Raw genomic sequence first — 56224 nt, forward strand, 5'->3', positions numbered from 1 at the left:
AGCGATTCTGTAGCCAAGGGTATCGCGTCGGGTCTACCGAAGCGACGACCCGAGCGCGCCCAGTACCGCGAGACTCCAGCCGAGCAGTCCGAGTCCGTAGAACAGGAGCCTCTCGCGCACCGGCATGTCGGACGACCCCGGCGAAAGTTGCATGCCTTCGACCGTCCCGCCGATTTCCGCGGACTCGGCGTTACCGGTTCCCGCGGCGCTCACCGGACCCGTAGTCGCGGCGCCGAGGACGACGAGGAGGACGCCCGCCCCGGCGAGCAGAAGCATCACCAGTCCCGACCGGGTGGCGAAGTACGCGATGCCGACCGTGACGAGCGCCCACAGACCGGTGTAGACGGCCATCGGTCGCGCGAGCGGAGCGAGGTTCATGGTTTTGGACGACTCTCCGTCGGCGAGATAAGCTTTGTGTCCGCCGTGAGACGACCGACCCCGCTCAGCGGTGGTCGTAGACGCGTTTGACCTTCCCGACCTCGGTGCGTTCGAGTTCGCCCGGTTCGACCACCTCGACCTCGTCGGGTTTGACCTCCAGGACCTCCCGGAGCTTCCCCTCTATTTTCTCGCGGAGTTCCTCGGGCGACCCCTTCAGCCCCTCGTGGTGCTCGACGGTGATCTCCATCCGGTCCAAGTTGTCCTCGCGGTAGAGGTCGATGCGGTAGTGTGGCGCCACGTCGCCCAGCCCCAGCATGACCTCCTCTATCTGGCTCGGGTAGACGTTGACCCCGCGGACGATGAGCAGGTCGTCGGCCCGGCCCATCACGTTGTCCATCCGGACCGCGGTCCGGCCGCACTCGCACTCCTCGTAGTTCAGCGAGGTGATGTCGCCGGTCCGGTAGCGCAGGACGGGCAGAGCCTCCTTCGTGAGGGTCGTCAGGACGAGCTCACCCTCCTCGCCCTCCGGCAACGGTTCGCCGGTCTGGGGGTCGACGACCTCGGGGTAGAAGTGGTCCTCCCAGACGTGCAGGCCCTCCTGGGCGTCCTCGCACTCGATGGAGACGCCCGGGCCGATGATCTCGGAGAGACCGTAGACGTCCACCGCGGTCACGCCGAGCGCGCGCTCTATCTCCTCGCGCATCGGGTCGGTGAACGGTTCGGCGCCGATGACGACCCGCGACAGCGGGAGGTCCCGGACGTCTATCATCCTATCTTCGGCGGCCTCCGCGACGTAGAGGCAGTAGGAGGGCGTGCAGGCCAGCGCGTCGCTGTCCAGGTCCCGGAGCATGTCGAGTTGGCGGGCGGTGTTGCCCCCGCCGGTCGGGATGACGCAGGCGCCCAGTTCCTCGACGCCGTCGTGGAAGCCTAGGCCGCCTGTGAACAGCCCGTAGCCGTAGGCGTTCTGGACGGTGTCGTCCTCCCGGATGCCGGCGGCGTACAGCGACCGGGCCATGACCTCGTTCCAGACGTTGAGGTCGCCCTCGGTGTAGGCGACGATTTTGGGCTTGCCGGTGGTGCCCGAGGAGGCGTGGATTCGGCGCACGTCCTCGTGGTCCACGGCGAACAGGCCGTCGGGATACTCCTCGCGGAAGTCCTCCTTGCGGGTGAACGGGAGCTTCGAGACGTCGTCGACGCTCCGGATATCGTCGGGCGAGACGCCCGCCTCGTCGAGCGCCTCGCGGTAGAAGTCGACGTTCTCGTAGGCGTACCGCACCGTCTCGGCGAGTCGTTCGTCCTGGAGGTTTCGGAGTTCGTCGCGGGAGGCCGTCTCGATTTCGCTGTAGGCCATGCTATCCGTTGGTTTGTCAGAAGGTATCAAAACTGTTTGGCCGGGCGCGGGCGTCGGAGATTCCCTCCGACGTCGGGTCGAACGACGCCTGCGGAAACCGACGCCGCCGCCTTAGAAGCCGACCCGAGCGACGACCAGCGAAACCGCGCCGACCAGGAGGAGCGTCAGCGCGAGCAATGCGACCGGCCCCGTTCCGGCGTTCCGGAGGTCCTCGACCGCGATGGTCGTGCCGAGACCCGCGAACGCGACGAGAAAGAGCCAGTCGTACGCCGACTCGACGACGGCGACTTGCGACGGCGTGAAGGTTCCGGCGGCGGTCAGGACGACCATCGCGACGAACCCGAGGACGAACGTGGGGAACCCGTCCCAGACCCGCCGGAGCGTCGCCGTCGTTCGGACCGATTCGACCGACTCGCCCGCGTCGACCGACGCGGGCGAATCGGCGTACGCGAAGGAGTAGACGACCACGAGCGCGCCCAACAGCGCGTTTCTGGTCAGTTTCGTCACCGTGGCCCACTGTCCGGCGACCTCTGAGTAGGCGAACCCGGCGGCCGTGACCGGACCGGTGCTGAACATGCTGAGGCCGGCCCAGACGCCGAACGCGCGGTCCGAGAGCCCGAGGGCGTGACCGACCGCCGGAAAGGCGAAGAGCGTGAGCGCGTCGAATAGCAGAATCGCGCTGGTCGCGTAGACGACGTGGTCCTCGTCGGCCCGGACGCTCCCCGCGACGGCGACGACGGCCGAGACGCCGCAGACGCTCGCGCCGGCCGCGACCAGCGACCCGAGTCGGCGGTCCAGTCCGAGGAGGTAGCGCGAGCACGTCTCGGCGACGACGAGCGAGAGCGCGACGACGCCGACCACGGCGAGCGCGAGCGGGACGCCGGCGGCAAGCACCGAGTCGAGCGAGATTCGCACGCCCATTAGCACGATGCCGGCTTCGAGCAGGCGGTCGTACGTCCGGACGCCCGGTTCGAAGACGGACGGGACGCCGACGACGTTCGCGACGACCGCGCCGAGGACGACGGCGGCCAGGAGCGGGTGGAGGGGAGCGACGGCTCCGACAGCCCGGGCGAGTGCGCCGACGGCCACGAGGAAGACGAGTCCGGGAAGCAAGACGAAACCAGGGAGCGAGACGAAACCGGGCGGGACGCGGCGGTCCGTCATCGCGACGGGGTGCGCTTGGGAGTTGACCGGTATCGGCGCGGTCGGGCGGCGAACTCGGTCGGGGACGACGGACCTGCCATCTCGTTAGAAGCGTCGTCCGGGGCCGTGATGAGACTTTCCAAATTCGCGAGCGATTCGCCCCGCGACGGCACATATTTCCCGACCCGGGCGGAATGGTTTCGCATGCGCGACGCCTACCTCGTCGGCGCGGCCCAGACCGACTTCGGGTCGTTCCCCGACGAAAGCTACCGGTCGCTGTTCCGCACCGCCTTCGAGGGTGCAGTCGAGTCCGTCCCCGACGGACTCGACCCCGACGACGTCGAGGAGGCGTTCGTCGGCACGCTCGGCGTCGGCGGTCGTCAGTTAGGACTGTCGGGTCCCGCAGCCACCGAACACGTCGGCCTCCACGGCATCCCCACCACGCGCGTCGAGAACGCCTGCGCGGCCTCGGGGTACGCCGTCAGACAGGCCGTCCAAGCGGTCAAGAGCGGGATGGCCGACGTGGTGCTCGCGGGCGGCGTCGAGATAATGACCGACGCCTCCAGCGACGCCACCAAGTACTGGCTCGGCGTCTCGGGCGAAACCGAGTGGGAGCGGCTCTCGGGCACCACGTTCGCCGGCGTCTACGCCCAGATGGCCGACGCCCACATGGCCGAGTACGGGACCACGAGCGAGCAACTCTCGCACGTCGCGGTGAAGAACCACCGGAACGGCGCGAAGAACCCCCACGCCCAACTGGGCTTCGAGTGTTCGCTGGAGGACGCCGAGTCGGCCCAGACCGTCGCCGACCCGCTGACGCTGTATCACTGCTGTCCGACCACCGACGGCGCGGCCGCCGCGCTGGTCGTCAGCGAGGACGTGGTGGACGACTACACCGACGACCCCATCCGGGTCGCGGGCGTCGGCGCCGCGAGCGACGCCGTGGGCCTGTTCCAGCGCGACAGCTACACCGGCATCGAGGCCTCCCAGCGGGCGGCCGAAATCGCCTACGAGCGGGCCGGCGTCTCGCCCGAGGACGTCGACTTCGCGGAGGTCCACGACTGCTTCTCCATCGCCGAGATTCTGGCCTACGAGGACCTCGGCTTCTGCGAACCGGGCGAGGGCGGCCGACTGGCCGAGTCGGGCGCGACCGCGCTCGACGGTGACCTGCCGGTTAACACCTCCGGCGGCCTCAAGTCGAAGGGCCACCCCATCGGCGCGACCGGCGCGGGCCAGGTCGTCGAGGCGTTCAAACAGCTCTCGTGCGACGCGGGCGACCGGCAGGTCGAGGGTGCGACCCGCGGGCTGACCCACAACGTCGGCGGGAGCGGCGGGGCCGCGGTCGTCCACGTCTTCGAGCGCGAGGCGCGAAGCGCCTCGGACGGGTCGAGCGCACGCAGTGCGCGAGACGGCGAATCGGAGGTGGCGGAATGACGGAAGCGCCCAGAATCGAGGCCGTCGGCGCGTACGCCCCTCGATTCCGTATCTCCGCCGAGGCGTTCGAGGAGGCGTGGGGGCAGTTCCACGCCGCGGGCGTGAACTCGAAGGCGGTGCCGGACGCCGACGAGGACGCCGTGACCATGGCCTACGAGGCCGCGACCCGCGCGCTCGGCGCCGCCGAGCGCGCGGGCGAGGAGGTCGCGTTCCTCGCGTTCGCCTCGACCACGCCCCCGCTCGCGGAGGAGGACCTGACCGTCCGCCTCGGCGGGATGCTGGGCGTCCCCGCGGACGCGACCCGGCACGTCTTCACCGGAAGCACGCGGGCCGGGACGCGGGCGCTCGAAGCGGCGTTCTCGGCCGGGCCGTGGCGCGCGAGGGGTGACCAGAAAGAAGTGCGCGACGACCAGGCCGACGCCGTCGGCCTGGTCGTCGCGGCCGACTGTCCCCGGGGCGAACTCGACAGCGCGGAGGACCACGCCGCCGGCACGGGCGCGGCCGCGTTCGTCCTCTCGGAGTCGGGCGACGCGGAGGTCGTCTCGCGGGCGGAGTACGCCGCCGAGTACCCTGGCACACGCTTCCGGCGGGCGGGCGGCGACGCGGTCGAAGGACTCGGGGTCACCAGCTACGACCGGCAGGCGTTCACCGAGGCGCTCGCCGGCGCCGTCACCCAGTTCGAGGGCGTCGGCGCCGACCTTGACGCCGCGGCGGTCCAGGCCCCCGACGGGAAACTCCCCTACCGGGCGGCGGGCGCGCTCGGGGTCGAAACCGAGACCATCCAGCGGGCGGCGACCGTCCACGAACTCGGCGACACCGGCGCGGCGAGCGTCCCGCTCGGACTGGCGAAAGCGCTGGCGCAGGGCGACCGGCGCGTGCTGGCGGCGTCGTTCGGCAGCGGCGCGGGCGCCGACGCCCTGCTGGTCGAGGTCGCGGGAGACGGCGTAGCGAGCGAACTCGCGATCGACGGCGGCGACGCCGTGAGCTACGCCGAGTACCTCCGCAAGCGCGGCGAGGTCACCTCGGGGCCGCCGTCGGGCGGCGGCGCGTACGTCAGCGTCCCGTCGTGGCGGCGGAGCCTCGACCAGCGCCACCGCTTGGTGGCCGGGCGGTGTCCCGAGTGCGGCGCACTCAACTTCCCGCCGGAGGGCGCGTGCAACGCCTGCAAGACCCTCGTCGAGGAGTACGAGGACGTGCGGTTGACCGGCGAGGGCACCGTCGAGGCGGCGACGGTCATCTCGCAGGGCGGCGCGCCCCCGGAATTCGCCGAACAGCAGGCCCAGTCGGGCGACTTCGGCGTCGTGGTTGTCGCGCTGGAGGGTCCCGACGGTGATTCCGCGAGCGTTCCCGCCCAGGTCGTCGGGCCGGCATCGGAGTCGCTGGACATCGGCGACCGCGTCGAGACGACGATGCGACGCATCTACACCCAGGAGGGCGTGACGCGGTACGGATTCAAGGTCAGGCCGACGTGAGTCGGGGACACCTCAGTCGCGCTGGGTCGGCGGACGCGGTTCGAGTTCAGTCTCGGCCGTCACGACCACGATACCGTCGGGGTCAGTCTCCACGACCGGGACGGCGATGGCACTCGTGTCGGAGCCCTCCTTGCGGTACGCCGACAGCCTCGTTCCGGCGAGTGTAAGCGTCCCGAGCGGATTCTCCTTCGTCACCATCGAGCGGACCTCCGGTGCGATACCCGACGGCAGTCGCTCGTAGGCGACCCGATCAGCCGGCGCCGGCGACGCCGGTCGAACACGGACTTCCCGACCGGTGAAATCGTCCTCGTTCGAGTCGAGAAACCAGTCGAAGTCGACGTACACCTCCCCGGGGTTCGCGTCGTCACTGGTCGACGGGCTCTCGTTGGCCGGGTAAGCAAACACCGCGATCGACCCTTCGTGGCACTCGATCTCGACCGGCTCGCCGGGCGAGAGTCCGAGTCGGTTCATCACCTCGCGATGGAGGCGACAGCGACCGCGCGCCGAGTCGGAGACGTACTGCTCGGCGACCCGAAGAGTGGCAGCCTCTCCAGAATCCATATCGTTAGTATCGACGCGATATCGTAAAAATCGGTCCCTGAGCGGGTTCAGCGTCTCGACACGAGGTTTCGGAGCACACGGCGCAACCCGTCTCGCAACCGGACGACGCGTTCTCGGGACTGGCAGTTGGTCGCGGCCGACCCCGGTGAGCGGCGGGAAGTAAACGCTTAACCGCTCACCGGACGCCGTTTCACCCGATCATGAAAGTCGCCGTACTAGGCGCCGGCACCATGGGTCACGGCATCGCCCAGGTCTCGGCGATGGCGGGCCACGACGTGACGATTCGGGACATAGAGGCCGAGTTCGTCGAGGACGGCATCGACGCCATCGAGGAGAACCTCCGGGGCGGCGTCGAGCGCGAGAAGGTCACCGAGGACGAGATGGCCGACGCGCTCGAACGCATCTCCGGAACGACGGACCTCGCGGAGGCCGTCTCGGATGCCGACCTCGTGGTCGAGGCGGTGCCCGAGGATATGGACCTCAAGAAGGAGACGTTCGAGGAAGTCGAGGCCAACGCCCCCGGCGACGCGGTCATCGCCTCCAACACCTCCTCGATGTCCGTGACGGAGATCGTCTCGGCGCTCGACGACCCGAGTCGGGGAATCGGCCTGCACTTCTTCAACCCGGTCCACATCATGCAACTCGTCGAGGTGGTCGTGGGCGAGCAGACCGGCGAAGAGACCGTCGCGTTCGCGACCGACTTCGTCGACGATATCGGCAAGACCGCCGTCGAGGTGCAAGACGCGCCGGGGTTCGCCTCTTCGCGGCTGGGCGTCGCGCTCGGCGTCGAGGCCGTCCGAATGGTCCAGGAGGGCGTCGCCAGTCCGCGGGACATCGACGCCGCGATGGAACTGGGGTACAACCACCCGATGGGTCCCATCGAGTTGGGCGACGTGGTCGGCCTGGACGTGCGCCTCGACATCCTCGAACACCTCCGCGAGGAACTGGGCGAGCGGTTCCGGCCGCCCCAACTCCTCCGGAAGAAGGTCCGGGCCGGAAAGCTCGGCAAGAAGACCGGCGAGGGGTTCTACGTCTGGGAGGACGGCGAAATCGTGGGAACCTCCGGCGACTGGGGTGACGAAGAATGAGCGAGGACGGCGAACCGGCCGACGACCAAACCGACTCCGCGCCGGGGAGTCCCCAGGCGGTTGGCGCGGAGTGCGAAACCGTCGATGTCGCGGTCGGCGACCGGGTAGAGGGCGTCGCCACCGTCACCATCTCGCGACCCGACGCCCGGAACGCCCTGAACGCCCAGGTCCGCGCGGAACTCAAGGACGTGCTGGACGCCATCGAAGCGAGTGACGTACGCGTGGTCGTCCTCACCGGTTCGGAGGAGTCCGGCGCGTTCGTCGCGGGCGCCGACGTGAACGAACTCCGCGAGCGCGGCCCCTTCGAACAGCGCGAAGCGAGCAAGCGCCCGCGAGTCTACGAGTACGTCGACGACCTCCGACAGCCAGTCATCGGTGCCATCAACGGCCACGCGCTCGGCGGAGGTTGCGAACTCGCCCAGGCCTGCGACACCCGCATCGCCCGCGAGGACGCCAAACTCGGCCAGCCCGAGATCAACCTGGGAATCATGCCGGGCGGCGGCGGCACCCAGCGACTCCCCCGACTCGTCGGGGAGGGCCAGGCGATGCGGCTGATACTGTCGGGCGAGATCATCGACGCCGCGGAGGCTCACGACATCGGCCTCGTCGACGAGGTCCGCGAGGAGGACGACTTCGAAGACCGGGTCTACGAACTCGCGGGCCGGATGGCCGACAAGAGCCCGCTCGCGCTGGAGTTCGCCAAGAAGGCGGTGAAGGCGAGCAGCCGAACCGACCTCGAACGCGGCATCGAGTACGAGGCCGAACTGTTCGCCCAGTTGTTCGCCTCGGAGGATAAGAACGAGGGCATCGACGCCTTCTTCGAGGACCGCGACCCCGAGTGGCAAGGTAAGTAGCCCGAGCTCGAACGGGAAACGGGGAACGGGCGGGGCAAACTCCCGACGCGACCGCGGCGCCGCGGTCGCGTCGGGAGTCGGCTTACTCCAGTTCGATGCGCTCCGCTGTGGCGGCGTACCGCTCGTAGGTGTCCCGTCCCCATTCGAGCGCCGCCGGCGCGTCGTTGACGGCGACGCCCCGGAGTTCGCCCCCCTGGGTGTAGACGATGAGGCCGACGGCGTCGGCGGCGCCAACGCCGACGCCGTCGGCCTCGCCGTCCCGGTCGACCAGTATCAGTCCGAACGGTAGCGTCTCGTCGGTCCCGTAGACCGAGAGGCGGCCGGTCGCGGCCGCCTCGGAGAACTGGTCCGGAAAGTCGGTTTCCAGGTACTCGACCACCGGGCGTTCGAGGACGATTTCGGCGGTCATCCCCGAGAGAATCTCCTCGTAGAAGAGGTCGACGTACCGGGGGAGCGCGACGGGCGCGAGCGCCCACGCCCGGTCCACGCCCCTGACCAGTTCCTCGATGCGACTCACCGGGAGATTCGGTGCGTGCCGTTCCGTGAGCACGAGGTCGGCCCCCTGGAGGGCGTCGGTCGTCATGGGCGCGTTCGGCGGGAGCACCGACAGCAGAGGTTCGTACCGGCGCACGTCGTCGACCAGTTCGACGAACGACCGGTAGCGCTCGGTGAGCAGTCGTCCGACCAGCGTGAGACGCGGGCCGGCGTCAGTCTCCTCGACCAGCCCCGCCGATTCGAGTTCGCGGACCGCCTTGTACACCGTCGAGCGCGAAACCTCCAGGTCGTCGCGCAGGTCGCGCTTGCTGGTCGGGCCGGCCGCCAGTCGGTCGAGGAGCGTCCAGCGCTTTCCTATCGTCCGTATCGTCTCGCCGTCGTCGGAGTCGTTCTCGTCGCTCATTGGCCCCTCCCCGTTCTCGGAGCGTTTCTTCCAGTTGTTATATCGCTACGACCGTATGTGTTGTGCCTAGACGAGTTTCGCCGACGTGAACGCGTTTCGACCGTCGAAACGCGTCCGATTCCATCGCCGCTCGGTTCGCACCCGAAACGTGTTCGGGTAGTTACAGTCAAACGTACCCGTGACTACCACCCAGTGTAGCCACCGGGAGGAGGACCATGATCGGAAACAAAGACGGACGAACCGCACCGCGCTCGCCCGCACCGACGACCGAGGAGGCCACGGAAGACCTGCTGTCGACGCTCGCGCATCCGATTCGACGGTGCGCGTTGTCGGCGCTCGAATCCGAGACGGGACGGATCGCCGTCACGGACCTCGCTCGGCGAATCGACGACCGAACCCCCAGCGGCGCTTCTACGGGCGGAGACGAGAGCGAACGCCTGGCTCTCGCGCTCCACCACAATCACCTGCCCCGGCTCTCGGCCGTCGGACTGATAGAATACGACGCCGACCGAAACGTCGTCACCGGGACCGACGAGGCGCTCCTCGGCGCGTGCCTCGACGCGGTGGAGCGATTCGAACCGTAACGGCCCCTCGCGCGGCGGTTCGCCGTCGGACGAGAGCGGCGTGGCAGCGCGGGCGCTCGCGCTCGCGTGACCTTCGGGCTTATGTTCGGGGCGCGTCATTCGGGCAGTATGACCGAGCGCGACGGTTCTCGCCGCCCCGAATCCGAGTCCGGTTTCGCGGCGACCCCCGGCCGCAACCCCGATTCCGATGCCGCGGCGATATCCGGCCCCGAATCCCGGGCCGACGCCGAGTCGGCGTCGGACGAATCGCCCGGTATGGACGACCTGTTCGAGGAACTCGAGGCGCTGGCGGAGACGGTCGACACGCCCGCCGAGCGCCGGCAGGTCCGCGAGACGATGCGGGTCGCCCGCGAGGTCGAGCGACCGAGCGCGTTCGGCCGGGTCATCCGAGGGTTCGACCGTCACGACGCCGCCGAGGCGCTGGTCGGGAGCGTCCTCGTCGGCGTCCCCATGGCGACAGAGGGCGGCACCTACGAGATCGGGACGTTCCTCGCGTCCAACCCGCTCGCGCTCGGTGTCACGCTCGTCGCCACCGTCGCGGTGGTCGTGGGCGTGCTCTACGTCGCCGACATACAGCAGGTCGAGATACACCGCCCGTACTTCGGGGTCGTCCCCCGGCGACTGCTCGGCGTGACCGTCATCTCGTTTCTCACCGCGGTCGGGATGCTGACGGTCTGGGGCCGGGTCGACTGGGCCGACCCCTGGCTGGCGGTCTGCCACTCGTCGGTGGCGTTCGCGCCGATGGCCGTCGGGGCGGCGCTGGGCGACATCCTCCCTGGGTCGTGAACCGGAGAGTTCCGGGTTCTCGGGACGTATGGCCCGCAAAGGGGGCCATACGTCGGGGTCGCGGCCGAGGCGCGGGCGCGCCTCGGCCACGATTCTACGAAGGTGACGGCGGTCCGACGCGAACCGACACAAAGTATATCACGCGGGTTAGTCTATTGTTACCTGTTCGCATAGAACATTGGGTGAGACGTAATGCAGGAATGTCCACACTGTGGCTCGGAACTGAGTCGGCGGACCAACTCGCAGATGCGCCGGAACGGCGACCCGCTCGGCGGGAAAAGCACCGGCGCAGAACTCGTCTCCTGTCCGGACTGCGACGGCATAATCGACGGTTTCTCGGCGCACTGACCCGCCGACGACCGATTCTTTTTCGGCCGAGCGCGACGCTCAGCGCAGTTCCGAGAGCGTCTCGCGCGCGTTCTCGACCGCCTTCTCCTTCTTGGCGGGGTAGGCTTCGACCTTCGCGCGGAGCGTGATGCCCTCGCCGAGCGCGACCTGGCCCCGGTAGGCCGCCTGCTTGTCCAGGCGCAGGAACAGCGAGCAGTTGTCGTCGACGCGGTCGTCGAGTTCGTCGAGCACCGACTCGACGTCGGGGAGGTCGGCGAGTTTCGAGAGGACGTGGCGCATCTCGTCGGCGCGTTCGACCCGCGCGGAGAAGACGACGATGCGGTCGCCGTGGTGGCCCTCGCTCTCGGTGCGCTCGACTTCGAACTCCTCCGGAAGGAAGGTTCGAAGCGCCTGCTCAACGCGCTTGTCGTCCTCGGTGGCGTAGCAGAACGTCCGCAGGTCCACGTAGTGAAACGGAATCTCGGCCATTGGGCGAGCGTAGGACGGCCGCCCTGAAAAAGACGTTCCGTTGGGTCGGCCGCGGTCCCGCCGATTCCGACCGGCACTCGGTCGACCGCCGAGATTCGAACGAGGCGCTCGGTCGAGCGGTAGAAGCGAACTACTCCTCGTCTTCGGCGGCCTCGAGCGAATCCTCGGGGATGCCGGTTTCCTGACCGTCCTCGAAGCTGACGGAGTAGGTGGCGTCGCCGAACATGTTCTCCATGACCTGGGTAACCGTCCCCTCCTCGCCGTCGTACTCGCTGTGCTCGTCGTGCAGGATGACGCGGTCGTCTTCCTCGAAGCTCATGCGTCGAGATACCCCCGCGGGTCGTAAAAGCGACCCGATTCTCGGTCGCCCGTGGGCGTTCCGGTCACGACGTGGGTCGTCCAGTCGTGCTGTTCGTCCGGGTCACTGCCGGAGTCGTCCGGTCACCGCCGAGGGACAGGGTCGCCGCCGCGGGCGTGTCGACACGCCCGCGGCGGCGACTCTGCGACTCGATTTGCGTTCCATTCCACTCGACCGAAGGCTTATTCCAGCGGCCGTACAACCCCCGGAATATGACACTTCGGCACGTTCCGCGTCCCCCTCTCCGCTCGCCCCCGGTCGCTCGCACTCCGCCGACGGCGCGATGACGACGCTCGACGACCTCTGGTATCTCGCGACGCGGGCCGAACAGCAGGCCGAGCGGACCTACCACCGGTTGGCCGACGACCACGGCGACTTCCTCGACCGGACGCACGTCGACCGCGTCTCACGGCCCCGGTTCCGGACGCTCGCCGAGCGAGTGCGCGAAACCGGCGCGCCCTACGGCGCCCACTCCGTCGTCCACCGGCCGTCGGGCGAACTCCTGCTCGTCTGGCACGAGGGCGTCGAAATGTGGGTCGTCCCCGGCGGCGGCGTCCGACCCGAGGAGTCGCTGCGGGAGGCCGCCGAGCGGGAACTCCGGGAGGAGGCGGGCGTCGAGGCGACCTTCGACGGCCTGGCGATGGCGATTCGGGTCGTCGTCGAGTGCGCGGACTACTCGACGTGGGGCGTCCTCCCGCTGTTCGAGGCCCGGACCGAGGCGGCCGTCGCGCCGACCGTCGCCGACCCCGACGGCGAGATAACCGACGCCGGGTGGTTCGCGGAACTCCCGGAGAACACCCGGGACCGGGAGGACCTGTTGGCGTGGCGAGAGCACGTCGTGGGGTAATCCACGGAATTTATCTTCCCGGAAACTGTCGTAGCGACCAACGAACGCGGGTCACGCCGTCACCGACCGCATACTTCCGCCGGCGGACTCGTGGTGGTCGTTCGTCCGTAAGACAGAACACCCAGAGAAAAACGATGGACGAAAGTATTCATCTCTCGGCCGACATCGACGTCACGCACGACGAATCGAGCGGTGTCTACAGGGCGACGTACGCCCGAGATTGTGACGAGTCGTTGAGTACCGTCGTCGTGAGTATCGTCGCCGCTATCGCCGAAGTCGATCCGCTCGACCTCGAACCGCTGCGAAACCACCTCGACCCGGACGCGCTAGACGACCTGTTCACGCCCACCCACAGCGGGTGCGAGCGTCCGGCGGGCGAGGTTCGATTTCCGTTCGCGGGCCATCGCGTCTCTGTCTCCGCGAACGGGGACATCGAGATTCGACCGCAGGAGTGAACCGTCGTCCGACTCGGGCGACCGTCGCCAGTGATAGCCGGGTCGCCGGTCCGTCCGGACCGGCGACCCGGTAGCCGCAGGTAGGTCCGTTCGTCGGGCCGCTCTTCGGTTCTCTCAGTCCGGGCCGCCGTGCGAGACGCCCTCGCGCGCGTCGGCCCGCATCCGCCGGAGCGCGGCCCGGGCGTTGCTGGCGTCGTAGCCGAACAGCACGTTCTCGCCGTAGGCGTCGGCGACCTCGGCGGCGTGAATCAGGTCGTCGACGTCCACGTCGACCGCGTAGAGTTCGACGCTGAACGGCGCGTCCAGCGCGTCTTCGAATCCGCTGGCGATGACTTCGAGCCAGTAGGTCGTCGAGTACGCCATGTCGTACAGCGGGACGACGAACTCGTCGACGTACTCCGTCAGCGCGTCGAGGTCAAGTCCGGCGCGCTCGTGGAGGTGGCCCGGGTACGGGTCGGGGTAGAGCGTGAGGTAGGTCCGACCCGGAATCCGGTCGGCCGCCTCGGCGACGAACTCCGTGATGACGTCGGCGCGCCACTCGAAGCGGTCGTCGTACTCGCTCGCTTCGAACCGTTCCCGACACCGCTCGCAGTAACAGTACTCTTGGCGCGGGAATCCGACGTCGTCGAGACGCACGTCGGGGTTGACCGCGGCGCAGTCCTCGACGATTTCGAGGAGGCCCGCCCGGTAGTCGTCGTGGGTCGGACAGACGTACGCCCAGTCGAAGTAGGGTCGCTCACGGGTCGCGGGCGCGCCCACGTCGCTGACCGGCGCGAGCGACGGGTCGCGTTCGACCGCGGCGTTGTCACCGAAACACGAAACCATGTTGACCCCCGATTCGAGGGGTTCCGCGGCCCGGCCGGTGACGTCCTTGACCTCGTAGAACCCCAGGTCGAACTCCGACCACTCCGTCTCCTCCTCGTTTCGCGTCACGACGCCGTACATGCACGCTCGTTAGAAACGGGGCGGGGTAAGTCGTTCGCTCTCTGAACCGCGGGCGGCCGGCCGTCGCCCGACCGCCGGACCGCGGGCGCTATCCGCGGTTGCACCCCTGGGGCAGACTCACGTTCGCGGTGGTTCCCCCCGAGATGGAGCCGACCGACCACTTGCTCACGTGACCCTTGATGACCAGCGCCTCGCCGACCTGGCCTCCTTTCACCGTGATGTCGGGCTTGTCTCCGCTCGTGGTGGGGTCGAAGGCGGCGCTGTCGTTCGCCCGCGGCCCGATAGTCATGTTCCCGCACCGTATGGCGTCCTCGACGACCATGGTGTCGATGACGACGCCCGAGACGGTCTTGTTCTTCGTCCAGTGGCGGTCGATGGTCCGGTTCTGGACGTTCGGGTCGATGAACTGCCCGCCGGGCACGCTCAGCACCGACTTGTTGCGGACGACGAGCGTCCGGGCGGTGACGTTCTTGAGTCGGGCGCGTTCGAGTTCGAACTCCCCGATGGTCACGTTCCGGAGCGTGACGTTCCGCTGGACCCCGTTCGGCGTGGTGGCGTTCCGGACGACGACCTTCCGGACCGTGACGTTCAGGACCGTCGAGTTCCGGAGGAGCCACGTCTTGATGGTGACGTTGTCGAGCGACACTTTGTACTGCAACGGTCGTTGTACCGGCGAGTCGTCTACCGCTGTCGGGCGGTCGGCCTGGACCCGACCCGGACGCTCGTCCGAGAACGGACGCTCGAGGTCGGCGGCCGGCGCGCCGCCGACCGGGGCGACGCCGGCCAGCAGGACCAGCGCCGACAGGACGACTGCGGCGGTTGCTCGTGCGTGCATTTCCTCGCAAAGTACGGCGCGGCGAAGAATAAACGAACGCGACCGTTCCGACCGTTTTCGCGCGAAACCCCGCGTTTCGAGGCGGGTAGCCGATACTTATTCGGCCGCTCGGCGCGCGTTCGGCCGCTCGACGTGCATTCTCCCAGCCGACGCACGCTCCACCAATCGACGCACGTGCGGCCGCCGGGCGGCCGCACGCGCGTCGACCCGACCGACGCTACTCGACGCTGATGTGGGCCGCGAGGTCCTCGCGGACGATGGTTTCGCAGTACTCGCAGCGAACGCCGTCGTCGAGCACCTCGAACTTCGTCTCGACCGGTTCGTCGGCGTTCGTGATGCAGTTGCGGTTCGGACACGACAGCACGCCGACGACGCGGTCGGGGCGTTCGAGTTGCTGCTTCTCGACCACCTCGTACTCCCGGACGATGTTGATGGTCGCCTCGGGCGCGATGAGCGACAGCACGTCGACCTCGTTCTGGCTGAGTTCCTTGCCCTCGACCTTCACGATGTCCTTGCGGCGCATCCGGTCGCTTGGGACGTTCATCCCGACGCTGACCGCCTCGCCCTTCGACCCGTCGATGCCGAGGATGGCCAGGACGTTGAGCGCCTGGCCGGCGCGGACGTGGTCGATGACGGTGCCGTTTCGGATCTTGCTCACGCGGAGTTGGTGGTCGCTCATCGGTCTTCCTCCTGCTCCAGCATCAGGTCGAGCAGCGCCATCCGGACGGGGACGCCGTTGTGGGCCTGTTCGAAGTACTTCGCGTAGGCGGTGTCGTCCACCTCGGAGGCGATCTCGTCGACCCGCGGGAGCGGGTGCATCACGGTCAGGTCGTCCTTCGCGTCCTCCAGGGTTTCGAGGTCGATGCCGTACTCGCCCGCGATGGCGTGGTACTCGTTCTCGTCGGGGAAGCGCTCGCGCTGGATGCGCGTGACGTAGAGCACGTCGAGCGACGGGAGCACCTCGTCGAGGTCTGTGTGCTCGCGGACGTTCGCGCCGCGCTCGTGGAGGTCGTAGCGGACGCTCCGGGGGAGCTTCAGGCTCTCGGGGCTGACGAAGTGCTGCTGGGCGTCGAAGTTGGTCAGCGCGTGGGCGAGCGAGTGGACCGTCCGGCCGTACTTCAGGTCGCCCATGATGCCGATGTTCAGTCCGTCGAGACCCGACGACTCACGGATGGTGTAGAGGTCGAGCAGGGTCTGGGTCGGGTGGTGGCCCGCCCCATCGCCCGCGTTCAGGAGGGGCACGTCGACGAACTCGCTGACCATCTTGGCCGCGCCCTGACTGGGGTGGCGCAACACCAGAGCGTCGGCGTACCCCTCGATGACCCGGGCGGTGTCGGCGAGGCTCTCGCCCTTCTTCACCGACGAGGAGTCGACGGGACCCATGTCCACGGCGTCGCCGCCGAGGCGCTTGATGGCCGTCTCGAAGCTCATCTTCGTGCGCGTGCTCGGCTCGTAGAACATCAGTCCGAGCACCGTGTCCTCGCGACGGTCGGCGAACGCGCCGAGGTCGGCGTCGATCTCGGCCGCGCGGTCGAGGACCTCCTCGATGTCGGGTCGAGAGAGTTGTTTTGCGGTAATGAGGTGGTCGTGCCGCATCAGTAGAGTGTGGGTGGCCCGGCGTTATTGAATCTCCCGGACTACACCGAGAGCGAGTAACGTGTCGGGAGAGCGATATCGGCGTGAGATTCATCCGGATACAGCCCAACGTAGTGTCGATGAGTTCCTCACCGCCCGGCCCGAAGGGCGAGCCGTTGTTCGGTAGCAGTCGCCGGTACGCCCGCGACCCGTTTCGCTTCCTGTCTGCCTGCGAACAGGCGTACGGGGACGTCGTCCGATTCGACCTCGGGCCGCTCGACACCTACCTCCTGACCGACCCCGCCGACGTCGAGCGGGTGCTGGTTTCGGAGGCCGAGAAGTTCCGCAAGCCCGACTTCCAGGACGACGCGCTCGGCGACCTGCTCGGCAAGGGCCTCCTGCTCAGCGAGGGCCAGACCTGGCGCGACCAGCGCGAACTCGCCAATCCGGCGTTCCGGGCGAGTCGGCTGACGGGGTTCGCCGACGACATCGTCGCCCACAGCGACGACCTGCTGGCCGGCTGGTCGGACGGCGCGGAGGTCGACGTCGAACTGGACATGACCCAGGTGACGCTCGCGGTCATCGTCGACCTGATGCTGGGCACCGACCTCGACGACCGGCGGGTCCGGACCATCCGCGAGGCGCTGGAACCGCTGGGTGCCCGGTTCGAACCCGACCCCGTCCGGTTCGCCGCACCGCAGTGGCTCCCGATGCCCGGTGACGGCGAGTACGCCGACGCGGTCGAGACGATGGAGGGCGTCATCGACGACATCGTCGCCGAACGCCGGGGCACCCACGGCGACGCGACGACCGACGAGGGGCCGGACGACCTGCTGTCGATTCTGCTCCGGGCGCAGGACCGCGGCGAGCAGTCCGACCGCATGATCCGCGACGAGGTGATGACGATGCTGCTGGCGGGCCACGACACCACCGCGCTCACCCTGACCTACGCGTGGTATCTGCTCTCGCAGCACCCCGAGGTCGAACGACGGGTCCACGAGGAGGTCGACGCGGTGCTCGGCGACGACCCGCCGACGATGGCCGACGTCGGGAACCTCGACCTCGTCGGGCGGGTCGTCGACGAGTCGATGCGGCTCTACCCGCCGGTGTACACGATGTTCCGCGAGCCGAAGGGCCCTGTGGAACTAGGCGGATACCGGATTCCGGAGGACGCCGCGGTCATGCTCTCGCAGTGGGCGATCCACCGCTCGGAGCGGTACTGGGACGCCCCCGACGAGTTCGACCCCGACCGGTGGTCGCGCGAGGTCGACCGGCCGCGGTTCGCGTACTTCCCGTTCGGCGGGGGGCCGCGCCACTGCATCGGCAAACACCTCGCCACATTGGAGGCGAAACTCATCCTCGCCCGGACCGCCCAGCGGTACCGCCTCGAGTACGCCCGAGAGCGCGACCCGGAACTCAGGCCGACCCTGACGATGCACCCCAGGGACGGGATGCCGATGCGGGTCCACGAGCGGTGAGGGCCGAGCCGGCGAAATCGCGTCGAGCGACGCAGAGATTCCGGTCACAGTGTTCCGCGGTGCCACGGAGTATTTCTCTCAGGAAGACGGAGACGGAGGTGTGCCGACTGCCTACATCACCGCCCCGCCAGACGCCGCGGGGAACATCGCCGAGTTGCTGGTCGAGGAACGCCTCGCGGCCTGCGTCAACCGTTTCCCCTGCGTCTCGGTCTACCGGTGGGACGACGAGATTCAGCGCGACGACGAGGTGGTCCTGCTGGCGAAGACGACCGAGGAGGCGTACGACCGCCTCGCAGAACGAGTCGAGGAGGTCCACCCTTACGACGTACCGTGCATCGAGCGGTTCGAGGAGACGGACCTGCTGGCGTCGTTCGCCGAGTGGCGCGCGGAGGCGGTCGAGTGACCCGGAATCGAAATCGCCAGCGCGGCCCGTGGGCGCTAGTGGTCGGCGTCCTGCTGGTGGCGCTCGCCGCCATCGCCCGCGGCGCGCTCCGGCGACTCCGGCGGCGGAGTCGGTAGTTTAACTCCGCGCTCGGAGTTCGTCCAGCACCGCGAGCGTCCCGTCGGAGTACGACCGCTCCAGCACCACGTCGGCGGCGCGCTTGGCCTTCTCGTCGGCGTTCGCCACCGCGTAGGACTCCCCGGCGACGCCGAACGTCGAGACGTCGTTCTCCGAGTCGCCGACGGCGACGAACTCCGCGGGGTCCCGGTCGAGCAGTCGCGCGACCGACTTCAGCCCCTGGCCCTTGCCGATGCCGGCCGACTTGACGTGGTAGGCGTAGCCGGTGTCGACGACCTCCAGGCCGTGCTCGTCGGCCAGTTCTTCGAGCGGGGCGAGCGGTTGGTCGCGGGCGACCGCGATTTCGGTTTCGCGCCAGCGGTTGGTCAGGTCGCTCTTTCCCCAGCCGAGGTCGTAGCCCGCCGCGACGTACTCCTCGGCGACCCGGCGGGCCGCCTCGCCGTCGGCGTTCTTCGTCACCTCGTCGCGCGCCAAGACGATGCCGCCGTTCTCGGCGATGACGTTCTGCTCGACGTACATGAAGTGACAGAGCGCGACCGGGTAGGGGAACGCCTTGCCGGTCGCCACGACGACCGGCGCCTCCCACCGGGGGAGCACGTCGAAGAAGCGCGGGTCGATGGAGTCGTCGGGCCGGGTGAGCGTGCCGTCGATGTCGAGGACGAGCGGCGGAACCATGGCTCACCGTCGGGGAGTCGCGCACAAAAAGCGGTCGTTCCAGGTTGCGTTCGACGCCTCGCCGCCGCGAGGCGTCGAACGCGCGAACTATCGCGCCGCCGGTCGCTCAGAACGTCGGCACCCAGACGCTCTGGGGGAACACGCCGACCATCGCGAGCACCGCGATGAGGAACGTCCCGACCACGATGGCCGCCGCGGGCGGGTCGAAGTGGGTGTCGGCGTGGGCGTAGAACACTCGCTGGATGGCTTCGCCCGCGAGCGCGCAGATCACGCCGAAGACGCCGCCGACCACCAGCGCCGAGAGCAGCGGAATCGCGGCCGCCACCTCCGACGGCGGGGCCTGCGAGACGGCCATCCCGGCCGGCGCGAGCGCGAGCGCCGCCGTGCTCGCCGGAAGACTGATGTGGTGGGTGACCGGAATCTGTTCGACCCCGCAGTTCAGGAACACCAGGCTCGCGGCGCTGATGCCGAACGCGAGGAACGGACTGCCGGTCTTGTACGCGATGAACGCCGCGAGGATGCCGACCACGAAACCGATGGTCGCCACGTTCGCCCACCTGTACTGGTGGGGGAGCCACGGTTCGACCACGAACCGACCGTCGGCGGTCCCGCCGTCGGCGGTCGGTTCGCCGGGTTCGGCGCCGTCCTCCGTCGCGGCCTCGCCGATGATGCGGCGTTCGCCGTCCTCGAACGGCGACATGTCGAAGATGCCGCCGCTGGTGTCGCCGATGAGGTCGTAGCCGAAGACGAGGCGGTGGGCGACCGCCGAGAGCACGACGCCCATCGCGATGGGGTCGTAGGGCATCCCGAACGTCGACGAGAGGACCGTCAGCCAGTAGCCGAGGATACCGAACGCGCCGCCGACCGCGAGCACGTCGGGTTTCGTCCCCTGCGCGAACGCGATGTCCTTCGCGTTGTGGTAGTCGAAGCCCGACTCCATGTAGCCCTTCTTGGCGGCGTAGGCGGCCGCGGCGGCCCCGCCGGCGAAACTGATGGCCGGCGAGAACGGCGCGCCGAACGCGATGGAACCGGTGATGCCGACCGCCGCGAGTTCGCTCGCGGGACCGGAGGTCGCGCCGGCGACCGACTTGCCGATGATGTTCGCCGACTCGCCGGCGATGACCATGAAGCCGGTGAAGATGAACGCCGGGAGCGCGCCGAGCGCCGCGCCGAACGCCCCGCCCGCGAACGCGGCGATGAGCAGTTCGAGCGCCCAGAGGTCCGCGAGCGCCATCAGCTCTCACCCTCGTCGCGGGCCCAGTCGCGCGAGCGTTCGACCGCCTCGGCCCAGCGGTCGTACATCTCGTCGGCCTCCGCGGGGGCCATCTCGGGTTCGAACTCGCGGTCGACCCGCCAGTTGTTCCGGAGTTCCTCGGGGTCGTCCCAGTAGCCGACGGCGAGTCCGGCGGCGTAGGCCGACCCGAGCGCGGTCGTCTCGTCGACCTCCGGCCGGGCGATCTCGGTGCCGATGATGTCGGCCTGAAGCTGACAGAGGAAGTTGTTCTTGACCGCGCCGCCGTCGACTTTCAGGCTCTCTATCTCGATGTCGCTGTCGGCGACCATCGCCTCGGCCACGTCGCGGGTCTGGTAGGCGATGGATTCGAGGGTCGCGCGCACGACGTGTTCGCGCCGGGTGCCGCGGGTCATCCCGACGATGGTGCCGCGAGCGCGCTGGTCCCAGTGGGGCGCGCCGAGGCCGGTGAACGCCGGGACGACGTAGACGCCGTCGGTCGAGTCGACGCTCCGGGCCAGCCCCTCGGTTTCGCCGGCGTCGTCGATGAGCGTCATGTCCTCGAGCCACTCGATGGCCGCGCCCGTGACGAAGATTGCGCCTTCGAGGGCGTACTGGACGGGTTCGCCCGACCGCTGGAAACCGACGGTGGTGAGCAACCCGTGGTCGCTGTCGACGGCCTCGTTGCCCGTGTTCATCAGGAAGAACGACCCGGTGCCGTAGGTGTTCTTGGCGTCGCCGGCGTCGAAGCAGGTCTGGCCGAACAGCGCGGCCTGCTGGTCGCCGAGCGCGCCCGCGACCGGAATCTCGGCGCCGAGGAAGCCCTCGGAGTCGGTGGTGCCGTAGTAGTTTTCGTCGCTGGACGGTCGTACTTCGGGCAGGCACGCCTCGGGGACGCCGAACTCCGCGAGCAGTTCGTCGTCCCAGTCCATCTCGTGGATGTTGAACAGCATCGTCCGCGAGGCGTTGGTCACGTCGGTGACGTGCTCGCCCGTGAGGTTGTAGATGACCCACGAGTCGATGGTGCCGAACAGGATGTCGCCGTCGGCCGCCCGCTCTTCGAGGTCGGCGGGGCGGGCGCGCTGGGTCTTGATGGGGTCCGCGTTCTCCAGCAACCACTCGGCCTTGGTCGCCGAGAAGTAGGCGTCGGCCTCCAGCCCCGTCTTCTCGCGGATCTCTTCGACCTTGCCGGACTCCTCGAGTTGTTCGACGCGGTCGGTCGTCCGGCGGTCCTGCCAGACGATGGCGTTGTGGACCGGCTTGCCGGTGTCGGCGTCCCAGAACATCGTCGTCTCGCGCTGGTTGGTGACGCCGAGAGCCGCGAGTTGGTCGGCCGAGATGTCGGCCTTCGCGAGCGCCGACTGGACGACGGTTTCGGTGTTGTCCCAGATCTCCAGCGGGTCGTGTTCGACCCAGCCGGGTTCGGGGTAGATCTGTTCGTGCTTCTCGTAGGCGTTGGCGACGACGGTACCGTCGTGGTCGAAGACCATGAACCGGGTGCCCGTCGTCCCCTGGTCGATAGCGCCGACGTATGTTTCGTTCGTCATGGATGCATCACCGTGGGGTAATCTTCCTGCCAGCCTGACGACACTGCACGCTGTTTACGCACGGTGCCGTTCTACCAGTAAACAATATTGACTTTCGTTATAAAACTTTCGCAGAACTGGTTTTTGGCGTGGAATATGGCCGGTGACACGTCCGAAAAGGACCGGCTCGACGACGTTTACTGAACAGTCGTGAATGGCGGTAAAGTAAAGTGGTCGCGCTCCGATTTCTGAGAAAACGGATGACAGAAACGACGGACGTCCTGATTATCGGCGGGGGGTCGACCGGAGTCGGCATCGCCAGGGACCTGGCGATGCGGGGGGTCGACGTCACCCTCGTCGAGAAAGGGAATCTGACCCACGGGACGACCGGTCGGATGCACGGCCTGCTCCACAGCGGCGGGCGCTACGCCGTCTCGGACCAGGCGAGCGCCCGCGAGTGCATGGAGGAGAACCGCGTCCTCCGGGACATCGCCGCCCACTGCGTCGAGGAAACCGGCGGCCAGTTCGTCCAGTTGGCCGGCGACCCCGACGAGTACTTCGAGGAGAAACTCGAAGGCTGTCGGGACTGCGACATCCCCGCCGAGGTCCTGAGCGCCGAGGAGGCCCGCGAGGAAGAGCCCTACCTCACGAAGGACGTCGAGCGCGCGATTCGGGTGCCCGACGGGGCGGTCGACCCGTTCCGCCTCTGCGTCGCGAACGCCGCGAGCGCCGTCGAACACGGCGCTCGCGTCGAAACTCACGCCGAGGTGGTCGACGTGCTCCGCGACGGCGACCGGGTCCGCGGCGTCGCGGTGCGCCACGACTCCGGGCCGGGCAAGCGCGAACACCGGAAGGCCGGCGAGCGCGAGGAGATAACCGCCCGCCACGTCGTCAACGCGACCGGCGCGTGGGCCGGTCGCGTGGGCGAACTCGCCGGCGTCGACGTGGAGGTCAGGCCCTCGAAGGGCGCGATGGTCGTGATGAACTGCCGGCAGGTCGACACCGTGGTCAACCGGTGTCGGCCCAAGGGCGACGCCGACATCGTCGTGCCCCACGAAACCACCGCCATCCTGGGCACGACCGACGTGGAAGTCGACGACCCCGAGGACTACCCCGAGGAACAGTGGGAGGTCGACCTGATGATAGACGAACTCTCGGAGTTGGTCCCCATCCTCCGGGAGGCCCGGACGGTCCGGTCGTTCTGGGGCGTCCGGCCGCTGTACGAACCGCCGGGCACCGGCACCCAGGACCCGACCGACATCACGCGGGACTTCTTCCTGCTCGACCACGCCGAGCGCGACGGCGTCGCCGACTTCACCAGCATCGTCGGCGGGAAGTTCACCACCTACCGGCTGATGGCCGAGAAGATATCGGACCACGTCTGCGAGAAACTGGGCGTCTCTGCTGACTGCCGCACGGCCGACGAACCGCTCCCTGGAAGCGAGGACTTCTCGGTGCTCCGGGACTACATGGACGAGTTCGGCCTGCGGTCGCCGGTCGGCCGCCGGAGCGTCCAGCGGTTGGGCAGTCGGGCCGACGAGGTGCTGGGGACCGCGGAACCGAACCCGGTCGTCTGCGACTGCGAGGCCGTGACCCGGGCAGAGATTCGCGACGCGGTCAAGCAGTCGGGCACCGACCTCAACGCGGTCCGCATCCGGACCCGGGCGTCGATGGGCAACTGCCAGGGCGGCTTCTGCTGTCACCGGATGGCGGCCGAACTCCACCCCGACTACGACCAGACCCAGGCGTACGCCGCGCTCGACGAACTGTTCGCCGAGCGCTGGAAGGGCGAGCGCCACGCCCTCTGGGGCGAACAGCTCTCGCAGGCCGCGCTCAACTACGCGCTCCACGCGGCGACGATGAACCGGGACCGCGACCCCGCCGCGGTCTCGGACGCCGACGGCGACGAATCGTCGGACGTCGACTTCTCGGCGTTCGATTCGGGCGAGCGAGCGGTCCCGAACCCCGCGACCGACGGCGGTCGCCGGCACGACGGCGACGGAGGCACCCGTGGCGATTGAAGACGACGTGGTGGTGATCGGCGGGGGCATCGCCGGGATGACCGCCGCGCTGGCGGCCGCCCGCGAGGGTGCGGGCGTCCGCCTGCTCGCCCACAAGGAGTCGACGCTCCGGAGCGCGAGCGGACTGGTCGACGTGCTGGGCTACGACGCCGACGAGAACCTCCTGTCGGACCCCTTCGAGGCCGTCCCCGACCTGCCCGAGTCCCACCCCTACCGAACTGTCGGCGTCGAGGGAATCCGCGACGCGCTCGCGCTCTTCGACGACGCGGTCGGCGACCGCTACCGCGGGGGCCACACCGACCGGAACGCGCTCGTGCCGACCCACGGCGGGTCGGTCAAGCCGACCGCCCGCTACCCCGCGAGCGCGGCGGCCGGCCTGGCGAGCGACTCGCGGGACGCCCTGCTGGTCGGCTTCGAGACGGTCACGGACTTCGACGCGCCGCTGGCGGCCGCCCACCTCGAATCGGCGGGCGTCCCGTTTTCGGTTCGGGGGACCGTGATTTCGTTCCCCGGCGACTTCCGGGTCGACGCCAAGGTGACGCGGTACGCCGACGCGCTCGACGCTGACGAGCGCGTCGAGGTCCGCGGCGACGGCTACAGCACGAAACTCCCCGTCCGCGAGGCGCTCGCGGAGGCGGTCAAGCCCCACCTCCGGGGCGCCGAGCGCGTGGGCTTTCCCGCGCTGCTCGGCCAGCACCGCCCGGCCGAGGTGCGCGAGTCGCTCGAAGCCGAACTCGGCGCGGCCGTCTTCGAGGTGCCGATGGGGCCGCCAAGCCTGCCGGGGATGCGCCTCGAAGGCGCGCTCCTGTCGGCCAGCCGTGAGGCGGGCGTGCGGTTCACGACCGGCAATCCGGTGGTGGACTACGAGACGGCGGACGACAGGGAGGGGACCGACCCGGACGGCCGCGTCGCGGCCGTCCGGGTCGAGCGCAACGGCGCGGCCATCCCGTTCCACGCCGACCAGTTCGTGCTGGCGACCGGCGGCCTCGTCGGCAAGGGTATCGATTCGGACCGCGAGGGCGTCGCGGAACCGATATTCGACTGCCGCGTGGCCCACCCGAGCGACCGGTACGACTGGTTCGCCGACGACGCCTTCGGCGACCATCCGTTCGCCCGGTTCGGGGTGGACGTCGACGACGACCTCCGACCCCTCGATTCGGCCGGAGACGCGGAGTTTGCGAACCTGCGCGCCGCCGGGGCGGTCCTCGGCGGCTACGACCTCGCCGCGGAGAAGTCCGGGTCGGGCGTCTCGCTCGCCACCGGGCGGGCGGCCGGACTGGCCGCGGCGCGGGAGGTGACGAACTACTCATGAGTGACGCAGAACAGCCGATAGACCCGAACGACGCGAACGACGTGCGCGAAGAGGAGACGGTCGCGAACGACGAGTTCGAACCGGTGCAGGTGTTCCCCGAGAGCGAGGAGATGGACCTCCGGCCGGGGAGCGACGACTGCTACAAGTGTTCGACCTGCGACACCGAGTGTCCGGTCGCACAGGTCGACGACGACTTCCCCGGACCGAAGTTCCAGGGTCCCGAGCAGTGGCGGCTCAAGCGCAAGGAGGACCAGGACATCGACGATTCGGTGATGTCGTGTTCGAACTGCATGCGCTGTGACTCGGCGTGTCCCTCCGACGTGCCGCTGAGCCAGATGCACAACACCGCCCGCGGGGAGTACGTCGAAACCCAGATGGACAAACTCTCGCGGGAGTACGTCCGCAACCGCATCCTGGCGAACTACCGGACGATGGCCGAGTTGGGCAGTAAGGTGCCGCGGCTCACCAACTTCGTGATGGGCCTGGACGTGACGAAGTGGTTCAACGAGACGGTGCTGGGCATCACGTCCGAGCGGGAGTTCCCCGAGTTCGCCGAGGAGACGTTTCGAGAGTGGTGGCGCGACCGCGGAGGCCCCGGGGTCCGCTCGGAGGACAAGCGCGTCGCGTACTTCCACGGCTGTTACTCGAACTACAACACCCCCGAAGTCGGCAAGGCGATGGTCGAGGTCTTCGAGGCGTTCGGCTACGAGGTCGTCGTCCCGAAACAGCGCTGTTCGGGCACGCCGATGTTCGCCAACGGGATGCTGGAAGACGCCAAGCGCGCGGCGGGCATCAACGTCGAGAACTTCTCGGGGCTAATCGAGGAGGGCTACGACGTCATCGCCTCCTGCACGTCGTGTTCGATGTCGCTCCGCCAGGAGTACCCCGAACTGTTCAGCTACGACGGGACCGCGAGCGTCGCGGCCCACACCTACGAGGCCCTGGAGTACCTCCGCGTCCACGAGGACCTCGAAGGCGCGCTGGCTGAGAGCGAAGTCGACGCCGGGGAATTCGCCTATCACGCGCCCTGTCACGCCCGTAACCAGGGCCTCGACGGGCAGGCTGTCGAGTTGCTCGACCACCTCGACGGCGCGGACGCCGAGGACGTCGGGCCGTCGTGTTCGGGCATCTCGGGCACCTACGGCTGGAAGGACGAGAAGTACGAGACGTCGATGAAGATCGGGGCGGAGATGTTCGAACACATGGAGGCGGCCGACGCCGAGACGGGGATGACCGAGTGTCCGACCTGCGCGATGCAGATGGAACACGGTACCGGCTACGAGATCCGCCACCCGCTCGAAGTGCTGGCCGACGCGCTGGTCGACGAGAGGAGCGACTGAGGAGCCATGAACCTCGAAGAGCGAATCGCGCGACGACAGACCACGCGGGACGACGACCTGGTCGTCGACCGGAACGTGCTGAACCCCGCGGTCCACCTGCCGGACCCGGTCGGCCGCGGCCCCGTCCTCGAACGACTGCTGGACGCGCTCGACCCGGTGTTCGACCGGCGGGTCCCGCCGGACGTCGCGATATACGGTCCGAAGGGCGCGGGCAAGTCGGCGCTCGTGAGCGCGCTGTTCGCCGGCCTCGACGAGCAGGTAGGCCGACAGCGACAGGGCATCGGCACGACCACCCGCGCCGGAACCGCCACCGACACGGTGCAGTTCGTCCACGTCGACGCCTACGGACTCACCAGCGAGTTCCGGTTCTACCACGCGCTACTCGACGCGGTCGTCGCCGAGTCGGTCCCGCGCCGTGGCGTCGGGACTGAGACGCTCCGCGACCGCGTCGCCGAGGAGTTCGCCTCCCCGACACGGTCGGCCGTCGTCGCCGCCGACCACCTCGCGGAGGGGGATTCACCGTCGGCCGCCGACGTCCGCGGGTGGCTCGAACCGGTCGAGGACGCCGTCGCGTTCGTCGCGGTCGGTCGAACGGTGCCCGACGAGTGGACCGCCGAGACGGTCCACGTGCCCGCCTACCGCCAGCACGCGCTCGTCGACGTCCTGACCGAACGAGCCTCGCGGGGGCTGACCAGCGGCGCACTCCGCCACGGCCAGGCCCGGCGAATCGCCGAGTGGGCCAGCGGCGACGCCCACGACGCGCTCGCCGCGACGTTCGTCGCGGCCGACCGCGCCGCCGCCGACGGCGTCGACCGCATCCGGGCGCGCGACGTCGACGACGGCATCGACGACGTGCCGACCGACGGCGTCCACCTCGGGCGCGTCCTCACCCTGCCGGAGAACCGCAGGCGGGTTCTCGCGGAACTGCTGGCGCTCGACGCCGCGCCGTCCATCGACGAGGCGGCGACCGCCATCGCGGAGCGCTCGGACCTGTCCGCCGGCACCGTCAAGCGGTTCCTCTACGAACTCGCCGAAATCGGCGTCCTCGAACGGCTGCAGACCGACGGGAGCGACGGGAGCGGCCGCCGTCCCAGTCGCGTCGAACCCCGCTTCCCGACGCTCCCGTTCCGGCGGGTCGACGGGGAGCGTCGAGGAGAGTAGGCGGTCGAGCGACGGCCGGCGTCGAAGTCGAGACGTCGGGTTTCTGCCGACCGGCGAAGGCCGAGAAGGACCGACCGGTCGCGGTCGGCCTATAAGTTCCCGGAGGGCGAAGCCGCGCCCATGCGACGACTCCGGGTGACCTTCTACGCATCGGACGTTGAGGTCCACCCGCTCCACACCCTGCTCGCCGAGCGGGCGTACGTCGAGTCGGCCCAAATGGTCCACTGGAACGCGGCGGGCGAGACGCTCACCCACGTCTTCCGGGTCGAGGGCGACCGCGAGCGGTTCGCGGCGGAACTGGCCGAGATGCCCGAGGTGTGCTCGTTCGACCTGACGCCGGTCGAGGGCGAACGTTTCTACGCCTACGTGCGCGCCGAGACGACGCCGCTCCAGCGCGAGATGTTCCGGACCTACGAGGAGGGCGGCCTGGTCGTCACCTCGCCGCTCCAACACACCGACGGCGGCGGGGTCAGCTTCGACGTGGTCGGGACCCCCGCGGCGCTCCAGGCCGCGTTCGAGTCGGCGCCCGACGGCGTCCGGGTCGACGTCGAACGGGTCGGCGGGTCGGGTGCAGACGGGGCCGACGCCGCGCTCGGCGCGCTCTCGCCGCGACAGCGCGAGGCGGTCGCGGCCGCTCTCGAACTCGGCTACTACGACGTCCCCCGGACCGCGAGCAGCGAGGCGGTCGCCGAGCGACTGGACTGTGCGCCGAGCACCGCGGCCGAACACCTCCGGAAGGCCGAGTCGAACGTCCTCCGGGCGCTGTTCGAAGGAGAGTGAGCGTTCTCCGCGTCAGTCGTTCCGCGGCGCGGGCGCGGGGTCGGTCGGCGACTCGCCGCCGTACTCCAGGTCGTCGGTGTAGTGGTCCACCAGCAGGACCGCCGCCGCGCCGACGACGGCCGCGAGGACGACGGCGACGGCCCGACTCGCGGGCCACGCCCCCGGCGCGCCGAGGACCTTCGCGGCGGGGAACCGGAGCGCGCCGACCATCAGCGCCACGAGGAACGTCAGCGTCACCTCGTGGTGCTCTTCGAGCGCCCACTCGACGACCCGCGAGAACGTGAGGATGCCGACCGCGGCGCCCGCGACGAACGAGACGACGCTGACGAACGGGCCGACCGCGTCCGAGACGGGGCCGCCCCGTACGACCCCCACGGCGGCGTCGATGAAGCCGTGGAGCGTCTCGGACATGAACGTGTACTGGCCAAGCAGGATGAGCAGGAACGACCCCGAGACGCCGGGGAGTATCATCGCGCAGATAGCGAACGCCCCGGCGACGAACAGCACGACCGGCGAGTGGGGGACGCTCGCCGACGCCGAGATGCCTGCAACGAAGAACGCGAGGAGGAAGCCGACGACTGCGGCGGCCTGCTCGCCGCGCGTGTCGAGGCCGACCTCGCTCCAGAGGACGACCGCCGAGGCGGCGATGAGGCCGAAGAAGAAGGCGTACAGCATCGCCGGGTTGGAGTTCTTTATCGCGAGCACCGCGCCGGTCACCGCCACGACGGCGGTCATCACGCCCGCGCCGAGGACGACGAGGAACCCGACGTCCATCTCGCGGAGGAGGTCGACCACGCGGCCGCGGGCGTCGGGGTCGTAGGCGCGCGGCAGGTCGACGAGCACGTGGGGGTCGAACGCCGCGATAGCGCCCACCAGTCGCTCGTAGATGCCCGTGATGAGTGCGATGGTCCCGCCGGAGACGCCGGGGACGGCGTCGGCGGCGCCCATGAACAGACCCTTGAGGTAGATGGCGAGCCACTCTCGGAGGTGGCCCGGGGAGGAAGCGTCTGACATTCGAGTGGGGCTACACCGACGGAGCGGAAAACAGTTCGGCTTTGGGGTTCGGGTGGCGTCTCGTCTTGTTGGCACTGAAATCGGGTACCGTCGCTGTAGTTGTGAGCAACCGCGACCGCAACTGCGACCGCCACGGCATCTGCGACTGCGACTCACACGACTCAAATGAGGACCGCAACCGCCACCGCGACATGGTTACCGTAACTGCAACCGCCACGGCTACAGCGACCGCTACTCACACGACGCAACTGAGGACCGCAACCGCCACCGCACCGCCTCAGCCACACGCCTCCCCAGCCGATTCCCTCACTCGCGCCTGACGGCGCCCGTTCGGTCATCCACCGTCAGAGCTTCGCTCTGACGAGCCTTCGTTCACTGCGTTCACGAAGACCTCGCGCAGAGAAGGCGCGACCCCAAACCGCGGGGTCGCGCCAGCGCGCGCCGATTCGGTGGCGAAGATAGCGCACTCGAAGGTCACGAGGATGCGCGAGGTGCGGCTGCCAGGGTGTGAATCGCCTACGAAGAAAATTCGAAAAAGCCGCGTTCTCGGTCAGTCGCGAGACGCGACGACCGCCGCGGCGCCGAACGCGCCGACCAGACCGGCGCGGAGGGGCGTCGTCTCCTCGCGGTCGGGGAGCGCGTCGGCGGGCGTCGGCTTCGCCTTTGCCGACTCGGCGCTCGGCGCGCCGAGCGCCGACGAGTTGTTCGTGGCCGCCGAGCCGTTACCGGTCGGCGCGGTGCCGTTTCCGGCCGCGGTCGAGTTGTCCGCACTCGGCGCGGTCGAGTTGCCGGCACCAGGGGCCGACTCGTTCGCTGGCGGCGCCGAGGAGTTGTTCTGCGACTGGTTCTGGTTCGGCGGCGTGTAGGTCGTCGGGGTGAGCTTCACGTTCACCGGCTTCTGGCTCTCGCCGATGACCTGGGCTTCCGTCACCTGCGCCGTGGCGTTCTGGTAGTGGAGCGTCCCGTTCTGCCAGTTACCCTGGGTGGTGAACTGGTACGGGCCGACCGCCTGTACGCTGACGTTGGTGTAGCCCTGTTTCGGCCCCCAGTTGTCGTAGCCGGTGGTTGAGTACGGCAGCGTCATCGTGAACTTCCCGTCCGCACCGGTCTTGGCCTGCTGGCGGTAGGTGAACGTGCCGTTCTGGCCGACCGGCGACATCCGGACCTGCGCGGTGACCGTCGTGTTCTTCGGGCCGGTGCCCTGGACCGTCGCGCCGGGCACGCGCTCGAACGTCTTCACCCACGAGGGCGAGGTCATGAACATCTCGCGGGGGTTGATGCCCGCCTGCTGGAGCAGGCGCGCCTCGCCCTGGAGCGTCCGGAGGTAGCTCTGGGAGCTAGTGCCGGAGGCCTTGCTCTGCTTGACGATGCGGTAGTGGTTGAGCGCCGGAATCCGCTCGTTCGGGAACGGACCGATGCCCCCGATCTGGGCCGAGCCGTCCTGCTGGACGAACTGACGAGCCTGCTTCATCGTCGGGAACTTCCGGACGACCGTGCTGTTGGCGCCCTGGTCCTCCTGGACGAACTTCGAAGCGTTCGCGCCGGAGATGCGGTCGTAGTCGACCACGTACGGCCGCGGTTCGACCGCGCTCCCGTGGTAGAGGTAGAGCCGAACCATCTGGCTCTGGTAGTAGCTCTGGTCCTTCATCAGGAACGACACCCGGGGCTGGTTCTGCTGGAGGCCGCTGTAGACGTAGGTGTAGAAGTCCCAGTTCGAGACGTTCGGGTTGAACACCGTCGGCGCGGAGAACTTCGAGGTCGGCTCGATCATCTTCCAGTCGACCATCACGTAGCGGGTGTCCTCCTGGTTCTCGCCGAGTCGCTGGATGATGTTGTTGGCCCGCGTCTCGTTCTGGGCCAGCAGGTACTTCGCGGCGGTGTCTGCGCCCTCCTGGAACGGGTTGGCGTTCGGAATCCGCTCGCCTTCGACCGTAATCCAGTGGCCGTAGTCCCACCACGACATGACGCCGTAGGACCCCTTCGGGTAGGAGAAGTCGCCGTCCTGCTGGTGGTAGGTGCCGTAGTAGTCCATCTTCGCCTCGTTGTTGGCGTTGGCGTAGTCGCCCTCCGAAGGCGTGCTGTTCGCCAGCCAGTCGAGGCTGCCGTCCCACTTCGTTATCGCGCCGGGTTGGGTGTTCTGGCCGGTGGTGACGGCGGTCGTGGTCTTGTCGATGAACGGGTTACCGCTGTTGCCGATCTGGGCCGGGAACACCAGCACGGGCGTCATCAACAGCACCACGAGCAGCACCGTGACGACCTGCGTCCCGTTGATGTCGGACAGCGAGTCGCGACTCGGCAGGTTCGCCCACGAGAACACCTGCCCCACGAGGTAGGCGTTCAGCACCGCGACCGGCACCGCGAGGTAGTAGTTGAACCGGACCTGCGTGAACGCCGCGGCGATGAGGAACGCGAACCACACGAGCACCAGGAACTTCTCGGCGCTGTGGTCGTCGTCGCGGAACGCCCGCCAGACCATCCAGAGGCCGGCCGCGATGGCGGTGAACAGCATCAATCCGTACTCCTGGATGATGATGTCGTACCACGCGATGCCGTACTGGGGCTGGGCCCGCGAGAGGAACGGCTGGGCCTCGCCGATGGTCCGGGTCGCGGCGTTGGTTTCAAACCCGATGACGCGGATGACGTTGTTCCGAATCAGGCCGAAGAACTTCGGTGCCGCGAGCGCGACGACGCCGGCGATGGCGACGATGATACCGCCGATGGCCGCCGGGTAGAGCCGCGAGTCGAGGTCGCGGGCGTCCCACTCGCGGGCGAGCCACGCCATGAAGGCGCACCCGGCGGCGACGCCGAACGCGAGGACTGGCTGGAGCGGCGAAAACTTCGTCGGACTCGGATTCAGCGTGCCGAGCGGGACGAGCAACAGCAGGCCCGTCACGGTCATGCTCACCGCGCCGGTGATGGCGAGGTGGTCGGGGCTGACCCCGCGGAGGTAGTCGGCCGAGAGCTTCAGCATGAAGAAGACGCCGAAGATACCGATGAGGAGCACGCCCGGCGGCCACGTCCACAGGTACAGCGCCGTGGCGACGCCGGCGAGGACGGCGTAGCCGAGCGGCCGACGCAGTGACGCGAAGTCGCGGTCGGCGAGCAGTTCGTAGACCGGTCGCTCGCGCTCGGCGACGGTGAGCGCGACCATCATCGCCAGCACCGCGAACGTCATGAACAGCGGTTCGGCGATGTTGTGGTCGGCGAAGCCGACGAGGCCGCGCCGGAGGAAGGTGCCGGGCAGCAGCGCCAGCACGACGACGCCGAACAGTCCGCCGAGTCGTCCGGCGAGGCGCTTGCCGACGAAGTACGTCGGGACGGCGACCAGCGCGCCGAACACCGCGGGCGCCACCAGAAGGGTCTTGGCGATCAGCTGGTTCGACGGGTCGCCGAGGCCGACTATCAGCGCGGCGGTGGCGATCAGTTGGTCGTACAGCGTCCCGAACTGGCCGACGCTGGTGCCGAACGGGAAGTAGGTCCACGGGTCGTACGGCATCGTCTTCGGCCAGTTGTGGACCGTGTAGGTTACTTGCCGGAAGTGATACCACGCGTCGTTGCCGGAGAAGAATATCTCGCCGCCTTTGGTGAACTTCTCGAAGGCCTGGAGGCGCACCCACAGCATGAACACCATGGCGGCGCCCAACACGGGGACGTGATACCAGTCTTCGAACGCGTCGAGGACCGACCCGACCGTATCGGTGGAGTCCTCGACCTGCTCAGTCTGCTGGCTCATTGAATTGAGAAACTGCCAAAACGCGCATAAGCCTTATGAATTGAACACGTGGCCGGAAACGAACCTGTCCTTGGTCAGTTGGATTCCGCCGTGGAACTCTGCCGACGGGCGGTCCCGCCGACCATCGTCCGCGGTCAGATGCCGTAGCCGCGACGACAACGCCGCCTCAGGGGAGCATCTGGTTTCGTAAATCCCGGACGACGCCGCGGGCGTCGAGGCGGATACGCTCGCTCAACATCAGCAGGACGGCGAAGTACGTCGCACCGCCGACGGCGAGCACCGCCGCGAGGCGGAGCGCGCCGTGCGCGCCGCCGAGTTCGAGGGTGACGGCGTAGACGACGGCGGTCATCGCGAGCATGGCGACGACCTGTCGGCCCACGTCCGCGACCGCGGCGGGCGAAACCGGTTCGTCGAGGAGGTAGAACAGCGTGGCGACGCTCGCGCCGAACGAGAACACCGTGGCCCACGCGACGCCCCACGAGTCGTAGAGGTCCGTCAGCGGAATCGCCGTCAGGCCGTACACCGCGATGAGCAGGAACCCGCTCATCGCGTACACCCGCGGCCGGTCGGTGCCGAGGAAGAACTTCTCCAGGCCCTCGCGGTAGCCGTTCATCAGGTTCGCTATCGCCAGAACCGGAATCAGCGAGTTCGCGAGTCCGACCGCGCCGACCACCGGGAGGACGGTCGTTCCGGCGGCCGTCCCGTAGAGGGTCAACAGCAGGTCGTTGCCGATTATCGCGCCGCCGCCGACGACCGGGATGGCGAACAGGCCGGCGTAGGTGAGGATGGCCCCGAGGAGGTAGGTGGTCTCCTCGTCGTTGCCCTCGTCGGCGTGGACCGACACCTGCGGGAGCGCGACCTGCGCGAGCGCCGAGGAGAACAGCATCGACGCCTCGGTGAGGGTGAAGACGTTCTTGTAGACGCCGGTCACGCCGGTGCCGACGAACTGGCCCAGCAGGATGTAGTCCGCGTGTTTGAACAGTTGACTCGAGACGCTCTGGACGTAGGAGTACTTCGAGTAGTCGAGGAACTCCCGGAACATCGACCGCGAGGGGCGGGCCGGAATCACCCGCGCGAACCCGAAGAACGAGACGCAGAAGGTCAGGAACTGACCGACGATGAGCCCCCAGATGAGCCCGTAGACGCCGAATCCGGCGACCACGAGCGCCGCCTGAATCGGGACGATGAGCGCGTACCGCCCGTTCTCTATCGCGCCGACGAGCGCGACCCGCTGTTTCCCTTCGAGGAACGCCCCCGAGAGGCGGTAGAGCCCCCACGTGAGCACGCCGAGCGGGACGAGCATCGCCGCCTCGGTGTGGAGGATACCGTTGAGGTACCCCCGGAGGGGTGCGACGACGGCCGTCAGGATTCCGACGCCCCCGAGGAGTATCAGCGTCGCGCTCGCGAAGTGCCGCGCCTCGGCCCCGCCCTCGCTCACGTTCTTGACCAGCACCGGAAACAGCCCGAACGTCGCGAGGTTGGCCGCGATCATCTGCATCCCGAGGAAGATGGAGTAGACCCCGATGCCGTCGAAGCCGAGTTCGCGCGTGAAGAAGATGGTCCCGAGGAACCCCAGAAGCGTCCCCAGGACGTTCGTGACGAACCGCTTGGAGATTTCCGCGCCGACCTTCATACGAGCCTACTCCAGGTACCCCAGTTCGCGGAGTCGGTCCTTGACCTCGCCCTCCTTCTCGTCGTCCCCGACGACGCCGCCGGCGGTGACGGCGTCGGCGCCGACGAACTCGTAGGTTTCGGGTTCGCGTTCGGCGGGGTCGCTCCCCTCGGCGAACACGTCGAGGACCTCGCCCGTCATCGACTCGGGCAAGCGGTAGCCGAGCGCGTGGAGCACCGTGGGCGCCACGTCGGTGATGGTCGCGCCCTCGATTTCGCCGGTCCGGAACGAGGGGCCGCGCGCGAGGAAGATGCCCTCGCGAGCGTGGCCGCTGGTGTCGACCTCGAACAGCGGTTCGTCGACGTCGAACCGCGAGGAGGCGTGGACCTCCGGCGTCTCGATAATCATGGCGAGGTCGGGCGTGTGCGGCCCGCCGCGGTCGAGGCGCTCGAACCGGACGTCGAGGTCCGCGTCGGCGGCGGCCTCGCGGAGCGCCGACTCCGCGCGACCGCACACCCGGTCGACCTCGGCGGGGTCGTCGGCCAGCGCGTAGACGAGCGTCGTCTTCTGGCCGACGTCGGCGACGGCCTCGGTGCGGTTCCAGTCGATGCGGCCCTTGCTCAGGGCGTTGTCGAGTCCGAGGTGGTCGCCGGTCGGCACGCCGGTGAGCGCGCTCTCGGGGACGAGTTTCCGGGCCAGCGTCAGCAGTCCGACCCTGCCGAGAACGTCGCTCGCGACGTCGCGGGCGGTACCCATCGCTTCCTTCTTGGCGTCGCCGGACTCCGAGAGGGTGACCAGTCCCGCACGGCGAAGGACGAGGTTCGCCGCGAACTTCGCGCGAACCTTCTCGAAGCCGTGGTCGCTCATCACGACGAGGTCCTCGTCCTCGTGGGCGTCGAGGAACTCCCCGAGTCGCTCGTCGACGCGCCGGTAGACCTCGAACAGCGGATTGTCCGGGGAGGCTGGCGGAGTGGCGTCGGGCCCCCAGAAGTGGTGGGCCACACGGTCGGTCGCGCGAATCAGTCCCACCGCGAGGTCCGGGTCCTCCTTTTGGATGAAGTGTTCGAACCCCTCGAATCGCTTGTCCACGAGTTCGAGGCTCAGGTCCACGTAGTCGCGCGAGTCGGTCGGCCGGTCGTTGCGAAGTTTGTAGCCGTCGACGAGGTCGGTGAGTTCGTCCCACCGCTCCGGCGGGTGGGCGTACTCGTCCTTGTACTCGGGGGCGGCGGCGATTATCGTGCCGTCGATGGCCTGCCAGGGGTACGAGCCCGGGATGTTGAACACGACCGACCGACCGCCCTGGTCGTCGACCGCGTCCCACATCTTGCCGGGGACGAACTCGTCGTGGCTCAGGTCGTTCCGCCGAGTCTCGCGGTTGAAGTGGGTGAACCCGTACATGTCGAGCGTCGGCGGCGCTCGTCCGGTGGCGAACGCGGGCCACGCGGGGACCGTGATCTCGGGAACCGTACTTTCGAGGTCGCCGTGGACGCTCTCGTCCAGCAGGCGCTCGAACGCGGGAAGTTCCCCGGCTTCGACCCACGGCTCGATGAGCGAGAACGTCGCGCCGTCGAGTCCGAGGAGTATCATGTGCGCCGGGACGGGGTCGACCGCTAAAAGGGGTTTGGTCCTACTCCAGGTAGCCCAGGTCCGAGAGCCGCCGAGCCACGTCGCCGTCCTCGGTCGACTGCTGGGCCGCCGGTTCGTACTCGGGGTAGGCCGTCGGTTCGACCGAGTCGACGGCCGCCAGCGTCTCGCCGTCCATCTCCTCGTCGGGGGCGACGCCCAGCGTCGACAGCACCGTCGGCGCGACGTCGAACAGGTGCGCGCCCGAGAGGTCGGCGTCCGGAGAGACGCCCTCGCCGGCGACGGCGACGACGCCCTCCAGTTTGTGGTTCCACGGTTCGGGGTCGCCGAACCGCTCGCCGACCAGCGCCGACAGCGAGTGGTCGAAGTCGGCGGGAATCGCCAGCACGTCGACCGCCTCGTCGGCGTAGGGGCCGCTGATGTGCTCCTCGCGCGGGACGACCTCGTCGAAGACGGGGCGTCCCTCGGGCGTGGTCGCGGTCGTCAACAGCGAGATGATCTCGTCGCGGACGCCCTCGTACTCGCTCTCGGGAACCACGCCGTCGGGGTCGCGACCCTCGACGTTCAACCGCACGCCCAGTTCGGACGGCGAGCGCAGGTACGCCTTCGACCGGCGGAAGTCCACGGCGTCGCTGGCGGCGAACACCGCACTCACGGGCACGTGTCTTCCGACGAACTCGGCGAGGCCGAGCCGTTCGAGCGCGGCCTTGCCCCGCTGGTAGGTCAGGCCGAATCGGGCGGCGGTCGTGGCGATTCGTTCGAGGAGGTCCGTCTCCGAATCGCCCCGGCCGTCCTCGGTCAGTCGCTCGTCCTTTATCTGGAACCACGAGGGGACGCCTTGGCCCTCGGTCGTCGTCTCGACCGCGCCCGCATCGCGCAGGAACTGGTTAATTCGAAACTCGTAGCCGTCGTACTCGCCCATGCCGTGGTCACTGGCGACGACCACGGTGTCCGGGTCGCACTCGTCGAGAATCATTCCGACTTGCTCGTCGACGCGCCGGTAGACCCGCCGGACCTTCTCGTTGTCGCCGGGGAAGTCGTGGAACACCGCGTCGGTCTTCTGGAACTGGACGAACCCGAAGTCGGGGTCGGACTCCTCGGCGAGGTACCGGAACGCCTTCCCCCGCATCTCGGTGAGTTCGAGGTAGTCTTCGAACTTCGCGTCGCCCGCCCGCTCGTCGGTTTCGCGGCGAGCGTACACGCGGTAGTCGCCGACGGCCTCGCGCACGTCGTCCAGGACGCCCGCGGGGTGACACGGCGGATTCTCGGGGGCGAGATAGCCGGGGATGACGGCGCCGTCTATCTCTGGCGGCGGACTCGTCACGGGCGCGTTGACGACGACGCTCGTCAGTCCTGCCTCGTCGAGGTACTCCCAGAGGGTTCGCCGTCGGACGTCGGTCGCGTTGACGATGTCCCAGTCGTAGCCGTCGAACCGCAGGAAGTCGAAGACGCCGTGCTTGCCGGGGTTCGTCCCGGTGTACAGCGACGGCCACGCGCTCGCGGTCCACGGCGGAATCTGGGATTCGAGGGGACCGGCCGCGCCCTCCTCGAAGAGCGACCGGAGGTGCGGCAGTTCGTCGTCCTCGAAGAGCGGTCGGAGGACCGGAAAACAGGCCGCGTCGAGTCCGACCAGTAGCGTCTGCATGTCTGGGTCCAACCGACGAAACCGCTTAAAGCTGCTTTTCCTCCGTCGCCGCGGCGGTTCGCGGGCGTCGCTATTCGAGGTATCCCAGTTGGCGGAGGTTCCGCTCGACCCCCTCGCTGTAATCGGCGTCGCCGTCGCCGCCGGCGCCGTCGAACTCCGCGCCGAGCGTCGAGACGAGGCGGTCGCGGAGGTCCTCGACCACCGCCGGGTCGGGGTCGTCCACGACCGTCTCGCCGGGGAGTTCGTAGAGGCGTTCGCTCCCGTCCGACCGCAGTTCGAACCGGTACTCCTCGGTGCGGACCGACTTCCGGCCGAGTTCGAACTCCCGGCGCGTGGCGGCCGACACCTCGGCGGCGGCCTCCCGGTCGGCGAGGTCCGAAGGCGCTTCCGCGGCGAAGACGGCGTCGCGGCGCTCGTCGCCGAACAGTGAGTGCCCGCGCGTCTCCGGTGCGTCGAGGTCGCAGAGGTCACAGAGCGTCGCGAACACGTCGACGTGAGAGACGAGGTCGTCGCGGCGCTCGCCGGCGGGGACGCCCGGACCGGCGACGACGAACGGGACGCGCGTCAGTTCGTCGTAGAGGAAGTTGCCGTGGTAGAGTCCGCCGTGTTCGCCAAAGAGTTCCCCGTGGTCCGAGGTGAGGACGACGACGGTGTCCTCCAGCAGTCCCTCGCGCTCGAACCACTCGAAGAAGGCGTCGAGTCTATCGTCGAGGTACGCGAGCGACGCCGCGTACCACGCCTTGAGCGCGTCGAGTTCGGTGGCCGAGAGCGATTCGCGGTCCTCGAAGTACCGCATGGCGATACTGACCGACCCGGCCCCGTCGGCCGCCGCGAACAGTCGGTCGTCGTCCACGTCGTCGTGGTCGAATCGCCCCGGTGAGTCGAGCAACTCCTCGACCAGCGGAACCGCGGGTCGGGAGAGTTCGGGCGTCGCGGCCCGCTTGTACGGCCGCGGCGGGTCGTAGGGCGCGTGGACGGTCGTCACGTTCGCCATCGCGAAGAAGGGCTCGGCGGAACCGCCGAGCCAGTCGCGCAGGCGGTCGAACTTGATTTCGGTGTAGTAGTCGTTGCCCCGCCGGAGGAGTCGCAGGAAGTCGTTCCTGACGAGCGGGTCGGTCACCAGTTGCCGGAAGAACGCCGGCGACGGCCGCTCGGCCACTTCCTCGTACACCTCGTAGTACTCCTCGAAGCCGCGGTCGAGTCCGGTCGCCGAACCCATCTTGGCCGGGCCGGGGATGCCGTAGGTTCGGTAGCCGCGGTCGGCGAACCACTCCGCGAGCAGCGGGACCGACTCGGGCATGGTCGGCCACGCGCCCTCGAATCCGGTTTCGGGCGGGTAGAGCCCGGAGAACAGGGTTCCGTGGGAGGGCGGCGTCCACGGGCCGACCGCGAAGGCGTTCTCGAAGACGGTCCCGCGGTCGGCCACCCGGTCGAAGGTCGGCGTCTTCACGGGGAACGCCCCTTCGTAACAGGTGAGCGCGTCGGCGCGGAGTGTGTCGAAGACGAGAAGCAGGACGTTCGGGCGGTCGGGCATACTCGTTTCGAGGTCCTCCGGAGAATAAATGCTTTAGCTTCGCCGCCGTCGAACGGGGGTTTTAAACGGTCTGCGGCCGCCCCCACCGACATGGACCCCGACGCCGTCCGCGTGGCGATGCTCCACCAGGACCCGCACCCGGCCCACCGCGGTTTCGCCGAGGCGGTCGGCGCCGACCTCGTCGACTACCACCGCCTCGGCGCGGGACCGTTCGAGGGTACCGTGGCCGAGGACGCCCTCAACGGTCTGGCGTACCCGAACTACGACGTCTACCTCGTGGAGGGGTCGCGGCCGCTGTACGCCGCGCTCGCCCGTCGGTTCACCCGCGGGGGGAAGTTGGTCTACCTCTGTGCCGACCACGGCCTCTACGAACTCGGCAGCGCCGACTTCGAGGGCGACTCGCTCGCGAAATCCCTCGTCGGGAAGTTCGGCACCCCGGCGGTCAGAGCGGTCGGCCGCCGCGGCATCGACGGCGTCGTCGCGGTTTCGGAGTTCGCCGCGGAGTTCACACGCCCGGTCGTCGGTCCCGACGCGCCGATAGAGGTCGCCCACCCGTTCATCCAACCGGAGAACTACGAGGCGCTCGGCGACGCGGACCCCGACCTCGACTCGAACGTCGCGGTGACGGTCGCTCGCCCGTGGCGGTACAAGGGCGTCGACATGCTGGTCGAAGCGTGGCCCCGCGTCCGCGAGGAGTTCCCCGACGCCGAACTCCACGTCGTCGGCGGCGGCCACCCCGAGTCGTACGGCGAGACGCCGGGCGTCAGAGTTCGGGGCTACGTCGAGGATCTCGCCGACGCGTTCGCCCCGGCGTCGCTGTTCGTTCAACCCTCGCGGATGGACACCTTCCCCGTCAGCACCCTCGAAGCCATGCGGGCCGGACTGCCGCCGCTGGTCACCCGAACGACCGGGACGCGCTCGGAGGCGCGGGAGATCGACGAGTCGCTCGTCGTCGAAACCAACACCTACGCGCTCTCCCGCGGCGTCCGGGAGTACTTCCACCGTGACGCCGACGAACGCCGCGAGTTCGCCGACCGCGCTCGCGAACGCGGCGCTCGGTTCGACCCCGCCTCGCGGAAGGCGGCGTTCCGCAAGGCGTTCCGGCGAGTTCTCAAAGCACTTTAATCTCGGCGGGGCGAGTACCCGCACATGACCGTCTACGTCGTCGGCCTCGACGGGGCCGACTGGTCGCTGCTGCGGCCCTGGGCCGAGGAGGGCCACCTCCCGGCGTTCGCCCGCGTGCTCGACGGCGGCGTCGCGGGCGACCTCCGGAGCACCCTCCCGCCGGTCACCTTCCCGGCGTGGAAGTGCTACTCGACGGGCAAGACCCCCGGCAAACTCGGCGTCTACGAGTGGTTCGCCTACGACCGCGCGACGAACGAGATATCGGCCAACGACGCGAGCGACTTTCGCTCCCGGGAGTACTGGGACGTCCTGGCCGAGAGCGGCCGGCGAGCGGGCGTGGTCAACATGCCGACCACGCATCCGCCGAAGATGGACGCCGACGCCCCCGAAGGCGTCCTCACTATCGCCGGGAGTCCCGCGAGCGAGCGCAAGCGGTTCACCAGCCCCGAGTCGCTGAAGGACGAACTGCTGGCCGAGATTCCCGACTACCGGGTCAAGCCCGACCTCGTGCTCGACCAGGCGACCCCCGACGAACTGGTCGCGGAGGCCCGGTCGCTGTTCGAACAGCGGTTCGCGGCGGCGACGTGGCTCGCCGACGAGAAGGACTGCGACCTCGTCCACACCACGCTCTTCGCGACCGACACCCTCCAGCACCGGCTCTGGGACCGCCCGGAGAAGCTTCGCGCGGCGTACGAGCGCGTCGACGAACTCCTCGGGGACCTGCTGGACCGCGACGACGCCGAGGCCGTCTTCCTGATGAGCGACCACGGCTTCACCGGAATCGACGAGATCTTCCTCGTCAACCAGTGGTTGCTCGAACGCGGCGACCTCGCGGTCGAGGAGTCCGAGTCCCGGGACCTGCTGGCGACCATCGGATTGACCGAGGAGCGACTGAAGCGACTGGTCGGCGAACTCGGCCTCGTCGGCCTCGCCCAGTCGCTCGTCCCCGAGTCCGTCCAGCGGTTCTTCCCGAGCGAGAGCGGCCGCGTGGCGATTCAGGACGCCGCCATCGACTGGTCGCGGACGAAGGCGGTTTCGCTCGGTCGCGGTCCGGTGTACGTCAACCGCGGCGCCTTCCCGGACGAGGCGGCGGCCGACGAGTACGCCGCGGCCCTCGCGGCCGACCTCGAATCGCTCGAAACGCCGGCGGGCGACCCCGTAGTCGCGGAGGTTCACGACCCCGCCGAAATCTACACCGGCGACCGCGCGCGCGGCCCGGACCTGGTGGTCGAGTACGCCACCGGCGTCGACGCGCCGGAAGCCATCGGCGGAGGCGTCTTCGGCGAGACGACCGAGTGGCTGGCGACCCACCGCCGGTCGGGCGTGTTCGCCGCGCTGGGCGACGGCGTCGGAACCGGAACCGCCGACCTCGACCTCTACGACCTCGCGCCGACCCTGCTCCACTACCTCGGGGCGGCGGTCCCGGAGGACGTCGACGGCGAGGTGCGCCGCGACGCGCTGGCCGGCGAGGCAGCCGAGCGCGACGTCGAGTACGGCCCGCCGACGGCGACCGAAGCGGCCGGGGCGGGCGCCGGCGAGGAAGTCGAGGACACGCTGCGCGAGTTGGGGTATCTGGAGTGATTCGACATACCCAAATAGTAGCCCGAGCACCACTCGCGGTGAGATTCGAATGACGTTCGGCGACTGGCTCTCGGACACGCGCGAACGCGTCGGCCGTGACGGCTCCCAAGGGATGAAAGAGAGCCTTCGAGAGCTGTGGGTCGGTGCGCTCCGGCGAACCGACGGCCTCTATTCGGGCGGCGAACACGTCTTCGAACGCGATTGGGACGTACTGATTCTGCTCGACGCCTGTCGGGTGGACCTGATGCGCGAGGTCGCCGACGAACACGCCTTCCTCGACGGTCCCGATACGCTCACCTCCGTCGGCAGTTCTTCGATACAGTGGATGGAGCGGACCTTCACCGAGGAGTACGCCGAGGAGATGCGCGAGACGGCGTACGTCACGGGCAACCCGTTCAGCAAGCGCGTTCTGAGCGAGGACGACCTCCTCGCGCTCGACGAAGTGTGGCGCTACGGCTGGGACGACGAAACCGGCACGATTCCCGCGCGGAACGTCACCGACCGGGCCATCGCCGCTGGCCGCGAACGCGACGCCGAACGGCTGATCGTCCACTACATGCAACCGCACTTCCCGTCGGTTCCCGAACCGCTCACCGACGGCATGAACGCGGACACGCTCGGCGACGGCGAAGGGTGGGACTCGCCGTGGCACCGTCTGCGACGGGGCGAACTCGACCGGGAGACGGTGTGGTCGTCGTACCGAGCGAACCTCCGGTACGTCCTGGAAGACGTGGCGCTGCTGCTGGAGAACGTAGACGCCGACCGCGTCGTCATCAGCGCCGACCACGCCAACGCCGCCGGCGAGTACGGCGTGTACGGCCATCCGAAGATTCCCCTGCCGGTCATCCGCACGGTGCCGTGGTATCGGACGAGCGCGACGGACGGCGGGAGCTACGAACCCGAGTTCGAACCGCAGGCCGAACGCGGAGACGTCGAAGAGAAGTTGGGCGCGCTCGGCTACCTCTGACCTTTCGAAGTCCATCAACCTCGAACGACGGTCGTCGAGACTACTCCATGTACCCGAGGTCCTTCAGGTGCTCGGCCACCATCTCCTCGTCCTCGTCGACGCCGTGCGAACCGCCCTCGCGCATCTGCTTCATCCGCTCTCGGTGGTCGTCGAGCGCGGCCGTCAACTCCTCGAACTCGCGAACGTCGTCCGCCGAACGGTCGTCCTCCGGTCGCTCGTCGGGCGTCTCCCGCACGTTGAAGCGGAACTCGCCGTCGTCGCCGTGCCGCAGGAGTTTCCAGCCGTCGGCCCGCCGAGCGCTACACCGGGCGTAATCGACGTGCCTACCAACGTCGGCGAAACTGTACTCGCGGGCGTCGACCTCGCCGTCGGCGAGGTCCCAGGCGGACTCGCCCTCCCAGCCGTCGAACGCGTCGAGGCCGAGCGCGTCGGTGACGGTCGGCGGAAGGTCGACGAGTCGGGTCTGTCCCTCGACGGCCGCCGCTTCTCGGTTGGGGTGGTGGACGACGAACGGGACGCGGAGGACGCCCTCCCAGAACTCCGGCGGGTGGCCGGCGTGGCGGTGTTCGCCGACGAGTTCGCCGTGGTCGGCGGTGAAGACGACGAGGGTGTCGTCCAGCAGGTCGCGGTTGTCGAGCGCGTTCAGTACCTTGCCGAACTGGTCGTCGACGTAGGCGCACTCGGCGTCGTAGAGCCTTCGAATCAGCTCCCACTCGCGGTCGGTCACCTCCTCGGGATGGTGGGTGCCCTTCCGAGAGAGGCCGCGACACCGCGCGAGGTCGAGCGGTTCGTCCAAGAACTGTCGCTGGAACTCCTCGGGCGCCTCGTAGGGGTGGTGGGCGTCCATGTAGTGGAGCCACGCGAACCACTCGCCCGACCGGTCGTCGATCCAGTCGAACGCACGCCGGTTGAGCGACTCGGCGCGCTCGTACTCGCTCTCGTTGCCGGTCGCGGTGGCGAACGCGGCGTCGACGCGGTTGTACACCCGCTCGATGGTCTTGAACAGCGTCCCCTCCTTGTCGAGGTTCGACTGGACGAACTGCTTGAGTTTGCCCGCCTCGGTCGTGCCGCTGGCGTCGTGCATCACCGAGAAGCCCCGGTCGTAGTGGTACGACCCGCTGGCGAAGTGGTTGTCCGTGTAGCCCGCGGTGGCGTACCCCGCGTCGCGGAGTCGCTCGGCGAGCGTCTGAATGCCGTCGTCGGCGCCGGGTTCGGGGATGCCGAGTCCCTCGATGCTCGCGAAGTACCGACTCGCGTGGATGGACGGGAACGACGCCGGCGTCGACGGGCCGTTGGCGACGCACTCGGTGAACTCTACCGCCCCGTCGGCGAACGACCGAGTTTCGGGCATCACCTCCGGATCCACCCGGTCGGCCCGGAGCGAGTCGACGGTGACGAGGAGGACGTTCATACTCGCTCCCTGTCGGTCGACGGTTAAAACGCTACTCGTCCGCGCCGGCGCTCGCGATCGCATCAACTGCGGGGACGTGGCGCCGGACTACTCGTACGCCGCCAGCACGCGCTCGGTCACCTCGTCCCAGGTCGGGAGCGGCGCGTCGGGCGCGTCGCGCCCGACCGCCGCTCTGGCGGCCCGGGCCACCGCTTCGGGCGCGACCGACGAGACGCCGACGCAGTCGCCGCGGTCGGCCCAGTCGACCAGCGCGCCCGCCTCCCGGACCACGCACGGCGTGCCGGCCGCGAGCGACTCCGCGACGGTCATCCCGTAGGACTCGAACGCAGAGAGCGTGAGGTAGGCCGCCGCGCCGGCGTACAGCCCCGGAAGTTCCTCGTCCGCGACGAATCCGAGGAACTCGACGCGGCCAGCGACGCCGGCGTCGCGGGCCGCGCGCTCCAGTTCCTCGCGGTAGTCGCCCAACCCGGCAACGAGGAGGTCGTACTCCGGGAGCGCATCGAGCGCGCGAATCGCGTGCTGGACGCCCTTGTACGCCTCCAGTCGGCCGACGCAGAGCAGATAGGGCCGGTCGCGCTCCGCGGGGATCGCGTCCTCGAATCGCCCGACGTCCAGACCGTTGGGAATCACGGCGGCCGAGACGCCGAAGTCCTCGCGGAGGCGGTCACGCTCCCACTCACTGACCGCGACGACCTCGTCGGCGCGGCGGAGCGCCCACCCGCCGAGAGGTCGGTACAGCGAGAGCAGTCGGTCCCGGAAGCCGCTAGCGCTCCCGCCGTGGTAGTGTGGCGTCACGACCAGTCGAGTGCGGGCGCCCGCCCCGAGCGCGGCGAAGAACGCGGGCAGAGAGTGGTAGTTGTGGGCGTGAACCACGTCGGGATTCGCCCGTCGAACCGCCCGGACGACGCCGGGCGCGACGTGGAACGCGCCGCCGGGCGCGAACCCGCGGAACCGCCGCACGTCCACGCTGTTCCGCGTTTCGCGTCGGGACACGTCGCCGCCCGCGTCGGCCGCGAAGACGGTGACCTCGTGGCCGCGGGCGACCATCCGCTCGGCGAGTTCGGAGACGTGCGTTTCGACGCCGCCGGCGTGCGGCGGGTAGCGCGGCGTCACCTGGAGTATCCGCATGAGCTACTCGAACGCCTCGCGCAACTCCTCGTCGACCTCCCAGGTCCCGTCGCCCTCGCCGCGCAGGAGCGCGACCGACGCGTTCAGCAACGACACCTGCGAGTCGAGGATGGCGTAGAGCGCCTGTAACGGTCCCAGGAGGTCCTTCTGTCCGAGCCAGACGAACCCGCCGAGCGCGACCGGAACCGCCAGTCCGGCCCAACCGGCGACCGAAACCGCGGCCGCCGTGACCGCGAGCACGTCGAGCGCGACGAGCCACGGCGAAATAACCATGAACCACCAGTTGAACGGGAGCACCAGCTTTCCGTAGTTGCCGTACTTGCCGAGCGCGTCGCGATGTTGGGCGAGCAGACGAATCAGGCCCATCCCCCGGCGGTCCTTCTGCAGACGCCGCTTTCCGAAGTCGGAGTGGGAGGCTTCCTTGTACCGGACCGCGGGGTCGAAGACCACGCGGTCGCCGCCGCGGCGGATCTTCAGCGCGAGTTCGGTGTCGTCGGCCAGCGAGTTCGGGTCGATGGGGACGATGGCGTCGTTGTCGAACGCCGAGAACGGACCGTGGAAGATGAGCGTCGAGTCGAGGTGCGATTCGAGCGTCTGGATGTGGGCCTGCACGCCCCGGTAGCCGGCTTCGACCTCGCTTCCGCCGAGGACCTCGGCGTTCTGTCCCGTCACGGCGGCCACGTCGGGGTCGGCGAGGTTCGCGGCGGCCTGCCGGAGCGCGTCCGGCGCGACGTAGGAGTCGCAGTCGGTCTTGACCACCATCTCGTTTTCCGCGGCCGCGTAGGCGTCGTTGAGCGCGGGTGCGAGGCCGCGACGCTCCCGCTCGCGGATGAGGTTCAGTTCCGGGTACTCGCGGTCGGCGAAGTACTCCTCGATGAGTTCGGGCGTCTCGTCGTCCGAGGAGTCGACGACGACCAGTTCGACCTTCTCCATCGGGTAGTCGAGCGCCAGCACGTCGTCGAGTTTCTTCTCGATGATGCCCGACTCGTTGTACGTCGGGAGCACGATGCTGGCAGTCGGTTCCGCGTCGCGCTTGTCGGCCGGCGAACCGCTCGGTCGAACCGCGGCGTAGAGCGCGAGGTACGCGAGGTACGGCAGGGCCGTCACGGCGACGAGGGCACCTGCGGCGGCCACCAGGGAGTCCATGTAACCGGCTACGGAAGGGGGTTATAATTGATTGTTGCTTGCGCGGCGGTCCCCCGTCGGCTCGGCGAAGCGGTCGGATACCGGCGCGACCGCTGCTCAGAACGTGAAAAATGAAGCCCCGTCGGAACAGGGCGAAAACGTGAGAGGAAGGTCGGTCGGTAACTTCCGCTTAGACCGTCACCGCGTTCTCTTGGGAGAGCGACTGCGGGACGTTCGCGCGGTAGATGGTGACCGCACCGTACTGGGTGGTCAGCTTGAGTTCGACTTCCGAACCCTCGGAGAGGCGCTGACCGGTGATCGCGGTCGTGTTGAGCATGATCTTGAACCGGTCGTCCTGCTCGTCAAGCACGGGCACCGATTTCGACGGGTCCTTTATCTTGGTGACGTCGAAGTAGTCGAAGTCGCCGACTTCGCTGTCCGAACCACTGACGTCCATGGCGGTCCGCGAGCTACCGTCAGCCTTGGTCAGCTGGATAGCCTGGTTGAAGTTGTCGCCGCTCGGACTCCCGTCGCCGTCCTTGGCCTCGGGCACCTTCGTCAGCGTCGTGGCTCGGTTCGGACCGATCCACTCGATGGTTGCAGCCGAGAGGTTGATATCGTCGGAGCCGGAGCCGCGCATCACGGTGAGGTTGAGGTAGTCGACTTTCTCGTCGTTGCCGACGTTACCGAAGCCGGAGACGACCTGCACGCGGTTGGACACCTGCGCACTGGACTCCTGGCCGGTCTGCTCGCTCTTGGTCTGGAGGAACCCAGCCGTGTTGATGAGGACGCCGGCGGCGATCGCCGCGACCAGCACCATCGCGATGAACACGATCAGCGTGCCGATACCCACCTGACCACGGTCTTCGACCGCGCCTTCGATTCTGTCTTTGCACCGAGAGAGTAGAGTTTGTATCATCATTCGTACCGTATTGGATGTCGGGAACTTTCCCATCGATGACGTGCAACCAGAGATATATATAACATTCGTCGGTTCTCATCGCTGATAACTGACGGCGCGAGCGACCGCCGGAACGTAACTCTTTCGAGAATCCCCGACGGGGGAGCGGGACGGTCCGGTGATGCTCCAACTATTTCTGACACGTCGAATGAGCGCAGACGGCAAGGCAACGCGGGTGACGTAAAGTTTAAATTTTAGAGGTGTTCGTCGAGGGTGGTCGCCGCGCCTCGATAGGTAAGCCTTTTGCGCACGTGGCAACCTACTCCCTCTCGATGGCCGACCGCGAGGACGTATGCGTACTCGTTCCGACGCTGAACGAAGCCGAAACCATCGGCGAGGTGATCGACGGCTTCAGGAGCCGCGGGTTCGAGAACGTCCTCGTGGTCGACGGCAACTCGACCGACGGCACCGAAGACGTGGCCCGCGAACACGGCGCGCGCGTCGTCAAGCAGTCGGGCACCGGCAAGGGCCAGGCGATTCGCGAGGCGCTCCAGTACATCGAGGCGGAGTACGTGCTGATGCTCGACGGCGACGGCACCTACCGACCGGAGGACGCCGAGGCGATGCTCGAACCGCTGTTCTCGGGGCGGTACGAGCACGTCATCGGCGACCGCTTCGCCGACATGGAGGAGGGCGCGATGACGCGACTCAACCAGGCCGGCAACGGGATGTTCAACTGGGTGTTCCGCAACATCCACGGCCGGGACTTCCAGGATATCCTCAGCGGCTACCGGGCGTTCACCCGCGAGTCGGTCGACAACTTCTACCTCGACGCCGACGGCTTCGGCGTCGAAACCGAGATGGCGGTCGAGTGCGTGAAACACGGCGTTCCCACGAAGGTCGTCCCCATCCGCTACGAGGCCCGTCCGGACGAGTCGGACACCAACCTCCACCCGATACACGACGGCGGCGTCATCCTGCTCACGCTCTACCAACTGGCGAAGACGAACAACCCGCTGTTCTACTTCGGGAGCGTCGGCCTGCTGAGTTCGCTGTTCGGCGTTCTGGTCGCCGCCTACGTCGGCTACGAGTGGTTCGGGCCGGCCAACACCTCCCACGAGGTGCTGGCGGTCGTCTCGGCGTTCGCCATCCTGTTCGGCGTCCAGTTGCTGATGTTCGGCGTGCTCTCGGACATGATCGTGACGCTCCACCGCGAGCAGATGCGGCGACTCGACTGAACGTTCCGGATTTTCGAAACGTCGGTAGCGTTATTCGGAGCGACGAAGTACGTAGTCGTGCATGTTTGACAATCACAATCTCGCCGACTACGACGACGCCCGCGCGTCGTTCTCGTGGGACGACATCTACGCCGAGGCCGACTGGGACGCTCCGGCCGAACTCAACGTCGCACACGAGGTCTGCGACCGCCACGCCGAGAACCGCGAGAAGGTCGCACTCTACCAGGTGAGCGAGGACGGCGACCTCACGAAACTGACGTTCTGGGAACTCGCCGAGCGGTCGAACCGGTTCGCGAACGTCCTCGAGGACCTCGGCGTCGAGGAGAGCGACCGGGTGTTCTCGTACATGCCGCGAATCCCCGAGCACTACGTCGCACTCGTCGGGACGCTCAAGCGCGGCGCGGTGTTCGGCGGCGTCAACGAGCGGTTCGGCCCGGACGGCATCTCCTACCGTCTCGACGACTGCGACGCGTCGGTCGTCGTCACGACGAGCGACAACCGCGAGACGGTCGAGAAGGCGCTCGAAGACGTTCCCTCGGTCGAGCACGTCGTCGTCGTGGACCGCGACGCGGAGTCGGCCGGCGCAGATGCACCGGCCGACTCCGTGAGCAGCGAGCGGGAAGGCGACATCGACTTCGACGAGGTGCTGGCCGACGCGAGTCGGGACTACGAGGCCGCCCGGACCGGCGGCGAGGACGACGCGCTGCTGTACTACACCAGCGGGACAACAGGCCTGGCGAAGGGCGTCCTCCACAAACAGCGGTGGGTCGCCGGCGTGGCGGCGACCCAGAAGTTCGCGGTCGACCTCCAACCCGGCGACCTCTACTGGTCGACCGCCGACCTCGGGTGGCTGACCGGCCCCATCAACACGCTCGGCGCGTGGTTCTGGGGCGCGGCGCTGTTCACCTACGAGGGCGAGTTCGACCCCGAGACGTGGGCCGACCTGCTCGACGAGTACCCCATCACCGTGCTGTTCAGCGTGCCCACCGCCTACCGGATGCTCCGGGAGAAAGAGCACGTCCTGGAGGGCGTCGACCTCGACCTGCGCCACGCGCTCTCCATCGGCGAACCGCTCTCGGCCGGGGTGGTCGACTGGGGCGAGGAGACGCTGGGCGTCACCGTCCACGACACCTACGGCCAGACCGAGACGGGGAACATGATAATCAACAACTACCCGACGATGACGTTGAAACCGGGGAGCATGGGCAAGCCCCTGCCGGGTATCGAGGCCGAGGTCGTCGACCCCGAAACCGGCGAGCCGATGGAACCGGGCGAAACCGGCGAAATCGCCCAGCGGGGCGACTACCCCTGTTTCTTCGCGGAGTACTGGGAGAAACCCGAGCAGACCGCCGACTGCTTCGTCAACGATTGGTACCTCTCGGGCGACCTCGCGCGCAAGGACGAGGACGGGTACTTCTGGTTCGAGGGCCGGGCCGACGACGTCATCATCTCGTCTGGCTACCGCATCGGCCCGTTCGAGGTCGAGAGTTCGCTCGGCGAACACCCCGCCGTCGCCGAGGCCGCGGTCGTCCCCAAACCCGACCGCGAACGCGGCAACATCGTGAAGGCCTACGTGGTCCCGAGCGAGGCGGCCGACCCCTCCGAGGAACTCGCCGAAGAAGTCAAGAATCACGTCCGCGACGAACTCTCCGCCCACGAGTACCCCCGGGAAATCGAGTTCGTCGAGGAACTGCCCAAGACCGTGACGGGCAAGATTCGGCGCACCGAACTGCAGGACGACGCCGAGCAAGAAGCCGAAGTCGAGTCGGAGTGAACGCGACCCGCCCCGTCTCAGAGCGGGAGCGCCGCGCGCACTCGCTCGATGACGCCCGGGGTCCGAGAGGTTCGGTAGCGTTCGAAGACGGGGTGGAGCGCGTTCAGGAAGTCCTGCTGGCTCTCGAACCGAGTCCGGTCGGTGTCGCCGACGGCCTCCGAGAGCGAGACGGCGTGTCCTTTCGCGTTGTAGTCGATGCGAGGGTCCGACAGCGACCGAACGACCTCCTCGCCCGTCGCGGGAAACGATACCTCTGCGCCGTCGAGTTCGGCCGCCACCTCGGCGATGCCGAACTCGATGACCTCCGGTCCGTCGTCCGTGTTCGACGAAGGTGGCCTGACGCCCATGGGGATAGGTATCGACCCGGAGTTTGAAAAGCTACTCCCCCGAGGGGCGCGGCGGTTAAGTTCCTCGGTTCTATGCAATTCTCCGCCGGACGAAACCAACCGAATCCGCGCGACGCCTCGGCGTCGGTCGTTGGATAACGTTGATGATGGATAGTGCCTTTCTTAACCGTCCGGCACTTACGTCACGCTATGACAGGCGTTCGAGTTGCGGGCGTGGGGCTGACCCACTTCGGCAAGCACCCCGAGCGAACCGGCCGGGACCTCTTCGCGGAGGCGAGCGCGGCGGCGTTCGCCGACGCGGGCGTCGACCGCTCGGCGGTCGAGTCGCTGAAGTACGGCAACTTCATGGGCGAACTGGCCGAACACCAGGGTCACCAGGGGCCGCTGATGGCGGAAGCCGCGGGCGTCGACGCGCCCGCGACCCGCTACGAGAGCGCGTGCGCCTCCTCGGGCGTCGCGGTGCGCGAAGCCGTCAAGGACGTCCGCAACGGCGAGGCCGACGTGGTGCTGGTCGGCGGCGCCGAGCGCATGAACAACCTCGGGACCGCGGGCACGACCGAGGCGCTGGCCATCGCGGCCGACGACCTCTACGAGGTCCGGGCGGGCATCACCTTCCCCGGCGCGTACGCGCTGATGGCCCGCGCGTACTTCGAGCGCTACGGCGGGACCCGGGAGGACCTCGCCGCCATCGCGGTGAAGAACCACGACAACGCCCTGCCGAACGAGCACGCGCAGTTCCAGCGCGAAATCACGGTCGACGAGGCGCTCGACGCGCCGATGATCGCCGACCCGCTCGGCCTCTACGACGCCTGCCCCATCACCGACGGCGCGAGCGCCGTCGTCCTCGTCAGCGACGAGTACGCCGAGGCTCACGACCTCGACGCGCCGGTCGCCGTCACCGGCACGGGACAAGGCGGCGACAAGATGGCCCTCCAGGACCGCGAGTACCTCGCCCGCACGCCCGCCGCCGAGAAGGCCGCCGAGGAGGCCTACGCCGACGCGGGTGTCGAGGCGACCGACGTGGCGACCGCCGAGGTCCACGACTGCTTCACCATCGCGGAGGTGCTGGCGCTCGAATCGCTCGACTTCTACGCGCCCGGCGAGGGCATCGGCGCGGCCGCCCGCGGCGAGACGACCCGCGACGGCGACCTGCCGGTGAACCTCTCGGGCGGTCTCAAGGCCAAAGGACACCCGGTCGGCGCGACCGGTACGAGTCAAATCGCAGAGCTGACTCGCCTGCTCCGGGGCGACCACCCCAACAGCGACGCCGTGGACGGCGAGGTCGGCGTGGCACACAACGCCGGCGGAACGGTCGCCAGCACCACGGTCCACGTCCTGGAGGTGGTCGCATGAGCGGCGACGAACTCGTTCGCGACGACGGCTTCGACGACTTCCTCGACGCGGTCGCCGACGGCGAGGGGTTCTACGTGGAGTGCGAGAACGGCCACGGGTCGCTGCCGCCCCGGCGGGTCTGCCCGCACTGCGGGACGACCGACCTCAAAGAGGTTCCGCTACCCGAGAGTGGCGAGGTCGAAACCCACACGACGATTCACGTCGCCTCGCCGGAGTTCGCCGACGACGTCCCCTACGTCACCGCCGTCGTCGACTTCGGCCCGGTGCGACTCACCGGCCAACTCCAGGACGTCGACCCCGATGCGGTCGAAACCGGCGCGTCGGTCGCCCCCGACGTCGGGTCGACCGAGACGACCGGCGAGCGAATCCTAGTTTTCCGACCGCGGTAGTCCGTCCCGCAGTCCTCGACGGGCGACCGCGGTCGGACGAACTTCCGAGACGTTAGCCCTGGCTTCGCTCGAAGAAGATTCCGTCGGCCGGTCCGGTCCGGGGTCACCCGCGGGCGACCCCGGACTGGCTGCTACCGTCGGTTTACTGCCCGGCTTCGGCGCTCTGTTCGCCCTCCGCCTCTGTTTCGACGTCCGTCTCGTGTTCGGGTTCGACGTCGATGCCCGCCGCGGTCAGTTCGTCCACCAACACGTCGAGGAACGGGCCGGGGTGTTCGGCGTGGGGGAGCAGGCGGGCGTCGTCGAAGACGACCAGTTTCGCGTCGGCCTGCTCGGCGAGTTCCTCGCCCTCCGAAAGCGGCGTGACGGTGGCGTCGCGACCCCAGACGATGGTGACGGGGACGTCCAGCGTCGACAGTTCCGCTCCGAGGTCGACGTCCGGGTCGAGGAAGCCCGAGACGAACGAGGCGGGCGCGAACCGCGCGCCCGGCTGGTGGGCGGTCTGCCACTGGTCGTCGACGTCGTGTTCGGTGTACCCGGCCTCCGTCGAGTAAGCGTCGCGGTTGTCGAAGTAGTGCAGCGACCGGCGACTCGTGAGGAGGTTGAACAGCGCGGTTCCGACCAGCGGCGACCGGAACAGCGACCGGAGCCAGGTCCGGCGCTTGCCCGTGTCGGCGGTCGGGCAGACAAGCACCATCCGGGAGAACACGTCGGCCTGCTGCTGGGCGAGCACCGCGTAGGAGCCGGTGAGCGAGGACGCCACGCAGGCGGCGTCGTCGGTCAGGTCCTCGGCGAAGTCGGTGACGAAGGCGGTGTACAGCGACGCCGAGTAGGTCAGCGGCGGCCGGTCCGACCGGCCGAAGCCCGGCAGGTCCGGCGCGACGACGTGGTGGGTCTTGCTCAGTTGTTCGAAGATCTGGTCGAACTCCTTGTTCGAGGCGGCGGCGTGAATTCCGTGCAACAGGAGTACGTCCGGGTCGTCCGGGTCGCCGGCCTCGGTGTACGCGACGTCGAATCCGCGCCAGCGGTACGTCTGCTGTTCGCCCGGGAGCGCGGGTTGGAGTTCGCCCGCTTTTCGGGCGAGTAGTCGATTCCCGACTGCGGCGGCGCCCAGTCCTCCCGCAACCGCGGTGACGGCGGTTCGTAGCTTCATGGGCGACTAGTCACCGTGGAGAGGTTTAGCTCTTGTTGGCGGCCTCACCCTCCGGTTTTCGTCGTGGAGGAGAGCGCACGACGAAACGGCGGCCTACTCCAGCACGTCCAACCGGTCGTAGAGGAACGCCCACTTGTCGAGTTCCTCTCGGACCCGCATCGACGTGGACTTCCCCGAACCGTGTCCGGTGGCGTCCTCGACGCGGAGCAAAACCGGGGCGTCGCCGCGGTTGGCCGCCTGCATCCGAGCGGCCATCTTGCGGGCGTGCGCCGGGTGAACGCGCGAGTCTCCCGCCGCCGCCTTGAACAGCGTCGCGGGGTACGCGCGCTCCTCGACGTTGTGGTACGGCGAGTACTCCCGGAGGTACTCGAACGCCTCCGGGTCCTCGGGCGACCCGTACTCGGTGGTCCACGTCTCGCCGAGCAACAACTCGTGGAACCGGAGCATGTCGAGCACCGGAACGGCGGAGATCGCCGCGCCGAACAGGTCCGGCCGCTGGGTCAGCGCCGCGCCGACCAGCAGGCCGCCGTTGGACGCACCGAGCGCCGCCAGGCGTTCCGGGCGGGTGTAGCCCGCTTCGACGAGTCCCTCGGCGACGGCGTAGAAGTCGTCGAAGACGTTCTGCTTGTTCTCCTTCATCCCCTCGCGGTGCCACCGCTCGCCGTACTCCGCGCCGCCTCGCAGGTTGGCCTGCACGTAGACGCCGCCGTCCTCCAGGAAAGCCGTGCGGAACCGATCGTACATCGGCGGCAGACTGGTTCGAAAGCCGCCGTAGCCGTAGACGACGGCCGGGTTGTCGCCTTCGAGGTCGATTCCCTCTCGGTGGACCACGAACGCCGGCACCTCGGTCCCGTCGGCCGACTCGAAGAACTGCTGAGCGACAACGATGTCGGCGTCGCCGTCGGCCCGGCGCCGTTCGACGACGCTCGTTTCGCCGGTTTCGGCGTCGCCCCGGACGACTCGGCGGGGTCGGTCGAACGTCTCGACGGTGAAGAAGAACTCCGACGTCGCCCGAGCGCCGTGCAGGTAGTAGTCTTCGACGGCCGCGTACGCCGGTAGCGCCGCGTCGTGAAGGCGTTCCCCGTCGGAGTCGTACACCGTCAGCGACGAGTGGGCGTCCCGCTGGTGGTGCGCGACCACGTACTCCCCCGCGAAGACGAAGTTCTGCAGCGTCCCGTCGCGCTGGGGGACGATTTGGCGGAGGTCGTCGGGGTCCACGTCGCGAGCGTCGACGTCGCAGGCGAGCACCCGGGACCGCGGCGCATCGTAATCGGTGAGCAAGTAGACGGTTCCGTCGCGTAGCTTCGCCCGGAAGAAGCTGTCAACGCCGACGACCAGCGGAACGAGTTCGCCGGACTCGGGGGTCCCCGTCCACCGGAGGACATCCGCGCTGCGCCACCCCTCTCGGAATGTCACTACGAGTTCTCCTTCGTCGGTGACCAGTTCGGGCCAGACGCGCCGGCCCACGTCGTCGACGAGCACCGAATCCGTCCCCTCCGTTCCGAGTTCGTGATACCGAATCTGCTTGTCGAGTTGCGCGCCGCCGCCCGCCGCCCCGGTCGTCACGTAGTAGAGTCCCGAATCGCCCCACGCGATTCCGCCGAGGAAAGTCCGGCCGCAGTCGCAGATTTCGTCGACGACGTCACCGGTATCCACGTCGAGGACGACCACGTCGTAGTTCTCGTCGCCGCCCTCGGCGACGCCGTACGCGACGAGCGACCCGTCCGGCGACGGGAGGAACCAGTCCAGCGACTCGCCCTCGGGCCACTCGTTGGGGTCGGCGAGGACGCGGGGTTCGTCGTCGAGGGTCGGGCGGAAGAGCAGTCTCGCGCGGTCCTCGTCCGTCGATTCGACGCGCTGGAAGTACCCCCGCTCCCGGGGGACGAAGCGACCGTAGTTCGGGACGTCGGCGAGTTCGCGGAACCGCGGTTCGAGCGCCTCGCGGGCCTCGTTCCGGAGTTGCTCGTCGGTGTACTCGTTCTGCCGCGCGACCCACGCGGCGACCTCCTCGTCGTCGTCCTCCAGCCAGCGATAGGGGTCGCGTACCTCCTCGCCGTGGAGCGTTTCGACGACCTCGCGCTGCTCGGTTTCGGGGGGTTGTGGCATACATCTCCGTGTCAGCCATAGTACATAATATTTCGGGCGAAGGCGACCGATTCACCGGGACGGCGACCGATTCGCCCGGACCA

At 68.6% G+C, this 56224-nt stretch carries 50 protein-coding genes; 23 read left to right on the forward strand and 27 right to left on the reverse strand.

The features are described from left to right. Positions 1-33 precede the first annotated feature (33 nt). The 3 genes from NGM07_RS03565 to NGM07_RS03575 all read right to left on the reverse strand — a co-directional run bounded on the left by NGM07_RS03565 (position 34) and on the right by NGM07_RS03575 (position 2893). Positions 34-378 carry a DUF8070 family membrane protein gene (locus NGM07_RS03565; protein WP_253517194.1) on the reverse strand — a complete coding sequence of 115 codons (345 nt, stop codon included), beginning with the start codon at positions 376-378 and terminating at the stop codon, positions 34-36. A 64-nt stretch (positions 379-442) separates the two neighbouring features. Then, positions 443-1729, reverse strand: a complete 1287-nt coding sequence (paaK, locus tag NGM07_RS03570) for a phenylacetate--CoA ligase PaaK (protein WP_253517199.1) — start codon at positions 1727-1729, stop codon at positions 443-445. 111 nt (positions 1730-1840) lie between these two features. Next, on the reverse strand, positions 1841-2893 hold the full coding sequence (locus tag NGM07_RS03575) for a YeiH family protein (protein ID WP_253517201.1): 1053 nt from the start codon (positions 2891-2893) through the stop codon (positions 1841-1843). A gap of 183 nt (positions 2894-3076) precedes the next feature. Here NGM07_RS03575 and NGM07_RS03580 point away from each other — a divergent pair, with 183 nt between their 5' ends. Next, the gene (locus tag NGM07_RS03580; protein ID WP_253517204.1) at positions 3077-4306 is read left to right on the forward strand and encodes a thiolase domain-containing protein; all 1230 of its coding nucleotides are present in this window, start codon (positions 3077-3079) and stop codon (positions 4304-4306) included. After that, a complete protein-coding gene (locus NGM07_RS03585) occupies positions 4303-5778 on the forward strand; it encodes a zinc ribbon domain-containing protein (RefSeq protein ID WP_253517206.1) in 1476 nt (491 codons plus the stop codon). The genes NGM07_RS03580 and NGM07_RS03585 overlap by 4 nt, the downstream gene beginning before the upstream one ends. Positions 5779-5790: 12 nt before the next feature. On the opposite strand, the gene NGM07_RS03590 is transcribed toward NGM07_RS03585, so the two are convergent. Further along, positions 5791-6339: a CDC48 family AAA ATPase gene (locus NGM07_RS03590; protein WP_253517208.1), complete on the reverse strand. Its 549-nt coding sequence runs from the start codon at positions 6337-6339 to the stop codon at positions 5791-5793. A gap of 200 nt (positions 6340-6539) precedes the next feature. On the opposite strand from NGM07_RS03590, the gene NGM07_RS03595 reads away from it, so the two are divergent. Continuing rightward, the gene (locus tag NGM07_RS03595; protein WP_253517221.1) at positions 6540-7427 is read left to right on the forward strand and encodes a 3-hydroxyacyl-CoA dehydrogenase family protein; all 888 of its coding nucleotides are present in this window, start codon (positions 6540-6542) and stop codon (positions 7425-7427) included. After that, positions 7424-8281, forward strand: coding sequence for an enoyl-CoA hydratase/isomerase family protein (locus NGM07_RS03600; RefSeq protein ID WP_253517224.1), 858 nt, complete (start codon positions 7424-7426; stop codon positions 8279-8281). The genes NGM07_RS03595 and NGM07_RS03600 overlap by 4 nt, the downstream gene beginning before the upstream one ends. Positions 8282-8363: 82 nt before the next feature. On the opposite strand, the gene NGM07_RS03605 is transcribed toward NGM07_RS03600, so the two are convergent. After that, positions 8364-9179: a helix-turn-helix transcriptional regulator gene (locus tag NGM07_RS03605; RefSeq protein WP_253517227.1), complete on the reverse strand. Its 816-nt coding sequence runs from the start codon at positions 9177-9179 to the stop codon at positions 8364-8366. A 215-nt stretch (positions 9180-9394) separates the two neighbouring features. On the opposite strand from NGM07_RS03605, the gene NGM07_RS03610 reads away from it, so the two are divergent. From NGM07_RS03610 to NGM07_RS03620, 3 genes are all read left to right on the forward strand, one after another. Further along, the gene (locus NGM07_RS03610; protein ID WP_253517230.1) at positions 9395-9763 is read left to right on the forward strand and encodes a DUF7344 domain-containing protein; all 369 of its coding nucleotides are present in this window, start codon (positions 9395-9397) and stop codon (positions 9761-9763) included. A 108-nt stretch (positions 9764-9871) separates the two neighbouring features. Then, positions 9872-10549 carry a DUF2391 family protein gene (locus NGM07_RS03615; RefSeq protein ID WP_368410229.1) on the forward strand — a complete coding sequence of 226 codons (678 nt, stop codon included), beginning with the start codon at positions 9872-9874 and terminating at the stop codon, positions 10547-10549. Between the two features lie 192 nt (positions 10550-10741). Further along, positions 10742-10897: a hypothetical protein gene (locus tag NGM07_RS03620; protein WP_253517231.1), complete on the forward strand. Its 156-nt coding sequence runs from the start codon at positions 10742-10744 to the stop codon at positions 10895-10897. Positions 10898-10936: 39 nt separating this feature from the next. Here the strand turns inward: NGM07_RS03620 and NGM07_RS03625 are convergent, their stop codons facing one another. Together NGM07_RS03625 and NGM07_RS03630 are read right to left on the reverse strand one after the other, a co-directional pair. After that, complete coding sequence (locus tag NGM07_RS03625; protein WP_253517246.1) at positions 10937-11365, reverse strand: RNA-binding protein; 429 nt, start codon at positions 11363-11365, stop codon at positions 10937-10939. 130 nt (positions 11366-11495) lie between these two features. After that, positions 11496-11684: a DUF1918 domain-containing protein gene (locus tag NGM07_RS03630; RefSeq protein WP_253517248.1), complete on the reverse strand. Its 189-nt coding sequence runs from the start codon at positions 11682-11684 to the stop codon at positions 11496-11498. A 322-nt stretch (positions 11685-12006) separates the two neighbouring features. Here NGM07_RS03630 and NGM07_RS03635 point away from each other — a divergent pair, with 322 nt between their 5' ends. Together NGM07_RS03635 and NGM07_RS03640 are read left to right on the forward strand one after the other, a co-directional pair. Continuing rightward, a complete protein-coding gene (locus tag NGM07_RS03635; protein ID WP_253517250.1) occupies positions 12007-12570 on the forward strand; it encodes an NUDIX domain-containing protein in 564 nt (187 codons plus the stop codon). Positions 12571-12704: 134 nt separating this feature from the next. After that, positions 12705-13025, forward strand: a complete 321-nt coding sequence (locus NGM07_RS03640; protein ID WP_253517252.1) for a HalOD1 output domain-containing protein — start codon at positions 12705-12707, stop codon at positions 13023-13025. A gap of 114 nt (positions 13026-13139) precedes the next feature. Here the strand turns inward: NGM07_RS03640 and NGM07_RS03645 are convergent, their stop codons facing one another. The 4 genes from NGM07_RS03645 to pyrB all read right to left on the reverse strand — a co-directional run bounded on the left by NGM07_RS03645 (position 13140) and on the right by pyrB (position 16401). After that, positions 13140-13970, reverse strand: coding sequence for a hypothetical protein (locus NGM07_RS03645; RefSeq protein WP_253517253.1), 831 nt, complete (start codon positions 13968-13970; stop codon positions 13140-13142). Positions 13971-14058: 88 nt separating this feature from the next. After that, entirely contained in the window at positions 14059-14805 is a 747-nt protein-coding gene (locus NGM07_RS03650; RefSeq protein ID WP_253517255.1) for a hypothetical protein, read from the reverse strand. A 217-nt stretch (positions 14806-15022) separates the two neighbouring features. After that, on the reverse strand, positions 15023-15484 hold the full coding sequence (pyrI, locus tag NGM07_RS03655) for an aspartate carbamoyltransferase regulatory subunit (RefSeq protein WP_253517256.1): 462 nt from the start codon (positions 15482-15484) through the stop codon (positions 15023-15025). After that, the gene (gene pyrB, locus NGM07_RS03660; RefSeq protein ID WP_253517258.1) at positions 15481-16401 is read right to left on the reverse strand and encodes an aspartate carbamoyltransferase; all 921 of its coding nucleotides are present in this window, start codon (positions 16399-16401) and stop codon (positions 15481-15483) included. Before pyrB ends, pyrI begins: the two co-directional genes overlap by 4 nt. Before the next feature lie 119 nt (positions 16402-16520). Here pyrB and NGM07_RS03665 point away from each other — a divergent pair, with 119 nt between their 5' ends. Together NGM07_RS03665 and cutA are read left to right on the forward strand one after the other, a co-directional pair. Then, positions 16521-17858, forward strand: a complete 1338-nt coding sequence (locus NGM07_RS03665) for a cytochrome P450 (RefSeq protein ID WP_253517260.1) — start codon at positions 16521-16523, stop codon at positions 17856-17858. A 100-nt stretch (positions 17859-17958) separates the two neighbouring features. After that, on the forward strand, positions 17959-18261 hold the full coding sequence (gene cutA, locus NGM07_RS03670; RefSeq protein WP_253517262.1) for a divalent-cation tolerance protein CutA: 303 nt from the start codon (positions 17959-17961) through the stop codon (positions 18259-18261). A 117-nt stretch (positions 18262-18378) separates the two neighbouring features. Here cutA and NGM07_RS03675 read toward each other — a convergent pair whose 3' ends face one another. The 3 genes from NGM07_RS03675 to glpK all read right to left on the reverse strand — a co-directional run bounded on the left by NGM07_RS03675 (position 18379) and on the right by glpK (position 21831). Then, positions 18379-19053 carry a phosphoglycolate phosphatase gene (locus NGM07_RS03675; protein WP_253517264.1) on the reverse strand — a complete coding sequence of 225 codons (675 nt, stop codon included), beginning with the start codon at positions 19051-19053 and terminating at the stop codon, positions 18379-18381. Positions 19054-19159: 106 nt separating this feature from the next. Continuing rightward, a complete protein-coding gene (locus NGM07_RS03680; RefSeq protein ID WP_253517266.1) occupies positions 19160-20287 on the reverse strand; it encodes a DUF7973 family transport facilitator in 1128 nt (375 codons plus the stop codon). After that, complete coding sequence (gene glpK / locus NGM07_RS03685) at positions 20287-21831, reverse strand: glycerol kinase GlpK (RefSeq protein WP_253517267.1); 1545 nt, start codon at positions 21829-21831, stop codon at positions 20287-20289. Before glpK ends, NGM07_RS03680 begins: the two co-directional genes overlap by 1 nt. Positions 21832-22070: 239 nt before the next feature. Here glpK and glpA point away from each other — a divergent pair, with 239 nt between their 5' ends. The 5 genes from glpA to NGM07_RS03710 all read left to right on the forward strand — a co-directional run bounded on the left by glpA (position 22071) and on the right by NGM07_RS03710 (position 28424). Further along, positions 22071-23831, forward strand: coding sequence for an anaerobic glycerol-3-phosphate dehydrogenase subunit GlpA (glpA, locus tag NGM07_RS03690; protein ID WP_253517278.1), 1761 nt, complete (start codon positions 22071-22073; stop codon positions 23829-23831). Then, positions 23821-25143: a glycerol-3-phosphate dehydrogenase subunit GlpB gene (gene glpB, locus NGM07_RS03695; protein WP_253517281.1), complete on the forward strand. Its 1323-nt coding sequence runs from the start codon at positions 23821-23823 to the stop codon at positions 25141-25143. Before glpA ends, glpB begins: the two co-directional genes overlap by 11 nt. Continuing rightward, complete coding sequence (locus NGM07_RS03700; protein WP_253517284.1) at positions 25140-26483, forward strand: anaerobic glycerol-3-phosphate dehydrogenase subunit C; 1344 nt, start codon at positions 25140-25142, stop codon at positions 26481-26483. Before glpB ends, NGM07_RS03700 begins: the two co-directional genes overlap by 4 nt. A 6-nt stretch (positions 26484-26489) precedes the next feature. Beyond that, the gene (locus NGM07_RS03705; protein ID WP_253517286.1) at positions 26490-27644 is read left to right on the forward strand and encodes a Cdc6/Cdc18 family protein; all 1155 of its coding nucleotides are present in this window, start codon (positions 26490-26492) and stop codon (positions 27642-27644) included. A gap of 120 nt (positions 27645-27764) precedes the next feature. After that, positions 27765-28424, forward strand: coding sequence for a helix-turn-helix domain-containing protein (locus tag NGM07_RS03710; RefSeq protein ID WP_253517289.1), 660 nt, complete (start codon positions 27765-27767; stop codon positions 28422-28424). A 12-nt stretch (positions 28425-28436) separates the two neighbouring features. Here the strand turns inward: NGM07_RS03710 and NGM07_RS03715 are convergent, their stop codons facing one another. The 6 genes from NGM07_RS03715 to NGM07_RS03740 all read right to left on the reverse strand — a co-directional run bounded on the left by NGM07_RS03715 (position 28437) and on the right by NGM07_RS03740 (position 39546). Continuing rightward, positions 28437-29438 (reverse strand): DUF368 domain-containing protein, encoded by a 1002-nt coding sequence (locus NGM07_RS03715; RefSeq protein ID WP_253517291.1) that lies wholly within the window; start codon positions 29436-29438, stop codon positions 28437-28439. A gap of 550 nt (positions 29439-29988) precedes the next feature. Continuing rightward, positions 29989-33171: an oligosaccharyl transferase, archaeosortase A system-associated gene (locus NGM07_RS03720; RefSeq protein ID WP_253517292.1), complete on the reverse strand. Its 3183-nt coding sequence runs from the start codon at positions 33169-33171 to the stop codon at positions 29989-29991. A gap of 166 nt (positions 33172-33337) precedes the next feature. Then, positions 33338-34804: an oligosaccharide flippase family protein gene (locus NGM07_RS03725; protein ID WP_253517294.1), complete on the reverse strand. Its 1467-nt coding sequence runs from the start codon at positions 34802-34804 to the stop codon at positions 33338-33340. A 6-nt stretch (positions 34805-34810) separates the two neighbouring features. Continuing rightward, positions 34811-36370 (reverse strand): alkaline phosphatase family protein, encoded by a 1560-nt coding sequence (locus NGM07_RS03730; RefSeq protein ID WP_253517295.1) that lies wholly within the window; start codon positions 36368-36370, stop codon positions 34811-34813. Between the two features lie 40 nt (positions 36371-36410). Next, positions 36411-38012 (reverse strand): alkaline phosphatase family protein, encoded by a 1602-nt coding sequence (locus tag NGM07_RS03735; RefSeq protein WP_253517297.1) that lies wholly within the window; start codon positions 38010-38012, stop codon positions 36411-36413. A 70-nt stretch (positions 38013-38082) separates the two neighbouring features. After that, positions 38083-39546, reverse strand: coding sequence for a sulfatase (locus tag NGM07_RS03740; RefSeq protein ID WP_253517299.1), 1464 nt, complete (start codon positions 39544-39546; stop codon positions 38083-38085). Positions 39547-39636: 90 nt separating this feature from the next. On the opposite strand from NGM07_RS03740, the gene NGM07_RS03745 reads away from it, so the two are divergent. From NGM07_RS03745 to NGM07_RS03755, 3 genes are read left to right on the forward strand one after another with little or no spacing between them, the layout of a single operon-like run. Beyond that, positions 39637-40671, forward strand: coding sequence for a glycosyltransferase family 4 protein (locus NGM07_RS03745; RefSeq protein ID WP_253517301.1), 1035 nt, complete (start codon positions 39637-39639; stop codon positions 40669-40671). A gap of 24 nt (positions 40672-40695) precedes the next feature. Next, on the forward strand, positions 40696-42252 hold the full coding sequence (locus NGM07_RS03750; RefSeq protein WP_253517303.1) for an alkaline phosphatase family protein: 1557 nt from the start codon (positions 40696-40698) through the stop codon (positions 42250-42252). Between the two features lie 49 nt (positions 42253-42301). Further along, a complete protein-coding gene (locus NGM07_RS03755; RefSeq protein ID WP_253517305.1) occupies positions 42302-43219 on the forward strand; it encodes a hypothetical protein in 918 nt (305 codons plus the stop codon). 40 nt (positions 43220-43259) lie between these two features. Here NGM07_RS03755 and NGM07_RS03760 read toward each other — a convergent pair whose 3' ends face one another. From NGM07_RS03760 to NGM07_RS03775, 4 genes are all read right to left on the reverse strand, one after another. Next, a complete protein-coding gene (locus NGM07_RS03760; RefSeq protein WP_253517307.1) occupies positions 43260-44630 on the reverse strand; it encodes a sulfatase in 1371 nt (456 codons plus the stop codon). Positions 44631-44717: 87 nt separating this feature from the next. Next, positions 44718-45758 carry a glycosyltransferase family 4 protein gene (locus NGM07_RS03765; protein WP_253517308.1) on the reverse strand — a complete coding sequence of 347 codons (1041 nt, stop codon included), beginning with the start codon at positions 45756-45758 and terminating at the stop codon, positions 44718-44720. 3 nt (positions 45759-45761) lie between these two features. After that, on the reverse strand, positions 45762-46904 hold the full coding sequence (locus NGM07_RS03770; protein WP_253517310.1) for a glycosyltransferase: 1143 nt from the start codon (positions 46902-46904) through the stop codon (positions 45762-45764). Positions 46905-47073: 169 nt separating this feature from the next. Then, a complete protein-coding gene (locus NGM07_RS03775) occupies positions 47074-47802 on the reverse strand; it encodes a flagellin (RefSeq protein ID WP_253517312.1) in 729 nt (242 codons plus the stop codon). A 314-nt stretch (positions 47803-48116) separates the two neighbouring features. Between NGM07_RS03775 and aglJ the strand changes: the two genes are divergently transcribed. Both aglJ and NGM07_RS03785 read left to right on the forward strand, forming a co-directional pair. Beyond that, a complete protein-coding gene (aglJ, locus tag NGM07_RS03780) occupies positions 48117-49022 on the forward strand; it encodes an S-layer glycoprotein N-glycosyltransferase AglJ (protein WP_253520143.1) in 906 nt (301 codons plus the stop codon). A 61-nt stretch (positions 49023-49083) separates the two neighbouring features. Next, positions 49084-50796, forward strand: a complete 1713-nt coding sequence (locus NGM07_RS03785; protein WP_253517314.1) for an acetate--CoA ligase — start codon at positions 49084-49086, stop codon at positions 50794-50796. A 17-nt stretch (positions 50797-50813) separates the two neighbouring features. Here the strand turns inward: NGM07_RS03785 and NGM07_RS03790 are convergent, their stop codons facing one another. Next, complete coding sequence (locus tag NGM07_RS03790; protein WP_253517315.1) at positions 50814-51143, reverse strand: DUF5789 family protein; 330 nt, start codon at positions 51141-51143, stop codon at positions 50814-50816. Positions 51144-51332: 189 nt separating this feature from the next. Here NGM07_RS03790 and NGM07_RS03795 point away from each other — a divergent pair, with 189 nt between their 5' ends. Beyond that, positions 51333-52496 (forward strand): thiolase C-terminal domain-containing protein, encoded by a 1164-nt coding sequence (locus NGM07_RS03795; protein WP_253517318.1) that lies wholly within the window; start codon positions 51333-51335, stop codon positions 52494-52496. Next, positions 52493-52885: a Zn-ribbon domain-containing OB-fold protein gene (locus NGM07_RS03800; protein ID WP_253517320.1), complete on the forward strand. Its 393-nt coding sequence runs from the start codon at positions 52493-52495 to the stop codon at positions 52883-52885. The genes NGM07_RS03795 and NGM07_RS03800 overlap by 4 nt, the downstream gene beginning before the upstream one ends. 142 nt (positions 52886-53027) lie before the next feature. Here NGM07_RS03800 and NGM07_RS03805 read toward each other — a convergent pair whose 3' ends face one another. Together NGM07_RS03805 and NGM07_RS03810 are read right to left on the reverse strand one after the other, a co-directional pair. After that, positions 53028-54035 carry an alpha/beta fold hydrolase gene (locus tag NGM07_RS03805; RefSeq protein ID WP_253517323.1) on the reverse strand — a complete coding sequence of 336 codons (1008 nt, stop codon included), beginning with the start codon at positions 54033-54035 and terminating at the stop codon, positions 53028-53030. Between the two features lie 93 nt (positions 54036-54128). Next, positions 54129-56141 (reverse strand): prolyl oligopeptidase family serine peptidase, encoded by a 2013-nt coding sequence (locus tag NGM07_RS03810; RefSeq protein WP_253517336.1) that lies wholly within the window; start codon positions 56139-56141, stop codon positions 54129-54131. Positions 56142-56224 lie beyond the last annotated feature (83 nt).

The organism is Halorussus vallis, assembly GCF_024138165.1.
Lineage (GTDB): Archaea > Halobacteriota > Halobacteria > Halobacteriales > Haladaptataceae > Halorussus > Halorussus vallis.

Bases quoted from the DNA above. Each gene is read 5' to 3' on its own strand.
- paaK (WP_253517199.1), bottom strand. From the start codon at position 1,729: ATGGCCTACAGCGAAATCGAGACGGCCTCCCGCGACGAACTCCGAAAC.
- NGM07_RS03630 (WP_253517248.1), bottom strand. From the start codon at position 11,684: ATGAGCTTCGAGGAAGACGACCGCGTCATCCTGCACGACGAGCACAGC.
- NGM07_RS03725 (WP_253517294.1), bottom strand. From the start codon at position 34,804: ATGAAGGTCGGCGCGGAAATCTCCAAGCGGTTCGTCACGAACGTCCTG.
- NGM07_RS03640 (WP_253517252.1), top strand. From the start codon at position 12,705: ATGGACGAAAGTATTCATCTCTCGGCCGACATCGACGTCACGCACGAC.
- NGM07_RS03595 (WP_253517221.1), top strand. From the start codon at position 6,540: ATGAAAGTCGCCGTACTAGGCGCCGGCACCATGGGTCACGGCATCGCC.
- pyrB (WP_253517258.1), bottom strand. From the start codon at position 16,401: ATGCGGCACGACCACCTCATTACCGCAAAACAACTCTCTCGACCCGAC.
- NGM07_RS03730 (WP_253517295.1), bottom strand. From the start codon at position 36,370: ATGATACTCCTCGGACTCGACGGCGCGACGTTCTCGCTCATCGAGCCG.
- NGM07_RS03610 (WP_253517230.1), top strand. From the start codon at position 9,395: ATGATCGGAAACAAAGACGGACGAACCGCACCGCGCTCGCCCGCACCG.
- NGM07_RS03605 (WP_253517227.1), bottom strand. From the start codon at position 9,179: ATGAGCGACGAGAACGACTCCGACGACGGCGAGACGATACGGACGATA.
- NGM07_RS03580 (WP_253517204.1), top strand. From the start codon at position 3,077: ATGCGCGACGCCTACCTCGTCGGCGCGGCCCAGACCGACTTCGGGTCG.
- NGM07_RS03635 (WP_253517250.1), top strand. From the start codon at position 12,007: ATGACGACGCTCGACGACCTCTGGTATCTCGCGACGCGGGCCGAACAG.
- NGM07_RS03745 (WP_253517301.1), top strand. From the start codon at position 39,637: ATGGACCCCGACGCCGTCCGCGTGGCGATGCTCCACCAGGACCCGCAC.
- NGM07_RS03575 (WP_253517201.1), bottom strand. From the start codon at position 2,893: ATGACGGACCGCCGCGTCCCGCCCGGTTTCGTCTCGCTCCCTGGTTTC.
- NGM07_RS03650 (WP_253517255.1), bottom strand. From the start codon at position 14,805: ATGCACGCACGAGCAACCGCCGCAGTCGTCCTGTCGGCGCTGGTCCTG.
- NGM07_RS03710 (WP_253517289.1), top strand. From the start codon at position 27,765: ATGCGACGACTCCGGGTGACCTTCTACGCATCGGACGTTGAGGTCCAC.
- NGM07_RS03800 (WP_253517320.1), top strand. From the start codon at position 52,493: ATGAGCGGCGACGAACTCGTTCGCGACGACGGCTTCGACGACTTCCTC.
- glpA (WP_253517278.1), top strand. From the start codon at position 22,071: ATGACAGAAACGACGGACGTCCTGATTATCGGCGGGGGGTCGACCGGA.
- NGM07_RS03740 (WP_253517299.1), bottom strand. From the start codon at position 39,546: ATGCCCGACCGCCCGAACGTCCTGCTTCTCGTCTTCGACACACTCCGC.
- NGM07_RS03620 (WP_253517231.1), top strand. From the start codon at position 10,742: ATGCAGGAATGTCCACACTGTGGCTCGGAACTGAGTCGGCGGACCAAC.
- pyrI (WP_253517256.1), bottom strand. From the start codon at position 15,484: ATGAGCGACCACCAACTCCGCGTGAGCAAGATCCGAAACGGCACCGTC.
- NGM07_RS03805 (WP_253517323.1), bottom strand. From the start codon at position 54,035: ATGAAGCTACGAACCGCCGTCACCGCGGTTGCGGGAGGACTGGGCGCC.
- aglJ (WP_253520143.1), top strand. From the start codon at position 48,117: ATGGCCGACCGCGAGGACGTATGCGTACTCGTTCCGACGCTGAACGAA.
- NGM07_RS03760 (WP_253517307.1), bottom strand. From the start codon at position 44,630: ATGAACGTCCTCCTCGTCACCGTCGACTCGCTCCGGGCCGACCGGGTG.
- NGM07_RS03810 (WP_253517336.1), bottom strand. From the start codon at position 56,141: ATGCCACAACCCCCCGAAACCGAGCAGCGCGAGGTCGTCGAAACGCTC.
- glpK (WP_253517267.1), bottom strand. From the start codon at position 21,831: ATGACGAACGAAACATACGTCGGCGCTATCGACCAGGGGACGACGGGC.
- NGM07_RS03755 (WP_253517305.1), top strand. From the start codon at position 42,302: ATGACGTTCGGCGACTGGCTCTCGGACACGCGCGAACGCGTCGGCCGT.
- NGM07_RS03770 (WP_253517310.1), bottom strand. From the start codon at position 46,904: ATGGACTCCCTGGTGGCCGCCGCAGGTGCCCTCGTCGCCGTGACGGCC.
- NGM07_RS03645 (WP_253517253.1), bottom strand. From the start codon at position 13,970: ATGTACGGCGTCGTGACGCGAAACGAGGAGGAGACGGAGTGGTCGGAG.
- NGM07_RS03565 (WP_253517194.1), bottom strand. From the start codon at position 378: ATGAACCTCGCTCCGCTCGCGCGACCGATGGCCGTCTACACCGGTCTG.
- NGM07_RS03775 (WP_253517312.1), bottom strand. From the start codon at position 47,802: ATGATACAAACTCTACTCTCTCGGTGCAAAGACAGAATCGAAGGCGCG.
- NGM07_RS03625 (WP_253517246.1), bottom strand. From the start codon at position 11,365: ATGGCCGAGATTCCGTTTCACTACGTGGACCTGCGGACGTTCTGCTAC.
- NGM07_RS03590 (WP_253517208.1), bottom strand. From the start codon at position 6,339: ATGGATTCTGGAGAGGCTGCCACTCTTCGGGTCGCCGAGCAGTACGTC.
- NGM07_RS03715 (WP_253517291.1), bottom strand. From the start codon at position 29,438: ATGTCAGACGCTTCCTCCCCGGGCCACCTCCGAGAGTGGCTCGCCATC.
- NGM07_RS03700 (WP_253517284.1), top strand. From the start codon at position 25,140: ATGAGTGACGCAGAACAGCCGATAGACCCGAACGACGCGAACGACGTG.
- NGM07_RS03600 (WP_253517224.1), top strand. From the start codon at position 7,424: ATGAGCGAGGACGGCGAACCGGCCGACGACCAAACCGACTCCGCGCCG.
- NGM07_RS03735 (WP_253517297.1), bottom strand. From the start codon at position 38,012: ATGCAGACGCTACTGGTCGGACTCGACGCGGCCTGTTTTCCGGTCCTC.
- NGM07_RS03720 (WP_253517292.1), bottom strand. From the start codon at position 33,171: ATGAGCCAGCAGACTGAGCAGGTCGAGGACTCCACCGATACGGTCGGG.
- NGM07_RS03675 (WP_253517264.1), bottom strand. From the start codon at position 19,053: ATGGTTCCGCCGCTCGTCCTCGACATCGACGGCACGCTCACCCGGCCC.
- NGM07_RS03680 (WP_253517266.1), bottom strand. From the start codon at position 20,287: ATGGCGCTCGCGGACCTCTGGGCGCTCGAACTGCTCATCGCCGCGTTC.
- NGM07_RS03585 (WP_253517206.1), top strand. From the start codon at position 4,303: ATGACGGAAGCGCCCAGAATCGAGGCCGTCGGCGCGTACGCCCCTCGA.
- NGM07_RS03785 (WP_253517314.1), top strand. From the start codon at position 49,084: ATGTTTGACAATCACAATCTCGCCGACTACGACGACGCCCGCGCGTCG.
- NGM07_RS03795 (WP_253517318.1), top strand. From the start codon at position 51,333: ATGACAGGCGTTCGAGTTGCGGGCGTGGGGCTGACCCACTTCGGCAAG.
- NGM07_RS03615 (WP_368410229.1), top strand. From the start codon at position 9,872: ATGACCGAGCGCGACGGTTCTCGCCGCCCCGAATCCGAGTCCGGTTTC.
- NGM07_RS03765 (WP_253517308.1), bottom strand. From the start codon at position 45,758: ATGCGGATACTCCAGGTGACGCCGCGCTACCCGCCGCACGCCGGCGGC.
- NGM07_RS03750 (WP_253517303.1), top strand. From the start codon at position 40,696: ATGACCGTCTACGTCGTCGGCCTCGACGGGGCCGACTGGTCGCTGCTG.
- NGM07_RS03790 (WP_253517315.1), bottom strand. From the start codon at position 51,143: ATGGGCGTCAGGCCACCTTCGTCGAACACGGACGACGGACCGGAGGTC.
- NGM07_RS03705 (WP_253517286.1), top strand. From the start codon at position 26,490: ATGAACCTCGAAGAGCGAATCGCGCGACGACAGACCACGCGGGACGAC.
- NGM07_RS03665 (WP_253517260.1), top strand. From the start codon at position 16,521: ATGAGTTCCTCACCGCCCGGCCCGAAGGGCGAGCCGTTGTTCGGTAGC.